We start from the raw sequence: 40,379 nt of genomic DNA on the forward strand, positions 1-40,379 counted from the left end.
GGGTGGCCCGTCGAACCGGCTGCGGGGGAGGGCGACTTCAGCAGGCGTCGACCCAGTCGTGCGACGAGACGTTGTCATTCACGAGCTGGCCCTTGCCCGCACCCTGGCTGAAGAACCGCAGGCCGGAGAGGCCGAGGTCGGGGAGGGAGTGGCCCTGGTGGAGGCAGACCCAGGAGCCGGTCCAGTTCAGGCCGTAGAAGAGCCGGACGTCCTCGCCGCGGCCCGGGAATCCGTTGTTCCAGACATCCGAGACCTTGTTGCGGCAGCCGGCCCAGTTGGCGTTGTTCGAGTTCCACCTGCAGTGGAACCCGCCCGCGTGGGGGTGCTCCCAGGCGTACAGGAAGCCGTCCGGGGCGGGTACGGCGGCCGGGGAGACGGCGGCCGGCGCCGTCACGGACACGGGTGCGGCCGTGGCGGGTTCGGTGGTGCGGGCGTCGGCCCCCGGGGCGGTCAGCAGGGTGAGGGCTCCGACGGTGAGTGCCGTCACGAGGGCGCGAGTGGTTCGCATGGTGTGTCTCCGTTCTCGGGTGGTGGCCGTGCCGCCGTGTGCGGCGCGGCCGCTGGGCCGCCGGGTGCCATGAGGCCCGCGGCGGAGTCGAGGGGCCGGGCGGAGGCCCGGTGGTTGTGGTCGTTCGGGGGTGGGCGGAGGCCCGGTGGGCGTGGTCGTTCGCGGCCGGGCGCGTGCGCCGGTGGTTGTGGTCGTTCGGGGACGGGCGAGGCCCGGTGGTTCGGGGACGGGGCGCGTGTGCCGGTCGGTCAGCGCTGCGGGCTGTCGCCGAGGGCCTGGCGGGCACGAGGCAGCGCGGCGGCCCTCAGCCGGTCCCGCGCCTCCACGTCCGCGCGGAACTCGCGGGCCAGGAGCCTGCCGTGGTGGTCGTCGAGATTCCGGGCCGTGCGGGCCAGCCCCGACTCATCGGCGCACCGAACCTCGGCCAGGGCGAGCTCGACCTCGCGGTCCTTGCCGAGGGGGCGTACGGCGGAGAGCGCCGAGGCACGGGCGGCGGCCGGAGCGACGAACTCGTATCCGGCGCGCCCCATGCAGCTCCGCCATTCACCGAGCCGTTCCACGTAACCGGCGTCGGCCGTCACACGACTCCGGCGGATCTGCTGCAGGGCCTCCACACGGGTCGAGGCGCGGAACCAGGCACCGACGTCTCCGTAGAGCCGCTGCTGGGACTCCGCGACACAGCCGCGGTCGCTGCGCCGCACGGTGCCGCCACCCGGGAGGCGCACGGTCAGGCCGTCGGGCGAGGGCCCGTTGGCGGCGACCAGTGCCTTGGCCTTCCGGTCCGCCGACAGGGCGGCGAAGTACGTGCGGTTCGGGTCGCTTCCGGCGCGGGCCGCCCGTTCGCGGTGCAGCTCGGACCCGTAGCCGTGCCGTCGGGCCCAGGCCGTGTCGTCGAGGACGTACGGGAAGGCACGGATTCCTGGATCCTCGTCGAGCGGGAAGACCCGGTACGTGAAACCGTGCCGGCGCATGCAGTCCCGCAGCAGTCGCTGCTCCGCGTCATGGAGGAGGCGGTCGCCTTCGGTGACCACGCCGTTGCCGCCGAGCCGCACCGGTGATGCCCGTTCGCCGGCAGGCCGCTCGCCTGCGGACGGCTCGGCGAGACCGGTCAGCATCGTGGCGACGAGTGCGACCGCGGCGCCGGTGACCGCCACGGTGGTGGCGATGAGAGAGCGGCGGGCATGGCTGTTCCGGGGCATGGGGGATCTCCTGATCTCCTGAGGTGGTCGAGGGAGTGGTACGACGAGACCGACGCCCGGCGGGGCGAGGTGTCGCGGGAAGGGCGCCGACCGGCCGTCGGCGTAGGGAAGAGGTGCGGCGTCCACGTGGCTCCGCCGCGGGGCGCGGGGGAGTACAGGGGTGCCGGACATCCGGTCGAGGCGCTGCCGCCGAGCGGCGCCGCAGCCGGACAACCGAAAGTCTGTGCCGGTCGAGAAGCGGCCCGCAACCGTGTCCCGCGTACTTCGGTGAAGTCGGGATTCCCACCCCGTTGACCTGCGAGGACGCCCCTGTCCCGGGACGCGGGTGGAGCCGGGACAGCGGTCGGGGCCGTCAATTCCGGCCGCCGTCTCGCCCCTCCTCGCCGCACGCGCAACGCGGCGGCGGCCGTGTCGTTCTCGTGGTGTGCCCCGGGTGCCCAGGACGTGGGGTGCGTCGCGCCGATGACGTCGTCCGCGAGCGCGGTACGACCGGAGCCGAGGGAGCGGACGCGTGTACGACCGGAACGGGCGGGGAAGCGGACTTCACCGCCGAGCACATGACCTGATCGACCGGGTACGGGCCGCGCCCCGCCGTGGGTACGCCGAGCCCCGGAGCTCCGCGGCGCCGAACGGGGGGTCCGCCGCGCCTCACCGGGGGTTCGTGACATCCGGCTTGGCGGTCGTGTCGTTGGGCCGGGGGTTCGTGTCGTCCGGCGGGGGGCTCGTGACGTCCGGCCGGGGGTTTGTAACGTCCGGTCGGGTGGTCGTGTCGTCCGGCCGGGGGTTCGTGTCGTCCCGGGCGGCGGTCGTATCGTCCGGTCGGGCGTTCGTCGCGGCCGTGGCGTTGGGAGCGGCCGCCTGCCTCGCCGCGATTCCCGCAGGCGCCGCGACCCCTGCCTCGCCGACCAATGCGCCGACCATCCCCGCGTCGCCGGCCACCCCCGTCCTCGACCAGGACTTCCCCGATCCGGACGTCGTGAAGGTCGGCGGCGTCTACCACGCCTACGCCACCAACGCCCACGGCAGGAACATCCGGCACGCCACCTCCACCGACCTCGTCCACTGGACGGTCGACGCGACGGACGTGCTGCCCCAGGTCGGCGCGTGGGTCACGCTCGATCCCCCGGGCCGCGTCTGGGCGCCGGAAGTCTTCGACAACGGCGACGGGTTCACGCTCCAGTACACGGCCCGGGACCGTGCGGGCGGTCGCCAGTGCATCGGCGCCGCCGTGGCCTCCTCGCCCGACGGACCGTTCCGTCCGGCCGGCGACGGCCCTCTGGTCTGCACACCCGAGCAGGGCGGATCGATCGACGCGTCGAGCTACACCGAGAACGGCGCCCGTCATCTGCTGTGGAAGAGCGACGGGAACTGCTGCGAGCAGGACACGTGGCTCCACATCCAGTCCGTCTCGTGGGACGGCACCCGCGTCACCGGGGATCCGGTCCGGCTGTTCAAGCAGGACCGCTTCTGGGAGGGCGGCCTCGTCGAAGCGCCCACACTCGTCAAGAGGGACGGCCGTTACGTACTCCTGTACTCGGCCGGCGACTACCGCACCGACGCGTACACCACGGGCTGGGCGACGGCCGACTCCCTCACGGGACCGTACGTGAAGGGGGATCTGCCGCTCATGACCACGACGTCCTTCTCGGGAGCCATGGGCGGGCCGGGCGGTCAGGACGTCGTGACCGGCCCGGACGGCAGGGACCGGATCCTCTTCCACGGCTACGGCGCCGACCGCTCACGACGGGTGCTGTACGTCGCCGACGTGGGATTCGCGGACGGCCGGCCGGTCGTGCGCGGCAGCAAGGTGCTCCACGAGGCGGAGCTCGCCCGTGTGCACCGGGCGACCGTCCGCGACGCGAAGGACGCCTGGGGCGGCCGGGCCGTCGGATACATCGACCACCCCGACAGCTACGTGGAGTTCCGGGTCTTCGCCGCCTCCTCGGGGCCCCACACACTGACCGTGCGGTACGGCAACGGCTCGCTGGACGCCTCGGGCGCACCCGCGGCCGCGACGCACACGCTGACGGTGAACGGCGCGGCCGCCGGCGCCGTCGACTACCCGTACACGGGCTGGGACGAGTGGAAGGTGCGCGAGGTCCCGGTGGAACTGCGCGACGGATGGAACACCGTTCGCCTCTCGAAGGGGGAACGCCACACGGAGCTGGACGCGGTCGAGGTGGCGTAGATCCGCCACCGCAGTACGCCGAGTGGGCCTGGCGTCAGGCCCACTTCTGGCGGGTGGTCCGGTCGCATGCCAGCACCTGGACGCCTCCCGCGCTGTCGTCCAGGCAGCGTCGGGTCGTGGTGTTCCTGACCTCGACCGCCTCGTCGTCCCCCGCGCTGACGGTCCACCGCTGGGACGCGGACGGTCCGCAGGGCACGGTGCGCAGCCCGCCCTGATGGTGGTCCAGACACTCTCCGGTCGCATGGTTCCTGAGCTGCACGCTGCCGTCCGCCGTCGTGCTGACGGTCCAGCGCTGGTACGACATCCCGTTGCAGGGGTAGGACCGGGTGCCCATGTCGAGGCTGTCGTCGAGGCAGGCCCCGGTCGCGCGGCTCACGAAGATCCGGTGGACGTCCGACGCGGCGGAGGAGGCGGACGCGCCGTGCGCGGACGGTGGAGCGTCGTCGTCGCCGGGTGTGGGGGCCTGCGACTGTACGAGTGCGGTGCCGACGGCTCCGAGCAGCAGGCCGAGCAGGGTGCCGGCCAGGGCCCAGATCGTGCGCCCACGCCAGGCGGGGAGGCGGCGCCGCAGGGCCTTGGACCGGGCACCGTTCGGCGCGCCGTCGCCGGTACCGGGCGCGTTCGCTTCCTTCGGGTTGGTGACCTGTACCGGTCTGCGCTGGCTCCGGTCGGCGGCCTCCCAGAGCGACCGGTAGTCCGCCGGGTCGCCGCCGAGGGCCTTGCACAGGTCGCGGACCGTCGCCCATGGAGGGACGGTGGTGCCGCGAAAGTACCGGGACAGTGACGAGTCACTGATGCGGACAGTCGTCTCGAGGGAGCGCAGAGTGCATCCGGAGCGCCGCTGCAGCTCGCGCAGCGCCCTGCCCAACGCGCGGGCCGGATCCTCGTTCTCAGGCCGGTCGGCAGCCACGATGGCGCCCTTCTTCTCCGGGCCGCACACGATGATGCGGTCAACCGGCCCCGCGGGAGGGGCACATGGTGTCACAGCAGGTCAGAACACATCAGAACCCTAGAGTGCGGCGGATCTTGGCGGCAAACGGACACACTCTCCCGAGGGGCGCCGAGGCCGCCGGTTGACGCGGGGCGACGGGTGGCCCGCCGAATCCACGACGGGCCGCGAAGGGAAGGCCCACGAAGGCCCACGACGAGCCACGAAGGCCAATGAAGGCCCACGACCAGGGCCACGAAGGCCCACGACAGCCAACGACGGGCCACGACTGGGCCACGAAGGCCCACGACCGTGAAGGTCCACGGAGCAGCACGGAGCTTCGCGGTGTCCGCGGCTCCGTCCCGTGCGAACCGGCCTGTCCGGGGCGGTCGTTCCTAGGAATCGCTCGGCGAAGGGGTCAGCACGACGAAGTCCGCGCCGGCCGGGTCGACGCAGACGGCCAGCCGCCCGACGCCCTCCGCGTCATCCGGCCCCATCTGGACGGTGCCGCCGTTCTCGGTGACCCTGGCGACGGCGGCGTCGCAGTCCGTGACGTTGAAGACCGGGTGCCAGTACGGCCGTCCGTCGGCAAGCGCGAGGTTCTCGGCGGGCATCTCCATGAGGCCGCCGTGCATCCGCTCCTCGGGCAGTCCGGCGGGGGTGATGAGGCTGTACGTCCCTCCGCCGCCCGGCAGTTCCATGTCACCGAACTGCCAGCCGAAGACACCGCCGTAGAACTCCTTGGCGGCCGCGGCGTCGGTCGTGTAGAGCTCGGTCCAGGACAGTGAGCCCGGCTCGTCCATGAGCTCGGCTCCCGTGTTCGATCCCGGCTGCCAGACGGCGAACTGGCCTCCCAGCGGATCGTTGTACTGCGCCATCCGACCCCACTCGTCGAGGTCCCTCGGCGCCACCCGCACCGTGCCGCCGGCCTGCTCGACGGCCTGCGTCGTGGCATCCGCGTCGGCGACGTCGTAGTAGATCATCCAAGCCGAGCGGGCGCCCTTCTCGGTGAGCTTGCCGAGCCCGGCGACGATCTTGCCGTCCTTCCGGAACATCCCGCCCTCCATGTCCTCCCCTTCCCCCATGGACTCGTAGTCCCACCCCAGTACGGCGCCGTAGAAGGCGGCGGCGGCCGGGACGTCGGGGGCGCCGAGGTCGATCCAGCAGGGGGAGCCGGGAACGAAGTCGGTAGTGATCATGGAAATGTCCTTTCGTAGCCCATTTGACCTCAGCCTGGCACGGGCCGCGCCCCCGCGCCGCTCGACCGCAACCGGCTCCCCGAGGAGCCCTCCGGACGGCCGAAGCGCAGGCGGTGCGCGGCGGTGCGCGGCGCGCGCTGGGGCGGCGCGGAGGTGGGGCGGTGCGCGGCGGTCTGGGGGTGGGGCGGTGCGCACCGCGGCGGTGCGGAGTTGAGGCGGTGCGCGGTGGGGCGGTGTGGGGTTGGAGCGGGGCGCCGTGGGGCGGGTGGTGTCGTGGCAGCGCGGAGGGTGGTGACGCGGCTGTGCGGCGCGATCGCGGTCGGCGTGCGCCGATGCTCCGCACGGTCAGAGCTTCGCGAGCCTTCGGCGGGCCGCTGCCAGGGAGCGGCCGCGACGCAGTGGCTCCTGCCAGGGGTCGTCCTCGTCGAGCCGCTCCCCGATGGTGGACAGGGTCCACCGCCGCGACGTGAGCTGCGGATCGTCCAGTTCGATCCGGCTGATGGGGGTGGCGACCGGTGCGCCGGGCAGGGCTCGGACCGTGTAGGGGACGACGGAGGTCTGGCCGTAGGCGTTGCGCTGGACGTCCAGGTAGAGGCGGCCCTTGCGGGACTGTTTGCGGGCCGCGGTGGTGAGCCGGTCGGGGTGCCGTTCGGCGAGGACCTCGGCGGTGTCCCGGGCGAACGCGCGGACGTCGTCGAAGCCGGCGCGGCGGTCGAGCGCGACCACCACGTGCAGGCCCCGGGAGCCGGTGGTCATCAGGGCCGAGGGCAGTTCCAGCTCGTCCAGGAGCCCGTACACGAGCACGGCCGCCTCCCTGACCTGCTGGAAGTCGTCGCCGGACGGGTCGAGGTCGAAGACCAGCCGGTCGGGGTGGTCCGGCCGGTCCGCCCTGGAGAGCCACCGGTGCGGGGTGACGCATGCCTGGTCGACGAAGTAGAGCAGCGTGGCCACGTCGTCGCAGACCGGGTAGGCGACGGTGCCGCCCTCCTTCGGCAGCTCGGCGCGGCGGATCCAGTCCGGGAAGTGCTCCGGGGTGTCCTTCTGCATGAAGCGGCCGTCGGCGATGCCTTTCGGGTGCCGTTCGAGCATCAGCGGACGGCCCCGCAGCTGCGGCAGCATGCGTCTCGCGACGGCGCGGTAGTACTCCGCGAGGTCCGCCTTGGTGATGCCGTCGTCGGGGAACATCTCCTTGTCGGCCCGTTTGATCTCGACGGTCCGGCCGCTCGCCCTGAGGGTCTTCGTGGTCGTCATCGCGTCCTCCGGGCGCGGGGGCCCGCCGGCCCGCCGTCGTCGGTCACCGCGCCGCGGCTTCCGCCGCGACCTGGCGCAAGGTGTGGCCGGTACGGGCCGACCGTGCGCGCCGAGGGTCCGGGGCGCCGTGCGAGGAGGCGCGCCGGTCCGCCTGCTTGACCAGGAGCCAGGCTTCCCGGTCGCCCTCGCGGTCCTCGCGGATCCGGGTGAGAGCGTAATCACCGTGCAGCTTGCGCCCGTTCAGGTGGAACGAGGCGTGTCCCTGTACGAGGGCCTGGCCGAGGGGGATGTCCCGGCCGTCGCGCCCGGTGGTCAGATTGCGGTACGTGCCCTCGTCCCAGACGATCACCGTGCCCGCGCCGTACTCGCCTTCGGGGATGACGCCCTCGAAGGTCCGGTACTCCAGGGGATGGTCCTCGGTCGGAGAGGCCAGACGCTTGTCGCGCGGCCTGCCCGAGGGACCTTTGGGCACCGCCCAGGACTTCAGTACTCCGTCCGCCTCCAGCCGGAAGTCGAAGTGCATGCTGCGAGCGTCGTGGATCTGGACCACGAAAGCGGGATCGCCGTCGGACGGCTCGGGGTGGATGCCGCCCTCGGGCTCGGAGGTCGTGGAGAACGCGCGTCGGCTCCGGTAGAGCGCCAGCGCGTCCTGCGCCGTCGCGGGCATCGCCAGGCCCTTCATGGCGACAGGCGGTGGCGCAGCCGGCCGTGCCGCGTCTCCGTACCGCTGTCCGGTGCGTCGCTCTCGGGGCCGGTGGCCCGCTCCCGTATTCCGGTTCGGTCGTCGTCGGCCAGGGCCTCGGTGCGCGTCTCGTGCGGTGTCGCTGCCGGCCCGTGGGAGGCCGCGTGGCGCGGGGCCGCGGCGCTCCGCCGCCGGCGGCGGGCCGAGCCGCCGAGGATCAGGGCCAGGGCGATGCAGAAGACGAGGGTCATGCCGATGCCGGCGAGGAAGGCGCCCAGTGTGTTCACGGTGGCCACGGTGGTGTCGAACATCGTCACGGTGTAGTCGGGGCCACCGGAACGGTTCTCGGCGACGACGAGCCCGGTGAAGGCCCCGGCGGCGGCGAGCAGAAGGATTCCGATCAGAAGCATGACGATTCCTTTCGTGGCCCTAAGCGCCTGCCCGGCCACCGCACGGCTAACCCCAGTGGCCCGGGTGGGCTCCCCGGACGGCCGCGGCGGTGCATGGGAGCCCGCTTCCACGTCATCGCCGATCACTGCCACGGCGGAATGGGCCGCGCCTTTCTGAGGTTTCACCGGACCGGCGGCTGGTGGCGTTCGAATTGATCGACGATCAACGCGCCGACCTCGCTGGGGTGCCCCGCTCCATGCACAGCGGGACCACCACCGGGGATCCGCGAGAGGGCAGCGCCGCCCGAACAGGCATCGTGGGGCGGCAGGACGACCGACCGGACCCCGTACACCCGACCTGAGCCCTGAACCGAGGAGTAGAACACCGTCGGTGGGCCACGCATCTGGGCGGTGTACGCCTGGAGCGAATGTGGCGACCAGCAACGGCACTTCGGGGCCACAGCCAAAGCGCCGGCGGAGGGTCAACGCTGGTCATCGTCCGAGCTGCTCCACACGGCTCAGGGCCGACGCGTGTTCGCGTGTCTTGGCGGTGTGGCGGCGTACCGTTCCGCTGGCCTGCGGGTGCCATGGTGAAGGTGACTGGAACCATTGGCAGCGAGCGGATCCGGCGGATCAGGGATCGGCGGGCCGCAAAGAGGCGTCGGCGGCAGCGGAGCCACGGGACCGATCCGAGCGGTTCCGTACACCGCAGTCGGCTGGAGTGGTTCGGCCTTGCCGCGGTGAGCTTGCCGGGGCTCGCTGCTGTCGCGGCGCTGCTCTTCACCTGGGTGCAAGTCGGGCAGGCCGGCAAAGAGCTACGGATCAGCGAGCAGGGGCAGATCACCAACCGGTTCAACGCGGCGATCGCCAATCTGGGTTCGGAATCCATGGACGTTCGCCTGGGAGGCATTTACGCCCTGCAGCGCATCATGCAGGACTCCGACCGTGACCACCTCCCGATTGTCTCCGTCCTGGCTGCCTATGTGCGCCGGCATGCGCCTCTTCCCGGCGGGGGCGCCGAGGCGGAAGAGACTGCACCGACAGAGCGCGTGCTGCCGGCCGATGTTCAAGCATCGATGACCGTGCTGGCGGACCGTCCTCCTGGCCGCGACCTGGGGCTGACGATCGACCTGCAACGCACCGATCTACGCGGGCTGAGATTTAGGATTGCGAAGGGGTACCGGCTTGCCTTCAGGGGAGCGGCCCTCTCGAACGCGGATCTCCGCGGAGCGGCCATGGCCAACTCGGATCTCCGGGATTCCCTTCTCGACAACGCGGACCTCCGCGAGGCACAGCTGTTCTACGCGGATCTCACCGGCGCGTACCTGCACTCGGCGGATCTCACCGGCGCGCTGCTCTGCGTGGATATCACCGCCACCGGCGTGACCGACAAGAGCCAGCGCCAGTGCGCGGACCTGAAGCAGACGACACTGGAGGACGCGAAACTGCCCGGTGCCGACTTGCCCGGGGTCAATCTGGCCCATGCCAACCTGACCGGTGCCGACCTGACGGGTGCCGACCTGACGGGTGCCGACCTGACGGGGGCGGACCTGACCGGCGCGAAGCTGACGGGGGCGAAGCTCAGCGGAGCAAAGTTGCGTGAGACTCGCGGGCTGCCGGCGGCACAGCCCTGAGAAAGGCGCTGGCCGTCCTCGGTGACGTGCCGGTCGCGCTGGGCGGCTTACTCCGTGAGGTGCGGTTCCTGCGTCGGGCCGGGGGCGCCGAGAGGGCGGACCTCGGGCTCGTGACCGCAGGCCCGGAGGAAGGTGAGTAGGCCTTCCGGGGAGACCGCGGTCGTCGCGTCGTTGCGCAGTGGATGGAGAAGCAGGAGCTTGTGCTCGGTCAGCCGGGCGTCCACGACCACCCGGATCGTCCCAGGGGCGGCGTCCATCAGGGCGAACGGGGACACCGCTCCCGGTGTCACGCCGAGGACGTCCGCGAGGGCCTCGGGGCGGGCGAAGGAGAGCCCGCGCACGCCCCACTCGGTGGCCAGAGCCTTGAGGTCGACGGGGGTGTCCTCGTCCGCCACGAGTAGGAAGAACCGTTTCCGGCGGTCCCGAAGGAAGAGGTTCTTCGTACCCGCGCCACCGAGCCGTGTCCCCACGCTCCGCGCCTGCTCGACGGTGAACACGGGAGCGTGCCGCTCGCTCGTCCAGGCAATACCCAGTTCGTCCAACCGCGCCGTAAGCGCGGCTTCGGCCTGGTCCGGGTCGCGCATCGTCATCCCGCCATCTTCGTTCACAGCGGACGCCGACCTCGACGGCCGTCCCGACCTGTTGGTGACCAACGCCGGCGACACCATTCCTGCTGGCCTGGGGCGTCGGCACCCTGGCCGCGAACATCACCGCAGGACGCCTGGTGACAGGATCCGAGGGTGCTGATCAAGGGATATGAAGACGGCCCGGTGGTGGCGGGCGAGTCACTGCTGGACCGCCTGGGCTTCTGGTCGAACTACCTTCCGGCGATGTGCAGTGACGGGGCGTGTGCCGAGCGGCCGGCTCCGGAGTGGTTCGGCGATGACGGCGCCGATGCCGATGCCGATGCCATGTCCGAGGTCCTCTTCGATCCCGAACACTGGCCGGCGTTCCGGGTGCCGGCCGAAGACGGTCCCGGAGTTGTGGTGATCTACCGCAACCTGGTCGACGACTACGGCACCGACTACCTCCTCACCCATCCGGACAGGAGTCACGCCCAGCGGATCGCCAGCCGGGAGGGAGATTTCTCGGGGACCGGCCTGACATGGCACGAACTGGTCCGCATCGCCGACAACCCTTCCGCCGCGGCCGAAGGCGTCCAGGACACAGCCGCCCGGCTGCTGCTGCTCCTTCCCCTCCTTACGGACCCGGACCTGCCAGAGGCAGCCCCGACAAGGCTCACCGCCGCCCTGACTGCGGCCGGCGCGCCGCAAGAGACGGCCTCCACCACAGCGGAGCATCTGCTCGCCCACCTGGAGAGAAGGTCCCGGCATGATCCCACGTGGGAGTCTCCTCTGAGCGGCGGGAAAACGGCGGGCCGACCCTCAGGGCAACCCATGGAATGACCTTGGTATGTCCGGTGTGATGACGGTGCCGGACTCTTCCCGAATAGCCCCGTTCACCGGGCTGAGCCCGCCGCGCCAGTTAGGCAAGCTGGCGACCTTGCTACGGCGTGAGTGTGCGGACGTCCTCTGCAAGGGCCGACCGTCTCCGGCGCTGCTCGTCGCGGCGTACCGACACCCCACTCGTCGTCGTGATCAGCCCTACGCCATGCGCAACCTCGCCCTTGCCGGGTAGGCAAGCGGCCCGCACCATGCGTATCCGCGTCCGAGGCGACTCGCAGCCAGTTGCGGGACAGCCCTTACGAGCTCGTGCATGGTCAGCCGTCGAGGAGGAAGGCCACCGCCATCACGGCGTGGAGGACGATCATGGCGCCGCAGCAGAAGACCAGGACGGCACCCGCGTAGGTGTTCACCAGGTGCGTGAACGGCGAGGCCGGCACCAGCACGTCCGCCGGGTCGTTCGGGGGGTGGGCCACGGTGATCGTGGGGCCGGCCTCGCCGTGCAGGAAGCCGTGGTACGTCCCGGTCGCGTCCGGGTAGATGTACGCCCCGCGGGACATCGTTGCCGGGGTGGCCGGCACCATGACGCCGTGCCGGTACAGCCAGCGTTCCCGCCGCGCGCGGATCACTCCGTACAGGCCCGGCCACAGGCCGAGCCAGGCGATACCGCCGATCGGGACCGTGAGGAGCACCAGGTCCCACCTGCCCAGCGAGCCGGCCACCACGCAGATGACGACGAGCGCCAGCAGGTGCCACAGCGTGCCCCGCAGGATCCGGCGGTGGAACCTCGTCCGCCAGGTGGGGGCGAGCGAGCGGACCACGGCGAACGGGGCTCCGTCGACGTCGTCGCTGTCCGTCCGGTTCGCCAGGATCGCGTTGACGCCGTCGGCGAAGGCGGTGGCCGCCGCCTCGTCCACGTCGTCGATGCGGTGGACGCGCGGCGTCGCCCCGGTCTTCGCCCGCAGTTCGATCAGGACCGAGCGGCCCTCGGCGCGTATCCGGCCCAGCCCGTCGGGGGTGAAGGTGACCTGTTCGCGCGGGAGGTCGAGGACCAGTCCGATGTCCTCGGCGGACAGGACGGTACCGTCCCGGCCTCGGAGTACCGGGAGGGAGGAAATCGAGGTCGACATGGGCATGATCGTAGAGCGGGGTGCCGTCCCGGTCAGCCCCTTCGATCCCCGCCCGTCCGGCCCTTCCGGGGGAGGAGGGCGGCGAGGGCCGTCGCGATGCCCGGCCGGCGGGTCCGGCGCGGCTCCGGGGCGCGGGGCGCGCGGGTCGTGACGAGTGCCGCGCCGTCGGGCGCCGGGGTGTCGGGGAGGGCGGCGGTGACGGCCTCGGCGAAGGCGAGCGCCCCGCTCTCGTCGACATCGGCGGCCCGGTAGATCGTCGGCTCGTCGGCACCGGACGCCGTCAGCACGATCGCGACGGACCGCCCCTCGGCGTGGACGAATGAGATCGCCGCCAGCGGGATGTGGTGTTCCTTGTCGGGGCGGCGCAGGGCCACCGGCCCGCCCGCGAAGCGGAGAACCGATTCGCCACCGCGCAGGACCAGAGAGGGGGTGGCCGTCATCGTCCGCATTCCTCCGCCGCCGTCGGTCGGTCCCGGGGCGCCGACGGGCGACAAGGCGACGCTCCCGCGCCGATCGTAGGGGCACCGGCCCACCCCGCGCCATGTCCGGGCCCGGCGCGGCGGGCCCCGGCGGGACCGTTTCGCGCGCCCCGCCGTGCGCCGGAGCGAGAACCGCGGCCCCGGGAACAGTTCCTTGACGGCCCCGGCGCGGCAGGGCTGATGCGTTCTCAGCAGGTGATCTTCAGGAGTGCGGTGGCGTAGTCGGGCGTGACCGGTAGTGGTCGGCTGCGGCGGCGATGTTGGTCCAGCCGGCCTGGCGCATCAGGCCGATGGCGAGGTTGCGCAGGGTGGCCATGGCACGGGGTGCGCTGCCGGTGCGGACCTTGGAAGCGTCCTCGGTGAATGTCACGTCTCTCACGTGGTGCAGGGCCTCCACGGACCAGTGGCCCCGAATGAGTTCGGCTAGGCGGGCGGGTTCGGCTTGGTCGGGGGCGAGGCTGGTGACGGCGTAGACCGTCTTCGTCTGCGCCTTGCCGGTCTTGGTGTTGACGCGGCGTCGCTTGATCTCGATGGCTTGGACGGCGTGCGGGAACAACAGCCCGGCTTCGACGGTGCACACCTTCAGCCGCCGGACTTCGCGATGTCCATGCCCGGCGGTGCGGGTACGGTCCAGCAGCGGCATCTGCCGCCAGGGCAGGCGGCGCAGTTGCCGCCGCAGCTTCTTCTGGTTGCCCTTGCGACTGGGAGGTAGTGCCCGCCCCCGGCGACGATCTTCTTCGCGGTCTTGCGCTTGGTGTGCATCGCGTCGGCGGTGACGACCACGCCGCGCAGGTCGAAGCGGGCCAGCAGTGCGGCCATGGCAGGGATCTCGTTGCTCTTGGCCGCCACTTGGCGCTGGGCGATAACGGGCTGGCTGCCGTGCGGGCAGCGGCCAGGAGGTGTATCGCCGTCCTGCTCGCGGTGCGCGAGCCGCGCACCGCCTTGCCGTGCACCGACAGTCCGACCACGGCTTCGTCCTCCTCGACGGGATCGGCGGCGTGGCGGGCGAGCCAGGTGCAGACGGCGTCGTCCAGGGCGTCGCCGTCGATGCGGGCCAGCAGTCGCCCGAGCGTGGAGGCGTTGGGCGTGGCGCGGGCGGGGCCGAGTCCGGCACGGACCTCTGGGTCGGCGTCGGCTGCGTACCGGGAGATCTGCGCGAGGGAGCGGGCTCCGCCGAGCACCGCCGTCAGGCACAGCGCAAGCAGCACGCCGATGCGGTAGCGGCGCCCGCGCACCCGGCGGGGATGCGTCGCGTCTCCCGCTTCCACCCCGGCAGACCGTCCAACAGGGTCCCAGAGCCGACGAACCGGCCTGTCTCGCTAGCTGAGAATCCATCAGCCCTGCCTGTTGCCCGCCCACCGCCGACACAGGATCAAGGCCTGCGCCCGCAAGAACCCGTCGAGTAAGTACGCACCGAACGCCGACGCCCCCCAACAGGCCCAGACATACACGGTCAAGGACCACGTCGAGTACCTACGCCGGGGGCTTACAGCACGCCGCAGAACGTGAACGCAGCGGTGTCGGGTCTTAGTTCTTTGGTCCTTTCAGCTTCTTCCAGATCGCCCGGTTGAACATCAGGGCGATCCCGACCGCGATGAGGAGCAGGCCCCAGGGCCGGTTGCCTTCGGGGGTACTGTCGGAGAAGAGGATGGAGGCGCCGCCGAGGACGCCAATGATGAAGCCGAAGACCTGCACGCGCATCTGGCCGGGGGTGGCGTCGACGGCCGCTGCCCGCCACTTCCGCGGCTTCGGTGCCCCCCGTTCTGCGGCCATTTCGGCTGGGGCCTGCTGGGCGGTGGAGACGGGGCGGCGGAAGGTGTGGACGGTGTCGCCCGCGAAGACGCGGATGTCCTTGTGGGTCTCCTGGACGTACCAGCTTCGGCCGGGGACGTGGACGGAGACGTCGTTGGGCCAGGCCGGTAGTGCTCGCAGGCGGGTTGCGGCGTCGCGGGTGTCCTCGCCGTCCTGGACGTCCAAGTGGTCCTGGAGCCCGTCGCGCGCCTGCGCGGCCGTCGCGTAGGTCCGTTTGCTGAACTGGACCCGCCCCTCCTGGACGTGCGCCCAGCCCCAGCAGCCCGTCATCGCCGTACCCCCGCTTGCATAGTTTCCATCGTTGCCCTCCTCGTTCACGCCGCGCCCGACACAAGATCAGACCAGCCGACCAGCCTGAACGTGACGGTCCGTAGGAGTGAGCTGGGTCACGTTGATGCGGAGGCGGGGCTTCATGGTTCCGCGGCTAACTCATGCAGGGCTACTGGTCCGTGGAGGCCCTGCACCACGTGAGAGACGTGACATTCGCCGAGGACGCTTCCAAGGTCCGCACCGGCAGCGCATCCCGCGCCATGGCCACCCTGCGCAACCTCGGCATCAGCCTGATGCGCCAGGCCGGTTGGACCAACATCGCCGCCGCGGCCGACCACTACCGGTCACGCTCCGACTACGCCACCGCACCATCCCTGCCCGGCAGGGCCGTTCGATATCCCCCGGATTTACGGGACTTCACCTACGAGCCCGCGCATGGATGATGGTGCGAGGCTGGAGCTTGATCCCTGAACATGTTCGGGCGGTGGGGAACGGGGCGCCTGCAGCGATCATCAATGACCGGACGATCACAGGGCTGTCGGCCGATGTGATTGCCGAACTCGTGGCCGAGGTGGGTCCGTTATGGCACGAACGACACCGGGCGGGACTGGAATCCGCGAGCACTTGCCCGCCACCACGGCCGCCGCGAGCACACGAGCGACACGATCCAGGCCGTCGCCGGACTGCTCTCACGCCAGCAGACCGCCACCCTCGGGCTTCGCCAGTCACAGTGACCACTGGGCCGAACTGCACCTTTCGACGTGCCACCACCAACCAGGCACCAGCTCGTCAGGGCCTGTTCGCCGCAGGGTGAGGCTGCGCGTGGTTGGCAGCGGATCTGGCGATGTGCCTGCCTGCGGCCTAGTACTCCAGCCGTAGATCGCGTTCTTGCTGTTCAGGGCCGGTGCGAAGACAGGTACGGCCGCCGTCAGGGCCCCTCCCCGCGGCAAAGATCTCAGGCCGACGACACCAGCTCCTCCAGCTTGTTGAGACTCTGAGTCCAGCCCTCCTCGTGAAGAGCTTGGCGCCCCTCAGTGGCGAAGTCACCCTGGCTGATGACCAACTCGGCCCGTGTACCGCCGATATCGCGAAGCGACAGCGTCACCACCGTCTCCCGGTCCTCGGGATCGGGATCCTCCCATCGGAAGGTGTAGGACAGGCGTTCCAGAGGATCGACCTCAACGAATTCCCCCACCAGGTAGAACAGATCGCCCTCCGGAGGCTGCATAGCGATCCGATACCTACCGCCTGGCCGAAGGTCGCTTTCCACACTTGGGATGGTGAACCCGTCAGGGCCCCACCACTTGGCCAGTTCCTGCGGTTCGGTCAACGCTCGGAATACGACCGAGCGCGGTGCGCGGAGGACACGCTGCAGATGCAGCCTCAGCCCGCCATCGTGTGTCATCGCGAACCTCCTCCAACCGAAGGCGCCGAGATTGACCACCATGCTTATCGTAAGTATCCCAGCCGTAGAGCGCGATCTAGCTGGCCAGGGGCGGTGTGGGGACAGGTGCGGCCACCGGTGATCATCGCGTGCTGTGTGGACAAATGAAGATCAAGAGCTGGCCGCGGGCCATAGCGTGGACCTGGCTCGCTGGCGGGACATGTTCGATGCCCTTATGGGCCGGATCGCGGGCCGTTTCACGCGGACCGAACCCCGACGCCGGGCACGGTCGCTCGTTGTGGGACTGCTGTCCGGCCTGCCGCGGAAGAACTGCTGGACCATCGCCGAGCATGCCGGGCACGCCACACCGGACGGCCTGCAGCATCTGCTGGCACGGGCCAAGTGGGACGCTGAGGCAGTCCGCGACGACGTCCGCGAATACGTCGTGGAGCACCTCGGCGACACCGACGCCGTTCTGGTCGTCGACGAGACCGGCGATCTGGAAAAGGGCACCCACACGGTCGGCGTGCAGCGCCAGTACACCGGCACCGCGGGCAGGATCGAGAACTCCCAGGTCGCCGTCTACATCGTCTACGCCACTGCCGCCGGACACGCGGCAATCGATCGGGAGTTGTACATCCCGCGCTCCTGGGCCGACGATGCGGACCGACGCCGGCGGCCGGGAAACCCGACGAGGTGGCGTTCGCCACCAAACCGGCCCGGCCACCGCGATGATCACGCCTGCCCTGGACGCCGGCGTCGGTGCGCGCTGGGTAACCGGCGACGAGGTCTACTGACAGGCCCTAGCCCTGCGTCGGATTGGTGTGCAGCTTGTGCTGCTCCCGGCGGTTGGGGTGGCGGATGACGACGCCTGCCATGCCGCCGGACCCCGTGAGCCGGATCAGCGGGGTTCCGGGGAGCCGGGCGGGCGTGGTCTCGTTCTTCAGGCCGCCGGTGCCGGGATCCATGCCGCTGGTGTCCGCGGCCCAGCCGTCGGGGATGACGATCGTGACACCGGACGTCTCCCCGTACGCCTCCACCGTGAGCTCCCCGAGGCGGCACTCGACCCGGGTGAAGTCGACCTTCACACCCCCCACGCCACCGTGAGCGATCACGTGCCCGGGAACCTCCCAGCGCCCAGGTCCTCGGGATGCGCCGTACATGCCGCCCTTGAGTACCAGCGGCGGCTGGTGCTCAGGGGAGTTCGGCCTCGGCAGGTCGGCGGTCAGGACGGCCAACTCGCCGTGAGTCTTGGCCTGTAGCGCCTGCCCCAGGCGTGAGTCCAGCTCGTCGAGATCGATTCGACCCTCGGCTGCCGCGTCGCGCAACCGCTCCACCACTGCTTCCCGATCGTCGTGAGAGGCGCGGAGCTCTCCCGATCGAGCAGGGCGCGGAGAGGGCTCCGGAGGCTGGGCAGTCATGGCCGCAACGATAGGCCGCCGGGGGGTCGAGCGGGCTGGGACCGCACATCTCGATCACGTCCCAGGCAGCCGACCATGCCCCACCGCGCCACGTCCTCCTGGGCCGATCCGCTCAGCGGGGGACGAGCTGGAGGGTGGCCGCGCGGGACTGCGGGGTCAGGACCGTGTCGACGATGCCCGTGTAGCGGCCGTACTTCTCCCGGTAGGCCGCGTCGACGCGGTCGTACACGGCCGGGTCGGCGTCCTCGAACGTCACGTCCTTGGTGATGCCGCCCGCGCGGACGCGTCCCTGGTGACGGGTCTGGGCGCCGCGGAACCACGGGCCTTCGCGGCCCTTCACCGACCGTACGAAGACATCGTCGCCGTCCCGCACCATCCACATGGTGACGGGGTCGCGCAGCGTTCCGTCGCCGCGCTCCGATTCGAGGTCGATCTCCTCGGTCGCCCCGATGCGGTCGAGTTCGGCATCGGTCCACTCCGTCATGGCGGTCTCCCGGGTGTCGGTGTCGTCGTCCTGTTCCGTGATCGCCACTCTGCCCGCGCGGCCGTGGAGGCGCTCGTCGGGGGACCGCGGGTGAACCGGCCGCGCCCAGGATCGTCCGCTGGCGCGCCGTGCCAGCGGGATGCCAGCGGGAGGCGTGCCGAACGGTGAGCGGGGGTCGCTGGAATGGTCCCGCACCGGTGCCCACGAGGTCGCCGGTCATGGCGATCCGCGCCCTCACCCATCGGGAGGCACCATGAACAACGACCTGAGCACCCTCGCGGACGAGATCCTCAAGCTCGAGGCCGAGACCTTCGAGATCTCCGACTACTCGGACGCCAGCGAGGTCGTGCTGGCCGGTTGCACGAGCACCAGCTCCACCTCGACCTCCAGCTCCACCTGCAGCACCACCTCCTGCTCCGCCTGACCTCGGAGGCGGTGCGATCCCGCCCGGTCGGTGCCCTCTCCCATCGGGAGACGGGCGCCGGGCGGGCGTTTCGCGTGCCCGCGCGACCCGCTTCGGAAGTGCGCCTCGCGGTCTTCGGCCGACGGGGTCGGCGGCGTGCCTCGCGTACCCGCCCGGCGGGGTCGAGAGTGCGCCTCCCGTCTCCGCCCGGTGGGGTCGGCGGCGTGCCTTCCGTCTCCGCCCGGTGGGGTCGGCGGCGTGCCTTCCGTCTCCGCCCGGCTGGGTCGGCAGCGTGCCTCCCGTCTCCGGTCGGCCGGGCCGGCGTGAAGACCGCGACAACGCTCGGGGAACGCCGCGGCATCGCCAACTTGCCTTCAGGGAAAGGCAGTTCGTCGTGCGACCCCGACAGGCCCGTCACCAGTGACGCTGCTGCGGCGACTCCGGAGTCTCTCTCTCGCGCTCCTTCGCAGCCCCCCTTGACCGGCGATCTACGCCAGTAGACACTCACCACTGCCACACGACCGAATGTTTGGTGAAGCCGCCTTCACACATGCTCCGTGGCGCCAGGACGTATTTCCCTGAAGTGCCGGTCGACCGCCGGTTCGGCAGGTGTTCGACGGTCAACGGGGGTACTCGTGCGTTTCCAGTTGCTCGGTCCGCTCAGCATCACCGACGGGCGTGACGTGGTCGTCCTTCCGCCCGCCAAGCCGACGTCGTTACTGGCGGCGCTGCTGGTCCGGCCCGGTGAGGTGGTTCCGACGTCCCGGCTCCGGCAGGCCGTCTGGGGCGAGGAGCAGCCGGCGACGGCGAAGGCGGCGTTACAGAGCTGCGTCCTGCGATTGCGCCGCCTCTTCGCGAAGTACGACATAGAGGCGCAGGCGGTGGTCGCGGTCGCCGGGGGCTACCTCCTCCCGGCCGACGGCGACACCCTGGACCTGCTGCACTTCCGTCGTCTGACCACCGAGGCGGACGGCGCCGGAGAGTCCGAACTCCCCCTGCTGCGCACGGCGCTCGGCCTGTGGCGCGGGCCCCTGCTCACCAACGTCCCCTCCGAGCTCCTGCATCGCGACGAGGTGCCCCGGCTGGTCGAGGAGCGGCTGCGCGTCCTGGAACGCGTCTGCGAGATCCAGCTGGACCAGGGGCGATGTCGCGAGGTCCTGGTGGACCTCTGGGAGGCCACCAGGGCCCATCCCCAGCACGAAGGACTCGCCGCCCAGCTGATGCGCGCGCTCTACCGGGTGGGGCGGCAGAACGAGGCGCTGGCCGAGTACCGAAGGATCAGGACGCACCTCCGGGACGAACTCGGCGTCGACCCGGGCGCGGAACTGCAGAAACTGGAATTGTCCATCCTGCGCGGTGACGAACCCATGGGCCCGGCCCTGGAGCCCACCACACCGGCGCTGACATCGCGTACGGCCCCGGCGAAGAGCGACGCCACGGCCGACGTCACGACCGACGTCACGACCGACGCCACGACCGGCGACCCGGGCCCGCAGCACGGAGGACGCACCGCCCCGGCCGAGCCCCGCGGGCCCGGCCGCCCGTCCCACGCCGAGTCCCACGGGCCGGATCGCCTGTCCCCGCCCGAGTCCCACCGGCCCGGCCGTCTGTCCCCGCGCGAGCCCCACGAGCCTGGACACCCGTCCCACGCCGAGTCCCACGGACCGGGCCTCCCGTCCCCGCCCGCGCCCCACCCGCTCGGCGGCGCGCACCGGTCCGCCCGCGCGCCGGGTCCCCGGTTACCCCACGTCCCCGGCTTCACCGGCCGCATCCGCGAGACCGCCGACCTGGTGCGCCACCTGAGCGGAGGCGGCCGGCCGGACGAGCTGACGAACGCCGCGCCGGTGTCGGCCGTCATCTCCGGCGGCCCCGGCATGGGCAAGACCGCGCTGGCCCTGCATGCCGCGCACCTGGTGGCCGACCGTTACCCCGCAGGTGGCGTGTTGCTGTCACTGAGCGGACCCGACGGCACGCCACGGCCCGTCGACGACGCGGCCGCCGAACTGCGCTCCGTACTCCCCACCGGCGCCTCCCTCGGGTCGTGCCTGGTGATACTCGACGATGTCGTGCACCCGGACCAGGTACGGGGACTGCTCGACGTCACCGCCGCGGGCGCCGTCGTCGTCACCAGCCGTATGGGACTGGCCGCCCTGGTCGCCACGCACGGCCCGGCGGTGCTCCAGCTCGGCGCCCTGTCGGCGCAGGAGTCCTCGGCACTCCTCACCACCGTCCTGGGACAGGAGCGGGTGGAGTCCGAGACCACGGCCGCCCGCACCCTCACGGACATGTGCGGACACGTGCCGCTGGCCTTGCGGATCGTCGGGGCCCGGCTGCTGACCCGTCCCAAGATGTCCCTGGCGGACTACGCCACATGGCTGCGGCGGGACCTGCCCGCCCGGCTGGCGCTGCCCGACGACCCCCGGATGTCCGTACCGCTCGCCCTCGACCAGGCTCTTCGTCGGCTGCCCGCCCCCCTTGCCGACGCGCACCTGCGGCTGGCGCGACTGAGCGGGCGGCTCACCGCGCCCGCCGTGGCCACCACCCTCTCCGTACCCGAGACGGACGCCGAGGAGTTGCTCGAGCGGCTGCTCGACAACGGACTCCTCGAAGAGGACGAGCCCGGGACCCTCCGTATGAACGCGCTGTTCCGCGCCCACGCGCTCCACAGGGCCGCCACCCGCCCCGGCGGCACCCCGCAGGCCGTCGTCGCCGCGGCCCGGCGCGCTCTCCCGTCCGGAGCCACCTGAGGCTCCGCCCGGCTCCGTGCGAAGCGGCCCCGTCGCCGCGCCCCGTACACCCCGCATGTCCCGCCTTTTCAGAACGAGCGGCTCACAGGCCCCGACCCGGAGGTGCGATCCCCGCATGCCCACGACGCCGTACGAGGAGACCGCCGACACCCGACCCAGGGTGCGCCGCGACGTGCTGTTCACCGAGACACCCAAGGGCGTGATCTTCCACAACGCCGACGGTGGCTTCCAGCTCAACTCCCCGTCCGCCTACCGGTTCGTCACTCTGCTCGTCCCGCACATGGACGGGGACCGGACCGTGGCCGAGATCTGCGCGGGCTTCAAGGACCCGCAGAAGGCGATGGTAGGCGGACTGGTCAAGGCGCTGTACGCCCGCGGATTCGCCCGGCCCGTGCCGGACCCCGCGGAGTCCGGCACGGGCGCGTCGGTGGAACCGGCGGTCGCCGCCCGCTTCGCCCAGCAGATCGCGTACATCGACCACTACGCCGACGGTGCCGAGACCAGGTTCGCCGCGTTCCGCGACACCCGCGTCGCCGTGCTCGGCGACGGCCCGGTCGCCCGCTGGTGCGCGCTCTCCCTGATACGCAACGGCTGCGCCGCCGTCGGTGTGGAGTCCGCCGCGGCCGAAGGACCCGTCACCGCCGGGGAGTTCGCCCGGCTCCGGGCGGAGGCGGAGGAGCACACCGCTCGGGGCTGCCCGGTCGAGGTTGCGGTGCTGCCGGACGCCGGCTCCGGCGGAGCGGGCGACTGGGATGCGTACGAGGGGTACGACGTGGTGGTCGCCGCCGGTGGCCGCGACGCCTTCCGGAGCGCGACCGCCCTGCTCGGCCAGGGCGTTCCGGACGGCCGCTTCCTGCTTCCCGCCTGGACCTTCGGCGACCGGGCGGTCGTCGGACCGGTCAGCGAACCGGACTCCGCGGGATGCCTGGCATGCGCGGCGCTTCGGCTCGGCGCGACAGGGGACGCGGCCGTCGCGGCCGAGCTCTGGAGCGGTCTGGCCCTGGGGGAGGGCGCGAGCGGCCCCGCGCCGCGCGGCCCGCTCGCCGCGATGCTCGGCAATCTGCTCGGCTACGAGGTGTTCCGGCTGGTCACCAAGGCACTGCCCGCCGAGACCCGGGGACAGGTGCTGCTCCAGGACATGGCCTCCTTCGACGTCCTGGCGGAACGGCTGCTGCCCCATCCGCGCTGTCCCTTCTGCCCGGCCCGGTCCGGCCAACCCGAGCCCGTCGACCTGACGGAGGCCTCCGAGCGGCCCGCCTTCCAGCCAGTCGTCGCCGCCGCTCCCGACGACGGCGCGACCGAGGGGCCGCTCGCCGAGCTCGACCGTCGCTCGCTCGCCGTCCGACCGTCCGTCGGTGTCTTCACGCGGTACGCGGACGATCCGGTCACCCAGACCCCGCTGAAGGTCGGTGCCGTGGAGATCGGTCTGGGAGCGGCTGGACGGCGAACGGTCGTCGCCTTCGACGTCCAGCACACCGCGGGCGCCCGCCTGCGGGCCCTCGATGCCGCCGCGGAGGTCTACGCCGAGCATGTCGTACCGGCCGTGCTCGCGCCGGACGTCGACGCGCGCGCGGACCGGACGGAGTCGCCGCAAGCGGTGCGTCCGGACCTGCTGACGACGGCCACAGGTGCCGGGGGTGATCGGGTGGCGTCCTGGGTCCTGGCCACGTCGCTGCTGACCAAGGAGGAGACACGGGTGCCGGCCGGCGCCGTGCGGCCCTTCGGACCGCACAACCAGGACCGCCGGTTCGAGCCGTCACGCGCCGGCGCCGGCGCCGGCGGGGGTCTTCCCGAGGCCGCGGCGGCCGGTCTGCTGTCCGCGATCGCCCATGACGCGCTGCGGCGATCCGTACGCGGGGCCGGGCGCACGGCGGTGATCGCCCCGGCCGTCCTCACGGACGTTCCCGAGGCGACCTTCCTGCTGCGCTCCGCCGGGCATCTGGGCCTTGACGTCGAACTGCTCGACCTCGGCGAGGAGGACCACACCGGGGTGTCCGTCGTGCTGGCCAGGACCCGGACCGCGGAGCCGGACGCGCCGGGCCGCTGGGCCATCGGCGCCGCCCTCGACCGGGCGGCCGCGGCCACCGACGCCCTGCGCGACCTGCTCGGCACCGTCCAGCTCGCCTTGGAGGGGGTGTTGGGCGCGCCCGATACCGGTGCTCCGCTCCTCGCCGACCTCGACGCCTTCCTGATACCGGTCACGGCACAGGACGGCGCCACCGGATCGGCCACCGGACCGTCCAAGGCGATCTGGACGGACGTGCTGGAACGCCTCGCCGCCGCCGGGCGGGACGCCTTCGTCGTGCCCACGCACGCAGCCGACCTGCCCGCCGTCGGGATCCACACCGTCCGGGTCCTGCTCACCAAGGCGGCCGACGATGACCGTTGACCTCGTCGAGGCCACCGTCGACGAGGCGCGGGAGCCGCGGCGCGGGGCATGTCGCCTCTTCGCCGAGGAACTCGGTCACGCCCTGACGGAACTGCAGTCGGAGCCCGGCCACCGGCTTCCGGGCATCACCGTCTCCGCCCTCGGCGTACGGGACGCCTTCGCCACCCCCACCAGTGCGGAGGGCGTCGACCGTTCCACGCTTCCCGTGCACCTGTACGGCCGGCAGGCGATCGTCGGCCCCTGGCCGGCGGAGGGACGGACCGGCTGCGCCGACTGTCTGCGGCGCCGCTGGCAGGGCGTGCGCTCCGTGGGGCTGCGGGAGGGCATCGAACTACGCGGACACACACGGGAGGCGGGGTCCTGGCCGTACCGAGTGCCGTTCGCCGCGCAGGCCGTCGCCGCACTCATCGCCCGGCTCGCCGCTGCCCCGCGGGACGATCGACGGCCGTTCCCCGACGTGTGGCTGGTGGACCTGGAGAAACTGACCGTCCGGCACCATCCTCTGGTGCCCGAGCCGGACTGCCCCGGCTGTGGCACACCGCGACCGGTGACCGCGGAGTCGGCCGCCCTCGTCCTGAGGCCCGCGCCCAGATACCGGCCGGGCGTCAGCAGGGTCCTGCCGGTGGACGCGTACGGCATCCAGGTGGACGCCTTCGCCAACCCCCACTGGGGAGCCGTCGGGCCGTCGGTGGTCTGCGACGTCACCTCGCCGACCACCGCGGCCACCGTGGGCTGCTTCTCCAGCCGCTCCGGGGACTATCTGCGGGAGACCTTCTGGGGCGGTCACGCCGACACGTACCACGCCAGCACCCGGATCGGAGTGCTGGAGGGCCTCGAACGCTTCGCCGGGATGCGCGCCCGGGGCCGGGCCCTCACCCTGACCGCCTCCCTGGACGAACTCGGGCCGAACGCCGTCGACCCGCGCGAGACCGGCCTGTACACGGACGACTTCCACCGCGCCAACCCGTGGGTGCCGCCGTTCACTTCGGACCGTCCCGTCCCCTGGGTCTGGGGCTGGTCGCTGCGGGACGCGCTGCCCCGCCCCGTCCCGGAGGTCCTCGCCTTCTACCACAAGCCCGGTATCGAGCACCGGTTCGTGCAGGAGAGCTCCAACGGCTGCGCCTCCGGGGGCAGTCTGGAGGAAGCCGTGCTCAGCGGCCTGATGGAGGTCCTGGAGCGGGACGCCTTCCTGCTCGCCTGGCACGGCATGCAGCCGCTCCCCGAGATCGACCCGGAGAGCAGCGCCGACCCGCGCACCCGGGTCATGGTGGACCGGATGGCCATGTACGGGTACCGGGCCAGGTTCTTCGACGCCCGGATCACCTTCCCGGTCCCCGTGGTCACCGCGGTCGCCGAGCGGTTCGACGGCGGCCCGGCCCGGATGTGCTTCGGGGCCGGGGCCTCCCTCGACCCGGAGGCGGCGCTCACCGCGGCGCTGTGCGAGATCGCCACCGACTCCGTACAGCTCCTCCAGCGCTTCCGCCGCGACGAGGCCGCGTACCGGGCCATGGCCGAGGACTTCGAGAGGATCACCAGCCTCCACGACCATCCGCTGGTCTACGCGGTGCCGGAGATGGGCCGCCACGCCGACTTCCTGCTCCGCCCGGCCTCGGCCCCCGAACCCCCGGAGCGCGGACGCGTGGCCGATCTGCGATGGTCCCGCGCCGACGGCTCCGGTACGGACGTACGGGACGACCTGATCGCCGCGGTGGACGCCGTGACCTCCGCCGGATTCGACGTGGTCGTCGTCGACCAGACCGTGCCCGAGCAACGCGCGCTGGGTCTGCACACCGTGAAGGTGCTGGTGCCGGGCCTGCTCCCGCTCGACTTCGGCTGGACGCGGCAGCGCGCCCGGCACATGCCGCGGATGCGTACCGCGCTGCGTGAGGCGGGCCTGCGGCCGGACGACCTGACCGAGGCCGAACTCAACCCCGGCCCGCACCCGTTCCCGTGACCGGCCGCCCGTCCGTCCCGGCGCGCGAGCGCGCCAAGAACCGAGGAAAGGGGGATCCCATGGGGTACGCCCATGAGTACGCGCACGCCATCCTGCACCGCGGCCGCGTGCCGATGGAGCCCACCGACCATGTCGTGAACTGGGCCGACGGTCCGCGCAGGGGCAAGTTCTACCCGAACGCCGAGGCGTTCGCCCTGCCGGGCACGGAGGACCTCGCCGACGTCCCGATCGCGCCGGGCCTGCTGCCGAGCGCGGCCAAGGACCGTGACGCGGCCAAGGACCGTGACGCGGCCAAGGGCCCAGGAGCCGCCGATGCCCCCAGCGCCGCCGAGGACTCGGCCACCGCCAAGGACGCCGACGGCCCTCGCGGGTTCAGCCTTCCGTTGCTCTCTGCGATGCTCAAGGACTCGTACGGGCTGACCGGCCGCCGCCTCGGCATCCAGGCCAACACCGACCTCGCCGGGCTGCCGTTCTACACCCACGCCAACTGGTCACGCGGCACCGCGGGAGGTGGCGGGCTCTACCCGGTGAGCGTCCACTGGGCGTCCGGCGCCTCCGGCCCCCTCACCCCCGGTCTCCACTACTACGACGTCCACCGGCACGCCCTGCAGCGGTTGCTGGCCGGTGACGTGACGGACCGGGTCCGCGCCGCCCTCGGCCCGGACGCCCCCGCCGAGGCCCTCGAAACCGACCAGTATCTGATCCTCGGCGTCAAGTACTGGCAGAACTCCTTCAAGTACAACAGCTTCTCCTTCCACGTGGTCTGCACCGACCTCGGCACACTGGTGCAGACCTGGCGGATCTGGGCCGCGGCCCGGGGACTGCGCCTCGCCCCGTTGCTGTGGTTCGACGAACCCGCGCTGAACGAACTCCTCGGCGCACCGGGCGAGGAGGAGGCGGTGTTCGCCGTCGTGCCGCTGCACTGGGACGGCCCGCGGCCCGCCCGGCGCACCACCGGCCCGGACGCCCCGCCCACGGACCCGCGCCATCGGCCGGCCGTCCGGCACCGGGACGTCGAACGCTCCCGGACGCTGCTGGACTTCACCACCCTGCGGTCCATGCACACGGCCACCATGGACGGCGCCCTCTCCCGCCCCGCCCCCGGCTCCCTGGCCGCCGCGGCGGCCCTGCCGGACGACGGCGACGGAGTCCGTGCGGCCCTGCCCGCGCCGGTCCTGCCCGACACCGGACTACGAAGGGTTCTGCGCGAGCGCCGCTCCAGCTTCGGCAGGTTCGACGCCCGGCGTCGGGTCTCCAACGGCCACCTGTCGGCGGTCCTGTCGGCCTGTGCCGAGACCCGATTGGCCGGCGACACCGATCCGCACGGAGAGCTCCGGCTCGCCAGGCTCTACGCCTTCGTCAATCACGTGGAGGGCGTCGAGCGGGGCGCGTACGCGTACGACCCCGACCGTGGCGACCTGCGTCTGGTCGCGGCCGGCCCGCAGGGCTCGTTCCTTCAGGCGAACTACTTCCTGGCCAACTACAACCTGGAGCAGGCGGGCGCGGTCCTGGTGCCCACGGTGCGGACCGCCGCCGTCCTCGACGCCGTCGGCGACCGCGGCTACCGCCTCGCCGTCGGCACCGCAGGAGCCGTCGCCCAGAGCTTCTACCTGGCGGCCTCCGCACTGGGCCTGGGCGCGGGCGTCGCCCTCGGTTTCGACAACGTGTCGTTCGTCGAGCGGCTCGGTCTCGCGGACGGCGACGAGGCCCCGCTGCTCATCATGGCCCTCGGTCACGAACGGCCGGGGCCCGCCGACTTCCACCACGAGATCGCCTGACGGCCTCGGAGGATTCCGCATGACACCCACAGAGTCCGGCGTCCCGGACACCGTCGCGGGCACCGGCACGGAGTCCGGGACCCGCTGGGAGCCCGGCAGACGCTTCGTGCTCCGCGCGGCCGGCCTGCCCATCGAGACGGTCGACGGTCTGCGCTGCCCCCGCACCCGCGGCTGGGCCGACGCCGTGCTGGCCGAGGAGGAGCGCCTGACCTCCGCCGGAGCGGCCCTCAGCGATCTGCTGCACGCCCTCGTCAAGTCCACCACCGGCCCCGACGGGGGACCGGACGACGCGGCGGTGCGTCGCGGCCTGCTCGATCTGCGGCGGCGGATCTTCAACAACCGGCTGCCGGCGGACCCCGAGGCGGCCGTCCGGCTGGTGGCACGGCTGGACCGGGAGACCGGCGAGCGCACCGGCCGCTGGCTGCGGGATCGTGCCCGTCTCGCGGAGCTGACGGCCACCGGGGCGGAGCTGCTGGCCGGTGAACTCCGGTCGAGCCGGAGCGCGTTGCGTCGCGCGCTGACGGAGGAGCGACTGCGCCGCGGCCTTCTGCTGGCCTCGCCCGCCCTCGACGGCCGGTTGGACACCTACCTGCGGGACACGAGCGCGCGGCCGGGCAACCGTCTGCGCAAGATCGAGCGTTCCGCCCTCACCTATCTGTACCGCACGGCCTGCAAGACCAGCCCCTTCAGCACCCTCACCGCCGTCGGCCTGGCAGGCTTCGCGGGCGATCCGGCGGACGGCACGGCCGCAATGAATGTCGGCGAGGACTGGACGAGCCACGTACGGCTCAACGTCGTCGTGCTGAGCCGGCTGACCGAGCTGATCGCCGCCGACGACGAACGGCGCCGGGACCTGCCGGTGGTCCTCTCCCCGGGATGGAAACGGGACGCCGACCGCATCCGCTACGTACGCCATGTGACGACCGCGGGCGACGACGGCGCCGCCGTCACCTTCGACGCGGTCCGCGACCGGCTGTTCTTCCTGGGGAGCAGCGGCACCCTGGACCGGCTCCTTGAATGGCTCTGCGACCACGACGGGGTGGTGCGCCACCGTGACCTGGTGGACTGGCTGGAGACGGAGCACCGGACCGGGCGGGACGAGTGCGAGCGGTACGCGTCGGCCCTGCTGAACGTCGGCATGGTGGAGGTACCCCTGCTCCGCACCGACGTCCACAGCCGCGATCCGCTGCGCTCCTACCAGGAGGCCCTGCGCTCCCTGGGGGCGCCCTGGGCCGACCGGCTGGCCGACCTCCTCGACGGACCGGCCGACTGCCTCGCCCGCTACTCCGAGGCCGACGTCGACGAGAGCCGCACGCTTCTGAGCACCCTGCGCGGCCGACTCCTGGCAGCGCAGAGGGAACTGGGGGCGGACGAGCCGACCCTTCCGCAGACCTTGCTGTACGAGGACGTCAGCATGGGCGACGATCTGGTCTGTGGGCCCGCCGTGCTGGACGGGGAGACCGGCCGGGCGCTGCGGGCCGTCGAGGGCGTCCTGCCGCTCTTCGACCTGACGCTCCCTCAACGCATCACGCTGCTCGGCTTCTTCGTCGCCAGGTACGGCCGAGGCGGGCGCTGCGACGACCTGCTGGGTCTGGTCCACGACTTCCACGAGGACTTCTTCGACCAGTACGTGTCCTTCACCTCCAAGCGCGTCTCCTTCGACGCGGACGGCGCGTACGTGCCCGAGGAGAACTGGCTCGGGCAGAGCGAGATGAAGACCCTCGACCGGGCCCGCGGACGCTTCCACGACGGTATGCGCGCCCTGTGGGAGCACCACGGGTCGAAGGGCGCCGAGGAGATCGAGCTGGCCGACGACCTGCTCGCCGCAACCGCCGCCGAACTCGCGCCGCTCGCGGGCCACTTCGTACCGCAGAGCCACCATCTCCAGCTCTCCGGGCCCGACGGAGGCCGGCAGCTCGTCGTCCTCAACAAGTCCTACGGCGGACTGGCCTTCCCCTTCAGCCGGTTCACCCATCTCTACGACGGCGCCGGACCGGACACGGCGGCATCCGGCCTCTCCGACGCCCTGCGTGAGGAGATCGCGGACCGACGGCCGGACGGCACGGTGTTCGCCGAAGTGACCGGAGGGCCGGTCACCAGCAACCTGAACCTGCACGGCCGGCTCACCGACCACCACATCGTCTGCCCGGGCGAGACCAGCACCGCGCCCGAGGCGGGCCGCATCCACCTCGACGACCTCTACGTCGAACACGACGAGGCCGCCGGTCGTCTGGTCCTCCGCTCCCGCCGCCTCGACCGAGAGGTCGTGCCGGTCTACCTCGGCTATCTCGTGCCGATCGCGCTCCCCGCCATCCCGCGCACCCTTCTCCTGCTCTCCCCGAGCACCATGGCCCCCTTCGACATCTGGGCCGGGGTGCCCGAGGGAGAGGCCGAGGACGGGGTCACCCGCAGGCCGCGGGTTCGGTACGGAACCGTGGTGGTCGGCCGGCGCACCTGGACCGCGCTCGCCGAGGTCCTGCCTGCCCCGCGCCCCGGCACGGGGGAGGAGGAGCACTACCTGGACTGGCAGCGCTGGCGCCGCGCCCACGCGCTGCCCGACCGCTGCTTCGCCACGGTCTCCCACCCCGGCCAGGGCCCGATCGGAGCCAAGCCGTTCTACGTCGACTTCGACAGCCCGCTCTCCCTGTCCGCGCTCGACGCACTCGTGGAGCGCGAGCCGGGCACCCGGGTGGCCTTCCAGGAGATGCTCCCCACGGAGGACGGGCTCCACGTCACCTCGCGGCGCGGCCGGCACGTGGCCGAACTCGCCGTGGAGACCTTCACCACCCGCCATGTCCCGCAGTCCGGCCAGGAGGTCGCACCGTCATGCCCGAACTGACCGAGCCCGCGGCCTTCCGGGCGGCCCCCGAAGGCACCGAACCCTCGCCCTGGCTGGCTCTGCACATCTTCTACGCGGCCAACCCCCGGCCACTGCTCGTCGACTGTGTGCGTCCACTGATCGACCGGCTCACCGAGGACGGCCTGCTGTCGGGGTACTTCTTCATCACCTACTGGCTGGAGGGGCCGCACGTGAGGCTGCGCCTCCGACCGAGCGGCCCCGACGCCGAGGCCGAGGTGCGCCGTCGCGCCGAGGAGACGATCAGCGGCTTCCTGAAGAGCCGCCCGGCCCTCTACGAGGTCGACTCGGGATTCCTCAAGGAGTTCTACAACTCCCTCTTCGACATCGAGTTCCCGGGCGAGGACCGGGCCAGGTACATGGGCGCGGACGGCCGGATGAACCTCAGGCCGAACAACTCCTTCTCCTCCGAGGTCTACGCCCCCGAGTACGCCAAGTACGGCGGTCCGGCCGGGGTGGACCTCGCCGAATGGCACTTCCGGCACTCCAGCGACCTCGTCCTGGAGGCGTACCGGAGCATGAATCTCCACCTGCGGACGGTACTGCTCGGGACGTCCGCCCAGCTGATGATGGTGATGGCGAGCTGCTTCCTGCCCGAGGAGGAGCGGCTCGCCGATTACCTCGACTCGTACTACGCCTTCTGGCACCGGCTGTTCCCCGGGACGGGCTTCATCGGATCCACCGAGTACGAGCGCACCTACGAGCGCATGGCGCCCTCGCTCGGCGAACGGTTCGCCCAGCTCAGGGGGGCCGTGGCGAGCCGCGATCCGGCCCGGCTGCCGGCGTTCCTGCGCGGTTGGGCCGAGCACTGCCTGGAGCTGCGCGACCGGGTGGTGGACCTCACCGAGCGAGGTGAACTCGCCTTCCCCGCGTGGGAGGGCCCAGCCCGTGAGGACACCGGGCAGGAGCGTGCCGAGGATCCCGACGCGGCCCCCCTGGTCACCGCGACCCATGTCCCCGCGGTGCTGCCCCGGTTGCTCTCGCCGTACATGCACATGACCAACAACCGGCTCCATGTGACGATCCGGGACGAGGCGTACCTGGCGTTCGTCCTGGGCCGGGTGCTGCGCGAGCCGGCCGGCGGTCCGAGGGACGGACGGCGAGAGGGACGGCAGGACGCCTCATGAGCGCGACGGAGCATGCCGACCGTGCCGCCGCGGCCCGCGCCTACCGTCCCGCACTGCGGCCGGGCGTGCTGATCGGCCCGGCCGTGCTGCGCGGACCGCGGACCGTGCACCTCATCAAACACCCGGTCAGCGGAGCCACGTTCGAGGTCGGCCCCAAGGAGCACTTCGTCATCAGCCGGCTCGACGGCACCCGGAACCTCGACGACGTCGTGTCCGCGTACGCGGCCCGGTTCCGTCTCAGGCTCCCCGAGGAACAGTGGACGCGACTGCTCGGCCTGCTCGGCACCCGCGGACTGCTTGCCGGATCCCCGGACCCCGCACCGCCCGAGCCGCCGCCCGCCCGCACCGGCACCTTCTGGAAGGGCAGTCGGCGGACCGTGGCGGACGCGCACAGGACCGCCGGACGCCTGCACCGACTCCTGTCCCCGCTGCTCCGCCCCTGGGCCCAACTGCCCCTGGTGGCAGCCGTTCTGTCGATGATCGGGACCGTACTCGCGGATCCGGTGACGTTCCTCGACGGAACCCTCGACCTGCTGACCCGGCCCCTCGTGCTGGTCCCGTTCGCGGTCTTCCTCTGGTTCAGCATCTGCCTGCACGAACTCGCCCACGGCATCGCCGCCCGCCACTACGGCGGCGTGGTCACCGAGATCGGGCTGCGTTGGCGGTTCCCGGCCATGATGATGTACTGCACGGTCGACAACTACCTGTTCCTGCCCGGTCTGCGGCCCAAGCTGGTGGTGGCCGCGGCAGGCGCTCACGTCAACCTGGTGCTCCTGCTGCCCTTCGCGCTCTGGTGGGCGCTCCTTGAGCCGACGGACCCCAGTCGCCCGCCGCTCGCCGGAATGCTCTTCATCGGCTGCGCGCAGGCTCTGAGCAACCTCGTCCCGCTGCCGCCGCTGGACGGGTACCGCATCCTCAGCCACACCCTGGGCACCGCCAACCTCGCCCCGGAGACCTGGACCTACCTGACCCTGCGCCGGCGCGGGCGGGAGGCGGTCGCCGCGTACCCGCGCCGGGCCCGCCGGATCCACACCTCCTACGCCGTCACGGCGGTCGCCCTGGTGCTGCTCGCGGTGGCCGGAACCTGCACGGCCGTACTCCTCCTGCTGCTCCGATGACCTCGACCTCCCGACCCGACGGCGAAAGACCACGCAACTCATGAATGAGGTACCCGAATGAGCTCCACCACCCCCCTCACAGATCCCGGAGCCCGAGCGGCCGTCGCGGTCGTCGACGTGACCAAGACCTATGGGGACCGCAAGGCCGTCGACGGGGTTTCCCTGACCATCCGGCGCGGCGAGTTCTTCGGGCTCCTCGGCCCCAACGGCGCCGGAAAGTCCACCCTGGTGGAGATCATGGAAGGGCTGCGCAAGGCCGACTCCGGATCGGTCACGGTGTTCGGCGAGTCGCCCTGGCCGCGCAACACCGCTCTGCTGCCGCGCATGGGCGTACAGACCCAGTCCTCGGCCTTCTTCGTGCGGCAGACCGTCCACGAGCACCTGCGTACCGTCGCGGCACTGTTCGGCGCGGACCGCGCGGCGGTCGACGCCACCCTCGGCGCCGTGGGTCTCGACGGGCAGCACGACGTCCGGGTCGACGACCTCTCCGGCGGCCAGCGCCAGCGTCTCGCCATCGCCTCCGCGCTGGTCCACGGACCCGAGCTGATCTTCCTCGACGAGCCGACCGCCTCGCTCGACCCGGAGGGCCGCCGTGATCTGTGGGAGGTCCTGCGCGGCCTCAAGGCGGAGGGCCGGACCATCGTCTACACCACCCACCACCTGGACGAGGCGGAGGCACTCTGCGACCGCGTCGGAATCCTGGTCGCCGGCCGACTCGTCGTCACCGACGAACCGCAGCACCTGATCCGGACCTTCGGCGCGAGCAGTCGGCTGCTGGTGCCGCTCGGCCGGATCGACGAGGAGCGGGCCAGGTCCCTGCCCGGTGTGGACGGCGTCTTGGTGCAGGGCGGACACCTCGTCCTGGAGACCCGCGCCACCGGCCGGGTGCTCGCCGCCCTCGACACCGTGACCGGCCTGGACGGCGTGCAGACCCGCACGCCCAGCCTCGAGGACGTCTACCTCGACCTCACCGCCCGGCGGACCCCCCTCGCCCCGAACAACCAGGAGCAGCAGGCATGAGCGCCTACTCCGCCCTGACCGCAGCGGGCTACCGTGCCCAGGTCCGGGACAAGACGACCGTCTTCTTCACCTTCGCCTTCCCGTTGATCTTCCTCGTCGTCTTCGGACTCGTGTTCCGCGGCCGGGCCGTCGAGGAGAGCGGCTTCTCGTACCTCTCCTACACCGCCTCCGGAGTGCTCTCCTGGGGCGTCGCGAACGCGGCCGTCTTCGGCATCGGGTTCACGCTGATGCAGTGGCGCGCGGACGACATCCTCCGGATGATCCGGATGTCTCCCGCCCCGCTGTCCTCGGTCATCGGGTCCCGCTACGTCCTCGCCCTGGGGGTGGGGTTCGTCCAGTCGGTGCTCTTCGTCGGGGTGGCGATGCTTCCGGGCTTCGGCCTCGTGCCCGCCTCCCGGTGGCCCCTGCTGATACCCGTCATGCTCCTCGGCATCACGACCTTCCTGCTGCTCGGGGTGATCATCGGCAGCATCGCCGACACCCCGGAATCGGTCGCCGGCATCGCCAACTTCCTGATGCTGCCCATGGCGTTCCTGTCCGGCTCGTTCTTCCCCCTGGACTCCATGCCGGAATGGCTGCAGCGCATCTCGCTGATCCTACCGCTGCGCTATCTCAACGACGCGGTGTCGGCCGCGCTGACGGGCCGCGGGGACCTTTCCGACATCGGCGTGGGGTGTGCCGGACTCGTCGCGTTCGCCGTGGTCTTCAGCGCCGTCGCGGCGCGCACCTTCCGCTGGACGAAGACGTCATGAGCACCGCCACCCGGCTGCCGGCGCATCCGATGGCGGAGGCCCGCGACGCCCTCCAGACCTTTCTGGAGGGCCACTTCGGAGCCGACGCCCCACGGGTCGTACCGCTCGGCGCCGTCGGCGCGCGGGGTGCGGCCACCGAGGCACCGGACCCCTGGAGCGCGGACCGTCCGACGGCGCTGGTCCACCTCAGCGCCTCGGCCGTGCTGCTCGGGCCGTGGGGAGGAGACGGCACCGCACCCGCCTGCGGCCGCTGTCTCGCCCTGCGCTGGCAGCGGTTGCGCAGCCGCAGCGAGCGCAACGCCCTGGAGACCGGCGGCCTCGACGGGCCCCGCCCGGCCGGCGCCTGGCCGCTGCTCACCCCTCACGTCCACGACGCCGTGGCCGCGCTGTGCGAGGCCCTGGTGCGCGGTCCCCGCCCGGTGCCGCCCGCCGAACACCCGGCGGACCGCGCCTTGCCCCAGGTGACCCGCGTCGACCTGGCGAACCTGCTCGTCAGGACCTACCCCCTGCTCGCCGACCCGCTCTGCTCGGACTGCGGACCGCGAGCCCGGGCCCGGACAGCGGACGAGGTGCGGCCGCTCACCCCCGTACCGCGTCCCAAACCGGACCCCGACTCCTACCGGCTGCGCTCGGCGTTCGCCTACCCGCTCCCCGTCGACGCCCTGGCCAATCCGGTCTGCGGCGCGCTGGGGGCCGGCACGTGGAACGACGTCACCTCGTCCACCACCGCTCCGGTGGCCGGCAGCGCGTTCGTCCGGGGGTACGCGGGGCTCCACGACGTCACCTGGAGCGGGCAGGAGAACTCCTTCGCCACCAGCCGTCGGCTCGCGTTCCTCGAGGGTCTGGAGCGGTACGCCGGAACCCATCGGCGTGGTGGCCACGCGCCGGTCGTCGGCTCGTACGAGGAGCTGAAGGCGCAGGCGATCGACCCCGCCGTGTGCGGCCTGTACAGCCCGGAGACGTACCGGGACGACCCGATGGTCAGGCCGTTCGACCCCGGCCGGCCCATCCCCTGGGAGTGGGGCTGGTCGCTGAGGGACGAGCGCCCCGTTCTGGTGCCGTCGCGGCTGGTCTACTACAGCATCCCGCTCGCCGGCGACGACTTCGTCTTCGAATGCTCCAACGGCTGTGCCATCGGCGGCTGTCCGGAGGAGGCGGTCCTCGGCGGCCTGCTCGAACTCGTCGAGCGCGACTCCTTCCTGAACGGCTGGTACGGCCGGACCCGACTCCCTCGCGTCGACCTGGCGTCGGTCGGCAGCCCCACGGTCGCCGCCATGGTCGAGCGGGCCGCCCTGCAGGGCTACGACGTGCACGCCTTCGACAATCGGATCGACCTGGCCATCCCGGCCGTCACCGTGGTCGGCGTCCGCAGGGACGGGGGCCCGGGCACCTTGTCCTTCGCGGCCGCGGCCTCCCTGGACCCGAGGTCCGCGGTCGAGGGGGCGCTGTCCGAGGTGCTGAGCTACATCCCGCACCTGGCACGGCAGACGGCCGAACGCCGCGACGAACTGGAGGCCATGGCCGACGACTTCTCGCTCGTACGGCATCTGAAGGACCACCCCCAGCTCTACGGGCTGCCCCGCATGGCCGAGCACGCGCACGGCTATCTGGAACCGTCGGAGGCCCGCCCCTTCGACGACGTGTACCGGGACTGGGAGGGCCACGGCCGCCCGCGCACCGGAGACCTGCGGGACGACGTCGCCGTGGTCAGGGACGAGCTGGTGCGGGCCGGCCATGACGTCGTCGTCGTCGACCAGACCTCGCCCGAGCAGGAACGGATGGGGCTGCGCACGGTCGCCACGGTGGTGCCGGGCCTGCTGCCGATCGACTTCGGCTGGAACCGGCAGCGCGCCCTCCTGATGCCCCGGCTGCGCACCGCGCCACGACGCGGCGGACACCGGGACCGCGACCTCACCGACGCCGAGATCCGAAGGGCCCCCCATCCCTTCCCCTGACGGCAGCCCCTGAGCACACCCCCACCCGGGTCTCCCCGCGCCGCGGCGGAGGCCCGGCCGTACCCCGGAGTCCGCCGATGCACCCGCCGTCCCTCCTCGTCCTGGCCGGAGACGTACTGCGGCCGGCCCTCACCCTCTACCTGGACCTCCACGCGCACCCCGAGACGTCCGGTCGGGAAGCCCGCACCGCGGACCGCTTCGCCGGACGACTCACCGCGGCGGGCTGCGAGGTCACCCAGGGGGTGGGCGGCCACGGCGTCGTCGGCGTCCTGCGCAACGGGGCCGGACCTCGCGTCTGGCTACGGGCGGAGCTCGACGCGCTCCCGATCCGCGAGCGGACCGGGCTGCCGTACGCCAGCCGCAACGACGCCATGCACGCATGCGGCCACGACCTGCACCTGGCCGCGGCGAGCGGGGCCGCGGAGCTGCTCTCCCGGCTCTCCGACCGATGGCGCGGCACCCTCGTGGTGATGGGACAGCCCGCCGAGGAGACGCTCCGCGGGGCCGAGGCAATGCTGCGCGACCGGCTGTACGAGCGGTTCGGCAGGCCCGATGTCGTACTCGCCCAGCACGCGGCACCCCTGCCCTCCGGCACCGTCGCGCACGCGACGGACGGGACACCGATGGCGGCCGCCGGCGCGGTGCTCGACGTGACGGTGCACGGCCGGGGCGGTCACGCCGCCACCCCGCACCTGGCGGTCGACCCGGTCGTCGCCGCGGCCGCCATCGTCACCCGGCTCCAGACCGTCGTCGCCCGCGAGACCGCGCCCGCCGACCAGGTGACGCTGACCGTGGGCAGGCTCCGGGCCGGAACGGCCGCCAACGTCATACCGGACGAGGCCACCCTCGGCATCGGGGTCCGCGCGGCGAGCGAAGCGTCCCTCGACCGGGCCCTGGCCGCCGTACGCCGTATCGTCCTCGCCGAGAGCGCCGCCGCAGGCGCCCCCGAGGAACCCGAGGTGACCGTCGCCTCCCGCTCGGCGGCCCTGCGCTGCGACCCGAACACCACCGCGTCGATACGGCGCTCCCACACGCGGCTCCTGGGCCCCGGGAGGGCCCTGACCTGGCCGGGATCCATGGCCACGGAGGACTTCCCGCTGTTCGGCGACGCCGGAGCCGCGATCCACGGGCAGCACGGAGTCCCCCTGGTCTACTGGATGCTCGGCGTGCTGAACCCGGCCGCATGGGGCCGGGCGACGGCAGACGGCCCCGACATCCAGCCGCCACCGGCCCCCAACCACTCCCCGTACTTCGCCCCCGACATCGGCACCGCCCTGCGCCCGGCGATCGCCGCGCTGACGGCCGCGGCGCTCGACCGTTTCGCCGCCACGTGAGAGGGCCGGCGATCGGAACACGACGGATCAGCACGACGGATCAGGAATCAAGAAGCGTGGACCCCGCGCCGCCACTAGCGTGACCGGTACGGAGAGGGCAGCGTCCACGCGAGCCGGGCGACGCCCGCGGAGACCGCCGAAGCGGCCCGCCCTACAGATGGAGACACGAAGAGCATGGCCAAGAGGACGAACACGCGGACGCCCGCGCCGCGCGCCACCGACAACCACGACGTGATCCGTGTGCTCGGCGCCCGCGAGAACAACCTCAAGGACGTCAGCATCGAGATCCCGAAGCGCCAGCTGACGGTGTTCACAGGAGTCTCCGGCTCGGGCAAGAGCTCGCTGGTCTTCGACACGATCGCCGCGGAGTCCCAGCGGCTGATCAACGAGACCTACAGCGCCTTCGTGCAGGGCTTCATGCCGACCCTCGCACGGCCCGACGTCGATGTCCTCGAAGGGCTGACGACCGCCATCAGCGTCGACCAGCAGCGGATGGGGGCCGATCCCCGGTCCACGGTCGGCACCGCCACCGACGCCAACGCGATGCTGCGCATCCTCTTCAGCCGCCTCGGGAAGCCGCACATCGGCCCGCCCAGCGCCTACGCCTTCAACGTTCCGACGGTCCGGGCGGCCGGCGCCATCACCGTCGAGCGCGGTGAGAAGAAGGCGGTGAAGGCGACCTTCAGCCGTACCGGCGGCATGTGCTCACGCTGCGAGGGCCGCGGCTCGGTCACCGACCTCGACCTCACCCAGCTCTACGACGACTCCAAGTCGCTCGACGAGGGCGCTCTGACCATCCCCGGCTACAAGCCGGGCGGCTGGAACTACCGGCTGTACAGCGAGTCCGGCCTCTTCGCGTCGGACAAGCCGATCCGCAGGTTCACCAAGCGGGAGCTGCACGCCTTCCTCCACCACGAGCCGACCCGGATGAAGATCGCGGGCATCAACATGACGTACGAGGGTCTGATCCCGCGGATCCAGAAGTCGATGCTCGCCAAGGACAAGGAGGGGATGCAGCCCCACATCCGCGAGTTCGTGGAGCGGGCCGTCACCTTCACCACCTGCCCCGAGTGCGACGGCACCCGGCTCGCCGAAGGCGCCCGGTCGTCCAAGATCAAGCGGATCAGCATCGCCGACGCCTGCGCGATGCAGATCAGCGACCTGGCCGAATGGGTCCGCGGTCTGAAGGAGCCCTCGGTGGCGCCACTGCTCACCGCGCTGGGGCACACCCTCGACTCGTTCGTCGAGATCGGACTCGGCTACCTCTCGCTCGACCGGCCGGCGGGCACGCTGTCGGGCGGCGAGGCACAGCGCGTCAAGATGATCCGCCACCTCGGCTCGGCGCTCACCGATGTCACCTACGTCTTCGACGAGCCGACGATCGGGCTGCACCCGCACGACATCCAGCGGATGAACGACCTGCTGCTGCGGCTGCGCGACAAGGGCAACACGGTCCTCGTCGTGGAGCACAAGCCGGAGACGATCGCGATCGCCGACCACGTCGTCGACCTCGGCCCCGGCGCCGGTACGGCGGGCGGCACCGTCTGCTTCGAGGGCACCGTCGACGGGCTGCGGCGCGGGGACACCGTCACCGGCCGCCACCTCGACGACAGGGCGACCGTCAAGGAGACGGTACGCAAGCCCACCGGTGCCCTGGAGATCCGCGGCGCGACGGCGAACAACCTGCGCAAGGTCGACGTCGACGTGCCGCTCGGGGTGCTCGTCGTCGTCACCGGTGTCGCGGGCTCCGGCAAGAGCTCCCTCGTCCACGGATCGATCCCGGCGGGCGAGGACGTCGTCGCGATCGACCAGAGCCCCATCCGCGGCTCGCGGCGGAGCAACCCCGCGACGTACACCGGACTGCTCGAACCGATCCGCAAGGCGTTCGCGAAGGCCAACGACGTGAAGCCGGCGCTGTTCAGCGCCAACTCCGAGGGCGCCTGCCCCACCTGCAACGGCGCCGGCGTCATCTACACCGACCTGGCCATGATGGCCGGTGTGGCCACCACCTGCGAGGACTGCGAGGGCAAGCGGTTCCAGGCATCGGTGCTCGAATACCACCTCGGTGGACGCGACATCAGCGAGGTGCTCGCGATGTCGGTGGACGAGGCCGAGGAGTTCTTCGGCGCCGGCGAGGCCCGCACGCCGACCGCGCACAGGATCCTCGAACGACTCTCCGACGTCGGGCTGGGCTACCTCACCCTCGGCCAGCCGCTCACCACGCTGTCCGGCGGCGAACGGCAACGGCTCAAGCTGGCCACGCACATGGCCGAGAAGGGCGGCGTCTACGTCCTCGACGAGCCGACCACCGGCCTCCACCTCGCGGACGTCGAGCACCTGTTGGGGCTGCTCGACCGGCTCGTCGACGCCGGAAAGTCGGTCATCGTCATCGAGCACCACCAGGCGGTGATGGCGCACGCCGACTGGATCATCGACCTCGGCCCCGGCGCCGGCCACGACGGCGGCCGGGTCGTCTTCGAGGGCACACCCGCCGACCTCGTCGCCGACCGCTCGACCCTCACCGGCGAGCACCTCGCGGCCTACGTCGGCAGCTGACCGGAAGTGCACGGGCCAAGGGGTGTCC

General features: G+C 72.0%; 33 protein-coding genes and 2 pseudogenes. 18 read left to right on the plus strand and 17 right to left on the minus strand.

Annotated features, from left to right (window positions below; all coding sequences use genetic code 11):
• Positions 1–37: 37 nt before the first annotated feature.
• On the minus strand, positions 38–508 hold the full coding sequence (locus ACFQ7Q_RS26785) for a peptidase inhibitor family I36 protein (protein WP_383559462.1): 471 nt from the start codon (positions 506–508) through the stop codon (positions 38–40).
• 248 nt (positions 509–756) lie between these two features.
• Positions 757–1,707: a hypothetical protein gene (locus tag ACFQ7Q_RS26790; RefSeq protein ID WP_383559464.1), complete on the minus strand. Its 951-nt coding sequence runs from the start codon at positions 1,705–1,707 to the stop codon at positions 757–759.
• An 838-nt stretch (positions 1,708–2,545) separates the two neighbouring features.
• On the opposite strand from ACFQ7Q_RS26790, the gene ACFQ7Q_RS26795 reads away from it, so the two are divergent.
• Positions 2,546–3,895, plus strand: a complete 1,350-nt coding sequence (locus ACFQ7Q_RS26795; protein WP_383559467.1) for a family 43 glycosylhydrolase — start codon at positions 2,546–2,548, stop codon at positions 3,893–3,895.
• 34 nt (positions 3,896–3,929) lie between these two features.
• On the opposite strand, the gene ACFQ7Q_RS26800 is transcribed toward ACFQ7Q_RS26795, so the two are convergent.
• The 5 genes from ACFQ7Q_RS26800 to ACFQ7Q_RS26820 all read right to left on the minus strand — a co-directional run bounded on the left by ACFQ7Q_RS26800 (position 3,930) and on the right by ACFQ7Q_RS26820 (position 8,365).
• Complete coding sequence (locus ACFQ7Q_RS26800; RefSeq protein WP_383559469.1) at positions 3,930–4,805, minus strand: RICIN domain-containing protein; 876 nt, start codon at positions 4,803–4,805, stop codon at positions 3,930–3,932.
• 413 nt (positions 4,806–5,218) lie between these two features.
• Entirely contained in the window at positions 5,219–6,022 is an 804-nt protein-coding gene (locus tag ACFQ7Q_RS26805) for a VOC family protein (protein ID WP_383559470.1), read from the minus strand.
• A 345-nt stretch (positions 6,023–6,367) separates the two neighbouring features.
• Entirely contained in the window at positions 6,368–7,273 is a 906-nt protein-coding gene (gene ligD / locus ACFQ7Q_RS26810; RefSeq protein WP_383559471.1) for a non-homologous end-joining DNA ligase, read from the minus strand.
• Between the two features lie 43 nt (positions 7,274–7,316).
• Positions 7,317–7,955 (minus strand): DNA polymerase ligase N-terminal domain-containing protein, encoded by a 639-nt coding sequence (locus ACFQ7Q_RS26815; protein WP_383559473.1) that lies wholly within the window; start codon positions 7,953–7,955, stop codon positions 7,317–7,319.
• Positions 7,952–8,365 carry a hypothetical protein gene (locus ACFQ7Q_RS26820; protein WP_383559474.1) on the minus strand — a complete coding sequence of 138 codons (414 nt, stop codon included), beginning with the start codon at positions 8,363–8,365 and terminating at the stop codon, positions 7,952–7,954. Before ACFQ7Q_RS26820 ends, ACFQ7Q_RS26815 begins: the two co-directional genes overlap by 4 nt.
• A 566-nt stretch (positions 8,366–8,931) precedes the next feature.
• On the opposite strand from ACFQ7Q_RS26820, the gene ACFQ7Q_RS26825 reads away from it, so the two are divergent.
• Complete coding sequence (locus ACFQ7Q_RS26825; RefSeq protein ID WP_383559476.1) at positions 8,932–9,978, plus strand: pentapeptide repeat-containing protein; 1,047 nt, start codon at positions 8,932–8,934, stop codon at positions 9,976–9,978.
• Between the two features lie 47 nt (positions 9,979–10,025).
• Here ACFQ7Q_RS26825 and ACFQ7Q_RS26830 read toward each other — a convergent pair whose 3' ends face one another.
• Positions 10,026–10,568, minus strand: a complete 543-nt coding sequence (locus tag ACFQ7Q_RS26830; RefSeq protein ID WP_383559478.1) for a prolyl-tRNA synthetase associated domain-containing protein — start codon at positions 10,566–10,568, stop codon at positions 10,026–10,028.
• Between the two features lie 150 nt (positions 10,569–10,718).
• Here ACFQ7Q_RS26830 and ACFQ7Q_RS26835 point away from each other — a divergent pair, with 150 nt between their 5' ends.
• A complete protein-coding gene (locus ACFQ7Q_RS26835) occupies positions 10,719–11,384 on the plus strand; it encodes a hypothetical protein (RefSeq protein WP_383559480.1) in 666 nt (221 codons plus the stop codon).
• A 314-nt stretch (positions 11,385–11,698) separates the two neighbouring features.
• Here the strand turns inward: ACFQ7Q_RS26835 and ACFQ7Q_RS26840 are convergent, their stop codons facing one another.
• The 6 genes and pseudogenes from ACFQ7Q_RS26840 to ACFQ7Q_RS26865 all read right to left on the minus strand — a co-directional run bounded on the left by ACFQ7Q_RS26840 (position 11,699) and on the right by ACFQ7Q_RS26865 (position 15,072).
• The gene (locus ACFQ7Q_RS26840; protein ID WP_383559482.1) at positions 11,699–12,511 is read right to left on the minus strand and encodes a hypothetical protein; all 813 of its coding nucleotides are present in this window, start codon (positions 12,509–12,511) and stop codon (positions 11,699–11,701) included.
• Between the two features lie 32 nt (positions 12,512–12,543).
• Positions 12,544–12,951, minus strand: a complete 408-nt coding sequence (locus ACFQ7Q_RS26845; RefSeq protein ID WP_383559484.1) for a hypothetical protein — start codon at positions 12,949–12,951, stop codon at positions 12,544–12,546.
• Positions 12,952–13,192: 241 nt separating this feature from the next.
• Positions 13,193–13,633: an ISAs1 family transposase gene (locus ACFQ7Q_RS26850; RefSeq protein ID WP_383559486.1), complete on the minus strand. Its 441-nt coding sequence runs from the start codon at positions 13,631–13,633 to the stop codon at positions 13,193–13,195.
• A complete protein-coding gene (locus ACFQ7Q_RS26855) occupies positions 13,573–13,809 on the minus strand; it encodes a hypothetical protein (protein WP_383559487.1) in 237 nt (78 codons plus the stop codon). The genes ACFQ7Q_RS26850 and ACFQ7Q_RS26855 overlap by 61 nt, the downstream gene beginning before the upstream one ends.
• Positions 13,810–14,057: 248 nt before the next feature.
• Positions 14,058–14,258 (minus strand): annotated as a pseudogene (locus ACFQ7Q_RS26860) (transposase family protein); the annotation flags it as partial.
• 259 nt (positions 14,259–14,517) lie between these two features.
• Complete coding sequence (locus ACFQ7Q_RS26865; protein WP_383559489.1) at positions 14,518–15,072, minus strand: hypothetical protein; 555 nt, start codon at positions 15,070–15,072, stop codon at positions 14,518–14,520.
• 206 nt (positions 15,073–15,278) lie between these two features.
• Between ACFQ7Q_RS26865 and ACFQ7Q_RS26870 the strand changes: the two genes are divergently transcribed.
• Entirely contained in the window at positions 15,279–15,515 is a 237-nt protein-coding gene (locus ACFQ7Q_RS26870; protein ID WP_383559491.1) for a hypothetical protein, read from the plus strand.
• A 512-nt stretch (positions 15,516–16,027) separates the two neighbouring features.
• On the opposite strand, the gene ACFQ7Q_RS26875 is transcribed toward ACFQ7Q_RS26870, so the two are convergent.
• Positions 16,028–16,519 carry an SRPBCC domain-containing protein gene (locus tag ACFQ7Q_RS26875; protein ID WP_383290224.1) on the minus strand — a complete coding sequence of 164 codons (492 nt, stop codon included), beginning with the start codon at positions 16,517–16,519 and terminating at the stop codon, positions 16,028–16,030.
• Between the two features lie 172 nt (positions 16,520–16,691).
• Between ACFQ7Q_RS26875 and ACFQ7Q_RS26880 the strand changes: the two are divergent.
• Positions 16,692–17,250, plus strand: a pseudogene (locus ACFQ7Q_RS26880) (IS701 family transposase); the annotation flags it as partial.
• Positions 17,251–17,259: 9 nt separating this feature from the next.
• Here ACFQ7Q_RS26880 and ACFQ7Q_RS26885 read toward each other — a convergent pair.
• A complete protein-coding gene (locus ACFQ7Q_RS26885; protein WP_383559493.1) occupies positions 17,260–17,877 on the minus strand; it encodes a DUF1707 domain-containing protein in 618 nt (205 codons plus the stop codon).
• 112 nt (positions 17,878–17,989) lie between these two features.
• Positions 17,990–18,409, minus strand: a complete 420-nt coding sequence (locus tag ACFQ7Q_RS26890; RefSeq protein ID WP_383559494.1) for a DUF2255 family protein — start codon at positions 18,407–18,409, stop codon at positions 17,990–17,992.
• Positions 18,410–18,614: 205 nt separating this feature from the next.
• Between ACFQ7Q_RS26890 and ACFQ7Q_RS26895 the strand changes: the two genes are divergently transcribed.
• The 13 genes from ACFQ7Q_RS26895 (at position 18,615) to ACFQ7Q_RS26955 (ending at position 40,351) form a co-directional block, all read left to right on the plus strand.
• Entirely contained in the window at positions 18,615–18,785 is a 171-nt protein-coding gene (locus ACFQ7Q_RS26895; protein WP_376431800.1) for a thiazolylpeptide-type bacteriocin, read from the plus strand.
• Positions 18,786–19,399: 614 nt separating this feature from the next.
• Positions 19,400–21,511 (plus strand): BTAD domain-containing putative transcriptional regulator, encoded by a 2,112-nt coding sequence (locus tag ACFQ7Q_RS26900; RefSeq protein ID WP_383559495.1) that lies wholly within the window; start codon positions 19,400–19,402, stop codon positions 21,509–21,511.
• Positions 21,512–21,626: 115 nt separating this feature from the next.
• A complete protein-coding gene (locus ACFQ7Q_RS26905) occupies positions 21,627–23,900 on the plus strand; it encodes a TOMM precursor leader peptide-binding protein (RefSeq protein WP_383559497.1) in 2,274 nt (757 codons plus the stop codon).
• Complete coding sequence (locus tag ACFQ7Q_RS26910; RefSeq protein ID WP_383559499.1) at positions 23,890–25,854, plus strand: TOMM precursor leader peptide-binding protein; 1,965 nt, start codon at positions 23,890–23,892, stop codon at positions 25,852–25,854. The genes ACFQ7Q_RS26905 and ACFQ7Q_RS26910 overlap by 11 nt, the downstream gene beginning before the upstream one ends.
• A 59-nt stretch (positions 25,855–25,913) precedes the next feature.
• Positions 25,914–27,632 carry a nitroreductase family protein gene (locus ACFQ7Q_RS26915; protein WP_383559501.1) on the plus strand — a complete coding sequence of 573 codons (1,719 nt, stop codon included), beginning with the start codon at positions 25,914–25,916 and terminating at the stop codon, positions 27,630–27,632.
• 19 nt (positions 27,633–27,651) lie between these two features.
• The gene (locus ACFQ7Q_RS26920; protein ID WP_383559503.1) at positions 27,652–30,471 is read left to right on the plus strand and encodes a lantibiotic dehydratase; all 2,820 of its coding nucleotides are present in this window, start codon (positions 27,652–27,654) and stop codon (positions 30,469–30,471) included.
• The gene (locus tag ACFQ7Q_RS26925; protein WP_383559505.1) at positions 30,459–31,616 is read left to right on the plus strand and encodes a lantibiotic dehydratase C-terminal domain-containing protein; all 1,158 of its coding nucleotides are present in this window, start codon (positions 30,459–30,461) and stop codon (positions 31,614–31,616) included. Before ACFQ7Q_RS26920 ends, ACFQ7Q_RS26925 begins: the two co-directional genes overlap by 13 nt.
• Entirely contained in the window at positions 31,613–32,734 is a 1,122-nt protein-coding gene (locus ACFQ7Q_RS26930; protein WP_383559507.1) for a metalloprotease, read from the plus strand. Before ACFQ7Q_RS26925 ends, ACFQ7Q_RS26930 begins: the two co-directional genes overlap by 4 nt.
• Positions 32,735–32,791: 57 nt before the next feature.
• Positions 32,792–33,754 (plus strand): ABC transporter ATP-binding protein, encoded by a 963-nt coding sequence (locus tag ACFQ7Q_RS26935; protein WP_383559509.1) that lies wholly within the window; start codon positions 32,792–32,794, stop codon positions 33,752–33,754.
• Positions 33,751–34,506: an ABC transporter permease gene (locus tag ACFQ7Q_RS26940; RefSeq protein ID WP_383559511.1), complete on the plus strand. Its 756-nt coding sequence runs from the start codon at positions 33,751–33,753 to the stop codon at positions 34,504–34,506. Before ACFQ7Q_RS26935 ends, ACFQ7Q_RS26940 begins: the two co-directional genes overlap by 4 nt.
• Positions 34,503–36,461 carry a TOMM precursor leader peptide-binding protein gene (locus ACFQ7Q_RS26945; protein WP_383559513.1) on the plus strand — a complete coding sequence of 653 codons (1,959 nt, stop codon included), beginning with the start codon at positions 34,503–34,505 and terminating at the stop codon, positions 36,459–36,461. Before ACFQ7Q_RS26940 ends, ACFQ7Q_RS26945 begins: the two co-directional genes overlap by 4 nt.
• A gap of 77 nt (positions 36,462–36,538) precedes the next feature.
• The gene (locus ACFQ7Q_RS26950) at positions 36,539–37,795 is read left to right on the plus strand and encodes an amidohydrolase (protein WP_383559514.1); all 1,257 of its coding nucleotides are present in this window, start codon (positions 36,539–36,541) and stop codon (positions 37,793–37,795) included.
• Between the two features lie 174 nt (positions 37,796–37,969).
• Positions 37,970–40,351, plus strand: coding sequence for an ATP-binding cassette domain-containing protein (locus ACFQ7Q_RS26955; protein WP_383559516.1), 2,382 nt, complete (start codon positions 37,970–37,972; stop codon positions 40,349–40,351).
• Positions 40,352–40,379 lie beyond the last annotated feature (28 nt).

Origin of the sequence: Streptomyces sp. NPDC056527 (assembly GCF_042794475.1) — a bacterium.
GTDB lineage: Bacteria > Actinomycetota > Actinomycetes > Streptomycetales > Streptomycetaceae > Streptomyces.

Coding starts and splice junctions, on each gene's coding strand:
- ACFQ7Q_RS26895 (WP_376431800.1), top strand. CDS start 18,615: ATGAACAACGACCTGAGCACCCTCGCGGACGAGATCCTCAAGCTCGAG.
- ACFQ7Q_RS26865 (WP_383559489.1), bottom strand. CDS start 15,072: ATGACGGGCTGCTGGGGCTGGGCGCACGTCCAGGAGGGGCGGGTCCAG.
- ACFQ7Q_RS26785 (WP_383559462.1), bottom strand. CDS start 508: ATGCGAACCACTCGCGCCCTCGTGACGGCACTCACCGTCGGAGCCCTC.
- ACFQ7Q_RS26825 (WP_383559476.1), top strand. CDS start 8,932: ATGGTGAAGGTGACTGGAACCATTGGCAGCGAGCGGATCCGGCGGATC.
- ACFQ7Q_RS26875 (WP_383290224.1), bottom strand. CDS start 16,519: ATGGTGGTCAATCTCGGCGCCTTCGGTTGGAGGAGGTTCGCGATGACA.
- ACFQ7Q_RS26950 (WP_383559514.1), top strand. CDS start 36,539: ATGCACCCGCCGTCCCTCCTCGTCCTGGCCGGAGACGTACTGCGGCCG.
- ACFQ7Q_RS26790 (WP_383559464.1), bottom strand. CDS start 1,707: ATGCCCCGGAACAGCCATGCCCGCCGCTCTCTCATCGCCACCACCGTG.
- ACFQ7Q_RS26925 (WP_383559505.1), top strand. CDS start 30,459: ATGCCCGAACTGACCGAGCCCGCGGCCTTCCGGGCGGCCCCCGAAGGC.
- ACFQ7Q_RS26945 (WP_383559513.1), top strand. CDS start 34,503: ATGAGCACCGCCACCCGGCTGCCGGCGCATCCGATGGCGGAGGCCCGC.
- ACFQ7Q_RS26805 (WP_383559470.1), bottom strand. CDS start 6,022: ATGATCACTACCGACTTCGTTCCCGGCTCCCCCTGCTGGATCGACCTC.
- ACFQ7Q_RS26910 (WP_383559499.1), top strand. CDS start 23,890: ATGACCGTTGACCTCGTCGAGGCCACCGTCGACGAGGCGCGGGAGCCG.
- ACFQ7Q_RS26930 (WP_383559507.1), top strand. CDS start 31,613: ATGAGCGCGACGGAGCATGCCGACCGTGCCGCCGCGGCCCGCGCCTAC.
- ACFQ7Q_RS26855 (WP_383559487.1), bottom strand. CDS start 13,809: ATGGCCGCACTGCTGGCCCGCTTCGACCTGCGCGGCGTGGTCGTCACC.
- ACFQ7Q_RS26935 (WP_383559509.1), top strand. CDS start 32,792: ATGAGCTCCACCACCCCCCTCACAGATCCCGGAGCCCGAGCGGCCGTC.
- ACFQ7Q_RS26845 (WP_383559484.1), bottom strand. CDS start 12,951: ATGACGGCCACCCCCTCTCTGGTCCTGCGCGGTGGCGAATCGGTTCTC.
- ACFQ7Q_RS26850 (WP_383559486.1), bottom strand. CDS start 13,633: ATGCCGCTGCTGGACCGTACCCGCACCGCCGGGCATGGACATCGCGAA.
- ACFQ7Q_RS26840 (WP_383559482.1), bottom strand. CDS start 12,511: ATGTCGACCTCGATTTCCTCCCTCCCGGTACTCCGAGGCCGGGACGGT.
- ACFQ7Q_RS26955 (WP_383559516.1), top strand. CDS start 37,970: ATGGCCAAGAGGACGAACACGCGGACGCCCGCGCCGCGCGCCACCGAC.
- ACFQ7Q_RS26905 (WP_383559497.1), top strand. CDS start 21,627: ATGCCCACGACGCCGTACGAGGAGACCGCCGACACCCGACCCAGGGTG.
- ACFQ7Q_RS26940 (WP_383559511.1), top strand. CDS start 33,751: ATGAGCGCCTACTCCGCCCTGACCGCAGCGGGCTACCGTGCCCAGGTC.
- ACFQ7Q_RS26820 (WP_383559474.1), bottom strand. CDS start 8,365: ATGCTTCTGATCGGAATCCTTCTGCTCGCCGCCGCCGGGGCCTTCACC.
- ACFQ7Q_RS26815 (WP_383559473.1), bottom strand. CDS start 7,955: ATGAAGGGCCTGGCGATGCCCGCGACGGCGCAGGACGCGCTGGCGCTC.
- ACFQ7Q_RS26920 (WP_383559503.1), top strand. CDS start 27,652: ATGACACCCACAGAGTCCGGCGTCCCGGACACCGTCGCGGGCACCGGC.
- ACFQ7Q_RS26885 (WP_383559493.1), bottom strand. CDS start 17,877: ATGACTGCCCAGCCTCCGGAGCCCTCTCCGCGCCCTGCTCGATCGGGA.
- ACFQ7Q_RS26830 (WP_383559478.1), bottom strand. CDS start 10,568: ATGACGATGCGCGACCCGGACCAGGCCGAAGCCGCGCTTACGGCGCGG.
- ligD (WP_383559471.1), bottom strand. CDS start 7,273: ATGACGACCACGAAGACCCTCAGGGCGAGCGGCCGGACCGTCGAGATC.
- ACFQ7Q_RS26915 (WP_383559501.1), top strand. CDS start 25,914: ATGGGGTACGCCCATGAGTACGCGCACGCCATCCTGCACCGCGGCCGC.